Genomic DNA, 55408 nt, shown 5'->3' on the forward strand with positions numbered 1-55408 from the left:
TCTTTATTGGGGCGGGACTAGATGTCCGGCGCGTCGTCTGCGGCCTTGTGCTTCCAGGTCTGGTGACCGGGCAGGATCAGGTTCAGGGCGATGGCGACGATGGCGCACAGGGCGATGCCCTTGAGGCCGAAGTCGTCCTGGCCGGTACCGGTGCCCACCAGCATGCCGCCGATGCCGAACACCAGGGTGACGGAGACGATCACCAGGTTGCGCGCCTCGGCCAGGTCCACCTGGTGGCGGATCATGGTGTTCAGGCCCACGGCGGCGATGGAGCCGAACAGCAGGCAGAGGATGCCGCCCATGACCGGCACCGGGATGCTCTGCAGGATGGCGCCGAACTTGCCGATGAAGGCCAGGCCGATGGCGAACACCGCCGCCCAGGTCATGATCTTCGGGTTGTAGTTCTTGGTCAGCATCACCGCGCCGGTCACTTCCGCGTAGGTGGTGTTCGGTGGGCCGCCGAACAGGCCGGCAGCCGAGGTGGCCAGGCCGTCGCCCAGCAGGGTGCGGTGCAGGCCCGGGGTCTTCAGGTAGTTCTTGCCGGTCACGCTGCCCACGGCGATGACGCCGCCGATGTGCTCGATGGCCGGGGCCAGGGCCACCGGGACGATGAACAGGATGGCCTGCCAGTTGAACTCGGGGGCGACGAAGTTGGGCAGCTCCAGCCAGGGCGCCGCGGCGATCTTGGTGGTGTCCACCACGCCGAACCAGAAGGACAGAACGAAGCCCACCAGCACGCCGGCGATGATCGGCACCAGGCGGAAGATGCCCTTGCCGAAGACCGCGACGATCAGGGTGGTGAGCAGGGCCGGCATGGAGATCCACATGGCGGTCGCGTAGGGGATCAGTTCGGTGCCGTCACCGGCCTTGCCCATGGCCATGTTGGCGGCGATGGGGGCCATGGCCAGGCCGATGGAGATGATCACCGGACCGATCACCACCGGCGGCAGCAGGCGGTCGATGAAGCCGGTGCCTTTGATCTTCACCGCCAGGCCGAGGAAGGTGTAGACGAAGCCCGCCGCCACCACGCCGCCCATGGTCGCGGCCAGGCCGAACTGGCCCTTGGCGAGGATGATGGGGGTGATGAAGGCGAAGCTCGATGCCAGGAACACCGGCACCTGGCGCCCGGTCACCAGTTGGAACAGCAGGGTGCCCATGCCGGCGGTGAACAGCGCGACGTTCGGGTCCAGGCCGGTGATCAGCGGCATCAGCACCAGGGCGCCGAAGGCCACGAAGAGCATCTGCGCACCGGACAGCACCTGGCGCCAGAGCGGATCGTTGTACTCATCGCTCATGGATCAGGTGTCCTTCTGCTTGGTGCCGAAGATCTTGTCACCGGCATCGCCCAGGCCCGGGATGATGTAGCCGTGCTCGTTGAGCTTCTGGTCGATGGAGGCGGTGTAGATCATCACGTCCGGGTGGGCATCGTTGACCACCTTGATGCCTTCCGGTGCGGCCACCAGCACCATCGCGCGGATTTCCTTGCAGCCGGCACGCTTGAGCAGGTCGATGGTGGCGACCATGGAGCCGCCGGTGGCCAGCATCGGGTCGATGATCAGCGCCAGGCGTTCGTTGATCTCCGGCGCCAGCTTCTCCAGGTAGGTATGGGCTTCGAGGGTTTCCTCGTTGCGCGCCACGCCCACGGCGCTGACCTTGGCCCCCGGTACCAGGCTGAGCACGCCGTCCAGCATGCCGATGCCGGCGCGCAGGATGGGCACCACGGTGATCTTCTTGCCGGCGATCTTCTCCACCTGCACCGGGCCGGCCCAGCCCTGGATCTCGTAGTTCTCCAGCGGCAGGTCGTTGGTGGCTTCGTAGGTGAGCAGGGCGCCGATTTCCTGGGCCAGTTCGCGGAAGTTCTTGGTGCTGATGTCGGCGCGGCGCATGAGGCCGATCTTGTGGCGGATCAGCGGGTGGCGGATCTCTCGAATGGGCATGTGGAATCACTCCGGCGGGCTGGCAAAAAAATCGCGATAGATTAAAGCATTGCCCGTGCCATGTCGTGAGATGACTCATGGGTCACAGGGCCGCGGGCTTCCCCTGTGGGCGCGCTTGGCGCAACATCGCTCACTCGTCCGGCAGGGCTTGCCGGGAGGAGGGCGGATGAGTAACGTTGCGCCCTTTTTTTATTGACGCCCCGGATAGCTTCCGTCGGAAGCGGGGCCCGACCAGCCGACCTGAGGAACCCTCGCCATGCCCGTCGATCTCGCCCACATCCGCCAGGTAATGGCCGAAGCCGATTGCCTGTTCACCGATGCCCAAGTCGAGGCCGCCATCGACCAGGTCGCCGCCGCGATCAACGTCGACCTGGCCGAACGCAACCCGGTGGTGTTCTGCGTGATGAACGGCGGCCTGATCTTCGCCGGCAAGCTGCTGCCCAAGCTCGCCTTCCCCCTGGAGCTGTCCTACCTGCACGCCTCCCGCTACCGCAACGAAACCAGCGGCGGCGAACTGTTCTGGAAGGCCAAGCCGGAGATCTCCTTCATCGACCGCGACGTGCTGATCATCGACGACATCCTCGACGAGGGGCACACCCTCGCCGCCATCATCGACTTCTGCAAACACGCCGGTGCTGCGCGTGTGCACACCGCCGTGCTGATGGACAAGACCCACGACCGCAAGGCCCGCCCGGACCTGAAGGCCGATTACAAGGGCCTGGACTGCGAAGACCGCTACATCTTCGGCTACGGCATGGACTACAAGGGCTACTGGCGCAACGCCGCCGGCATCTTCGCCGTCAAGGGCCTGTGAGCCCATGGCCGCGCGCTTCCTCGACCAGGCGCTGTTCGATGGCCTGGCCGCAGGCGCCGCGGCCAGCCCGCGCCTGCGCCAGCACCACAACCTGCATGCCATGGAGGAGCCTTGCCACCGCCTGGCGGTGGGCCTCCAGCCCGGCACCTACATCGCCCCCCATCGCCACCTCTGTGCCGACAAGGCCGAGACCTTGCTCGTGCTGCGCGGTCGCCTGGGGCTGATGCTGTTCGCCGACGACGGCGCGCTGCAGGAGACCCGCCTGCTTGAGGCCGGTGGTGAATGCGTCGGTGTCGACCTGCCGCCCGGGCAGTTCCACGCGCTGCTGGTGCTGGAGCCGGACAGCCTGCTGTTCGAATGCAAGGCCGGCCCCTACCGCGCACTGGCGGAAGGCGAGTTCGCCCCCTGGGCGCCCCGGGAAGGGGAGCCCGGTGTCGCGGACTACCTGGCCTGGATGCGCGCGCAGTTCGCCTGATTCACACCGCCGGCTCGCCGAGCCAGCGCAGCGCCTTGGCCCGCGCCTGTTCCAGGGTCTGCACATAGGCCAGGCGGCCGTCCTCGCGGCGGATGCCGGCGCGGCGCAGCTTGAGGCGCACACGCGGCGTGGTGCCCACCAGCACCAGGCCGATGCCCTGCCGGCGGTAGTCCTCCAGCAGGCTTTCGAGGGCCGCCAGGGCCGTCATGTCCAGTAGCGGCACCGCGCTGATCTCCACCACCACCACACGCACCTGCGGGTTGAGCATGCGCAGCACGCTCAGCGCCTTGTCGGCCGCGCCGAAGAACAGCGGACCGCTGATCACGTAGGGCACCACGCTGGCCGGCAGTTCCCCCAGCGCGCGCTGGGCATGGCCGGGCATGGGCTGGGTGTCGGTCAGCTCGCTCATGCGCTTGATGAACAGGCCCGCCGCCAGCAGCAGGCCGACACCCACCGCCAGCACCATGTCGAACAGCACCGTCAGCACCAGGCACACCAGCAGCACCACCACGTCGTTGAGCGGGGCGATGCGCAGGGTGTGCAGCACATGGCGCGACTCGCTCATGTTCCACGCCACCATCACCAGCAGCGCGGCCAGGGCGGCCATCGGCAGGTAGCTGAACAGCGGGGCGAGCAGCAGCATGGCGGTCAGCACCACCCCGGCATGGATGATCGCCGCCAGCGGCGAGAAGGCTCCGGCGCGGACGTTGGCCGCCGTGCGGGCGATGGCGGCGGTGGCGGTGATGCCGCCGAACAGCGGCGCCACCAGGTTGCCCAGGCCCTGGCCGACCAGCTCGGCATTGGGGTCGTGCCGGGTACCGGCCATGCCGTCGGCCACCACCGCGCAGAGCAGGGATTCGATGGCGCCGAGCATGGCGATGGCGAAGGCCGGCGCGAGCAATTGGCGGATCAGTTCGAAGGACAGCCGCAGCGGCTGGCCATCGGCACCGGGCAGATTCCACGGCCAGGCGAAGTCCGGCAGGAAGGGCGGGATGCCGGGGTGGCTCACGCCGTCCAGGGTGTAGCTGAAACGCTCGCCCAGGGTTGCCACCTGCAGGCCGAGGGTGTCCAGCAGCAGGCCCAGCAGGGCGCCCACCGCCAGGGCCACCAGGTGCCCCGGCACTTTGGGCACGAAGCGCGGCCAGACCAGCAGCACCGCCAGGCACACCATCGCCACCAGGGTGTCGCCCAGGTGCGCACCGGGCAGTGCCAGGGCCAGCAGCTCCACCTGCTCCAGGTAGTGCTGCGGCGTGTGCGGCAGGCTCAGGCCGAACAGGTCCTTCACCTGCAGGGTGGCGATGACGATGCCGATGCCGGCGGTGAAGCCGAGGATCACCGGGTAAGGGATGAACTGGATCAGCCGACCGAGCCGGCCCAGGCCCATGGCCAGGAGGATCAGCCCGGCCATCAGCGTGCACAGCAGCAGGCCACCGAGACCGTACTGCTGGGTGATCGGCAGCAGGATCACCACGAAGGCGGCCGTGGGGCCGGAGATGTTGAAGCGCGAGCCGCCGCTGAGGGCGATCAGCGGCGCCGCCACCAGCACGGTGTAGAGCCCGTGCTGCGGCGCCACGCCGACGGCGATGGCCAGGGCCATGGCCAGAGGGATGGCGATGATGCCGACGGTGACCCCGGCAGTGAGGTCGTTGCGCAGGCTCTGCCACGAGTAACCCGCACGCAGGGTCTGGCGCAGGGCGGCGAACAGCGGCACGTTGGGCGTCATGGTGGCTCCTCGGCTGAAGGCCGGATTATAGGGCGGTCACCACTGAGCGGTGTTGACCTGGCGGCTTGCGTCAGGGAAGCGACAGCCCCTAGAGTGCCCCGCTCGACCCAGCCGGGAGTTGCCGATGTCTCGCCGTACCCGCTTTGCCTGTGCCCTGCTGCTGCTGACCAGCCTGCCGCTGGCCGCCGCACCGGCTCCGACCGCTCCCGCCGCACCGCCTCACGCCGGCTTCCTGCCGCCCGACGATGCCGGGCTGCGCAGCGAACAGCCGGACCAGCAGGTGCTGCTGCAGGTGGTGGACTTCAGCGTCACCCTCGGCAACCAGCGCCAGTCCAGCCAGCAGCCGATCCCGATCACCACGCCGACCCTGGTCAAGCTGCGCGCCAAACCGGTGAGCAAGGCGGCCAAGGCCGGTGAGCTGAGCACGGTGCTGATCCACTTTGAGGCGGACGGCAAGAGCCTGAAGAAGGCCGCCTACGACGCCGAGTCGCGCACCCTCACGCTGAACTACCCGCTGTCCCGGTACCGCCCGGTGCTCGACCTGCTGCGCAACGGCGGGCCGATCTACTGCCAGTTCCTCAGCTACCCCAACGGCCACGTGTGGGCCGACCTGCACCTGGGGCCGGTGCGGGTGCGTTGAGCCCCGGCCCGGCCCGGGGGTACACTGCCGGCCTCCAACGTGCGGCCAGAGAGAGCGAACGATGCGCAAAGACAAGAAGCAGGTGATTGGCGAAGAGATGAGCGACGACGCGATCAAGCTGTTCCTCGACTTCGAGCCTGCCGATGGCACCCCGCCCTCCCTGCACAAGCTGGTCAAGGCCTACCGTGGCCTGCGTATCGACGACTTCGAGCGTTTCCTCGGTTTCTTCCGCGAAGCGGGCCTGGACTTCGACGCCCGCGACGCTCAGGGCCAGGACTTCATCGCGCTGATCCGCGATCAGCGCCAGGCCGAGCCCTACATCGAAGCCGTCCAGGCGGCCCGTGGCTGACGCGCCACGACCTGTCCACCGGAAACCCGCCCTCGTGCGGGTTTCTGCCTATATGGGCCCCGGAAAAACCGTGACCCAGCACACGAACCCCCGAACCGAACGGAGTGAACCATGACCAGGGACGACGCCCAGCGCCAGTGGCAGCAACAGACCCTCGCCTACGCCCAGGCGATCAACGCCTATGTCGAGCGCGGCCTGCGCGACGGCTGGGACAACGCCGGCAAGGAGCCCAGCGCCGAGGGGCGCGAGGTGCTGGTGCCGCAGTTGCTGGAAGCGCTGCGCGACGCCAACCGCAGTGGGCAGGTGGAGGCACTGCGCGCTGCCTGGCCGCCGGCCCACGAGCCGCTGTTCGAGCACGTCAACGAAGAAGGGCAATGCATCGCCCAACTGGCGTTGCTGGACGACGGTTCGGTGCTCGCCCGCATCGGCGCCACCTGGGAAGCCGGCCGGGTGGTGCGCATCCACGCCGACCGGGTGGAGGAACTGCCGGGGCTGGAGTTCTTCGGTGCCTGCCCGAACCGCCGTTTCCACGCCACCGCCGATGCCGCCGGCGTGGTGGTGCGTGAGGGCTGGGAAGGCCCCGAGGTGCTGCGCTGCGCCTGGCCCCGTGGCACCGAGGACGCCCCGGAGGGCGTGGCGCTGCAACCCATCGAGGGCTATCCCCGGCCGACGCGCCTGCAACCGTTCCCGGATGGCAAGCGTGTGTTGCTGGTGAGTGCCGACGGCATCTTCGTGCTGGCGGCCGACGGCGCTCGGCGCCTGTACCCGGACAACGCGATGCTGCTGGAGTCCGCCGAGCCGGACGAGCCCCAGGGCACCGGCCTGTCCATGGAGCACGGCGCGGTGTCGGCGGATGGCCGCTGGATCGCCTTCGGCGCGCAGGACGGGCGGCACCAGTTGTTCGACGGCGAGCTGAACCCCGTCGCCCAGATCGGCCCCCATGGTGAGTACCCGCACTTCGCGCTGTTCAGCGGCGATGGCCGCAGCGTGGCCTTCAATGCCTGCCACTTCTACAACGGCGGCACCATCGCCGTGGACCTGGCGCGCGCGCCGGGCCTGGATTCCGACTACTACGAGGACGTCGAGGGCGTGACCCTGATCGAACCGGGTGCGCGGGTGTATGCCGGGGTGTCCATGGGCGACCGCTTCGTCCTCGGCGATGCCTATGGCTACCTGCGCTGCGTGGATGCGGCAGGCAATGCGGTGTGGCAGCACTACCTGGGCTCGACCCTGAGCGCCATGGACCTGTCCGCCGACGGCCGCACCCTGGTGGCGGCCAGCTACGCGGGGGTGGTGTCGATCATCGACCTGGAAGCCGGGCGCCCGGCGTGGCAGATCGGCACCGGCAATCACCGGGATCGGCGGCGGTGGCTGTTCTGGAAGAGTGAGGAGCGCCCGCTGGCCTGGTAAGCGGCGGTCGTAACGGAGAGTCGGCATGGCCATGAAAAAACCGCCCATAAAGGGCGGTTTTTTCATTGGCACCCGGCTCAGCCGGCCGAAGCGGTGGCTTCCGGTGCCTGGGCGTCGATCAGGCCGAGGCGGGCGTCGGACTGGCGGCTGATCTGCCGGTACAGTTCGGCGTCGTCCTGCAGCGCCTTTTCACGGGCCGGGAAGATCTCCTTCAGCTTGCTGCTCCACTCGGCAGAGCGGGCCTGTTCGCCGAAGCAGCGCTCGATCAGGTTGAGCATGATCGACACGGTGACCGAAGCACCCGGGGAGGCGCCCAGCAGGGCGGCGATGCTGCCGTCCTCGGCCGAGACCAGCTCGGTGCCGAACTGCAGGATGCCGCCTTTCTTGGCGTCCTTCTTGATGATCTGCACGCGCTGGCCGGCGATCTCCAGGCGCCAGTCCGCCGGGTCCAGGTCCGGGTAGAACTTGCGCAGGGCGTCCAGGCGCTGCTCCTGGGACTGCATCACTTCCTTGATCAGGTAGCGGGTCAGGTCCATGTTGTCGCGGGCCACGGCCAGCATCGGGCCGAGGTTGCCGGGACGTACCGAGAGCGGCAGGTCGAGGAAGGAACCGTGCTTGAGGAACTTGGTGGTGAAGCCGGCGTAGGGCCCGAACAGCAGGGACTTCTTGCCGTCCACCACGCGGGTATCCAGGTGCGGCACGGACATCGGCGGGGCGCCCACTTCGGCCTGGCTGTAGACCTTGGCCTGGTGGCGCTTGACCACCTCGGGGTTGTCGCAGCGCAGCCACTGGCCGCTGACCGGGAAACCGCCGAAACCCTTGCCTTCCGGAATGCCGGACATCTGCAGCAGCGGCAGGGCGCCGCCGCCGGCTCCGAGGAAGACGAAGCGTGCGGACACCTCACGGGTGCTGCCGTTCCGGGTGTTGCGGATGCTGACCGACCAGCCGCTGTCGGTGCGCTTCAGGCCGGTGACCTTCTGGAAGTAGCTGACCGCGGTGCCCGGGAGGGTGGTCAGGTAGGCCAGCAGCTTGTTGGTCAGGGCGCCGAAGTTCACGTCGGTGCCGTTTTCGGCACGGGTCGCGGCCACGGCTTCGTCGGCCGGGCGGGCCTGCATCATCAGCGGCATCCACTTGGCCAGGGTCTCGCGGTCTTCGGAATACTCCATGTGCGAGAAGGCGTGGTGCTGGCTGATCACCTCGAAGCGCTTGCGCAGGAACGGGATGTCCTTGCCGCGCACGAAGGACAGGTGCGGAACCGGGTTGATGAAGTCACGGGCGCTGCCGAAGGCCGGCTTCCCGCTCATGTACGCCCAGAACTGCTTGGACACTTCGAACTGGGTGTTGATGAGCACCGCTTTCTTGATGTCGATGGAGCCGTCGGCGGCCTGGGGGGTGTAGTTCAGTTCGCACAGTCCGGCATGGCCGGTACCGGCGTTGTTCCACGGGTTGGAGCTCTCGACGGCACCGGATTCGCGAAGCTCCGCGATTTCCAGCTTGATGCCCGGATCGAGTTCCTTCAGCAGTGCCGCCAGGGTGGCGCTCATGATGCCGGCCCCGACCAGCAACACGTCCACTGCTTCGTTCTCGTTTTGCGCCATTGCTCGCCACTCTCTCGTGAAGTAGTGAAAAACCGTCATCTCACGCTCTTTTGGAGACGTGAACCTCAAAAGAATCGCCTGCCTGGAGGCAGGCCGCTTCCATCGCGCGATGACACGCTACGTCCATGCAAAAGCGTTTGCATATCGGGCGGAAACAGCAGCAGGCCAGCAGTTGGCAGCGCGAATAGTGGGCGGCTCTCTGTGGGGCTGTGTGAAGTGCCGGCGCGAGGCGCGGCGGGTGTTGCGGGGCCCGATCAGGAGTCGACCTTATAATCGGGGGGCGATTGTAGCGGAGAAAACGGGCGTGTTGAGCGTTTCCCGTGACTTTTATTCATCCATCGGTCAGGCCGCCAACGCGCGGGGCCTGCGGGCGTTCCGATCGGTCTGCGGCAGGCGTGCGCGGGCCGGCAGGGGCTGGCCGATCCAGGACGGAGAGGGCTCGTTCACTTCGACCCAATGACCGCACGCCGGGGCCTGGGTGGCCAGGTGCAAGCCACGGCAGATACCGGCTTCGTCCAGCAGGGCGAAGTGGCGGGGTTTGGCGCGGGGTGCCAGCAGGGACCAGAGGGACATCATCGTCGGGCTCTCCTTGGGTTCGGCACCGTTATCCCACTGGGGCGTGACAGGGTCATGACAGGAACCGCACGGTCCCGGGCGCTGTCAGAACGCCATCGGCGTGTGCTCTGTCGGCGGGCCCGCCGGCTCGCTTATACTGCCGGCCTTTCGTTTCCGAACCTGGAGAATCAAGCATGCTGAACCGCGCGTTGCTCGGCCTGCTGGCCGCCCTCAGCCTGACCCTGGTCGGCTGTGCCCTCAGCCCGCAACAACTCAGCCCGCAACCCAAGCTCACCGGCCCGCTGACTCCGGTCGGCCAGGGCCAGCCGGTGGTGGTGCGGGTCGCCGATGGTCGCCCCTCGCCGGTGCTGGGCACCCGTGGCGGCCTGTACGCCGACACCAGCAACGTGACGGTGCAGGGCCAGGACATCCTGCCGCGCCTGCAGGCCGAGGCCGAGGCCGCCGTGCGTCTGCTGGGCTTCACCCCGTCGCCCAACGCCTACAATGCCCCCCAACTGACCCTGACCCTGGCCGAGCTGAAGTACCAGTCGCCGAAGGAAGGCCTGTACGTGACCGAGGCGGACATCAGCGCCACCTTCCGCGTCGACGTGCAGAACGCCACCCGTCGCTACAGCGGCCGCTACGGTGCTTCGCTGAACCAGCGCTTCGGCACCGCGCCGAATCAGGAGACCAACACCAAGCTGGTGAGCAATGTCCTGAGCGATGCGCTGACCCGCGCCTTCAAGGACCCGAGCATCGGCCAACTGCTGCTGCAGTAAGCCTGTCGCCTACGAAAAACCCGGCCTTGAGCCGGGTTTTTTGTGCCTGCGATTCGCGCTAAGCCGGGGTCAGGCACTCGGGGCCGTCCAGCTTCGGGTCGTTGACCAGGGTAGCCAGGGCGCGCTCGCGCAGGGGCGGGGCGGTGCCGTCGAGCAGGGCGTGGATCGTTTCCTGCGGTGCATCGGCGTCCAGCCAGGCGCGCTGGCCGTCGGCATCCAGCACCAGGGGGCGGCGCAGGTCGGCGGCCGGGCGGGTGATCAGGGCCAGGCTGAGGTACTCGGTGTCGCCGACCGGGAAGGGCTCCCAGAGTGCGGCGAAATGCAACAGGGAGGTCTCGCCGCTGACCCAGTAGGGCCGCTTGCGCACCCCGCGCCATTCATAGAAGCCGTTGGCCGGTACCAGGCAGCGGCGGCGGCGCAGGGCGTCGCGGAACATCGGCTGCTCGGCCACCGTCTCGGCCCGGGCGTGGGCGGGGGTGCGCGACAGGTCGGTCAGCCAGGCCGGGGTCAGGCCCCAGCGCGCCAGGTCCAGCCGCTGGATACCGTCCTGCTGGCGCAGCATCAGCACCTGCATGTTCGGCGCGAGGTTCCAGTGCGGGCGCTGGTCGGCGGGGAAGCCGGGCAGGGCGGCGAACTCGGGGGACCAGCGGAACAGGGCGAAACGTCCGGACATGGGCTTCTCGATTCAACACAACAGGGTGCCGGGGCAGCCTTGCGGCTCGTCTCCGGGCACGGGCGAGGCGGCATTGTACGTGGCGATCAGGCGGCGTGCCTGTTCGGCGTCCGCCTCGTCCACCATCAGCCCCAGCAGTCCGACACCGGGCAGCTCGCCAACGCCGCCCAGCAGGTGGGCTCCGGCCAGGTGGGCAGTGATGCCTTCGCTGGCGAGCATGCCCAGCAGCAGTTGGGCCTCCATCAGGTCGCGGGGTTCGTAGATGCGCTGCATCACTCGTCCTCCCGGCGCACGTCCAGATTCCAGTCAAGCCCGTCGGTGCGCAGCTCGAAGACGATGGGCCGGCAGCACACCGGGCAGTCCTCGATGTACTGCTGGTCGCCGCCGGACAGGTCGAGCAGGGTGTCCACCGCTTCGCCGCAATACGGGCAGTCGTACGCTTGTGTCTCCAGCATGTCGCCATACTCCCCTGTGACTTGAAGGTATAATCGCCGGTCTACTTCTGGCCCCGGATCGCGGGGCGACATCCTTATCCACAGCCGCAGCAGAACAAGAGAACACGATGGGCGAATTCGAAGCCATCCGACCCTATGACGACGCCGAGGTGCCCGCGGTTCTGGCACGCCTGTTCGCCGACCCGGCCTTCATCGGGACGCTCACCCGCTACCGCTTCCCCCGGCTGGCGGGTCCGCTGGGCTGGCTGCTGAGGCCTGTTATAGCCCATCGCCTGCGCCGTGAGTTCCAGGGCATCGAGTCCGTGCATGCGCTGCAGGACAAGATCGAGCCCTACGTGGACACCACCATCGAGCGTGCCACCGACGGCGTCACCTACTCCGGGGTGGACCGGCTCAAGCCCGGCGGGGCCTACCTGTTCGTCGCCAACCACCGCGACATCGTGATGGACCCGGCCTTCGTCAACTATGCGGTCTACCACGCCGGCATCCCCACGCCGCGCATCGCCATCGGCGACAACCTGCTGCAGAAGCCCTTCGTCAGCGACCTGATGCGCCTGAACAAGAGCTTCATCGTGCACCGCAACCTGGCCGGGCGCCGCGAGAAGCTGGCGGCCTACCAGTTGCTGTCCGCCTACATCAACCATTCGATCCGCGAGGACGGCCAGTCGATCTGGATCGCCCAGGCGGAGGGCCGCGCCAAGGACGGGGATGACCGCACCGATTCGGCGATCCTCAAGATGTTCCACATGAGCCGCAAGGACGAGCCGTTCGCCGACGTGGTCCGCGACCTGCACATCGTCCCGGTGTCCATCAGCTACGAATATGACCCCTGCGACCAGGCGAAGGCCCGCGAGCTGTACATCCGCGCGACCACCGGCGGCTACGAGAAGGCGCCGGGCGAGGATGACGCGAGCATCGCCCTCGGCATCACCGGCTACAAGGGCCGGGTGCACGTGGCCTTCGGTGGCGAGATCGTCGACCAGGCGGTGGATGCCAAGCAACTGGCGGCAGAGATGGACCGGCGCATTCTCACCGGCTACCGGCTGTTCCCGGTGCACTACCTCGCCTACGCGATGTGGGAGGGGCGTGACGAGGCGCTGGGCGTACCGGTGCTGGACAGCCTGTTCGGGGCCGAGGAGATCGCCCGTGCGCGGGCCGAGTGGCAGCGCCGCCTGGACGCCTGCCCCGAGGCGCATCGCCCTTGGCTGGTGCTGCAGTACGCCAACCCGGTGCGCAACCAGTACCGCACCCAGGCGGGTCTGCCGCTCTGAGGGCGAGCAGGCCACAGCAAAACGGCGACCCTTGGGTCGCCGTTTTTCGTTCTGCAGCGGGCTGCGCGGTCAGAGCTGGGTGCTGGCCCAGGACACGCCGAGGGCCACGGCCAGGGTGAAGCTGCCGAAGGCGTAGAAGAAGCGGTTGATCTTCTGGCTGCGTTCGTCGACCGGGGCGTCCTGCTCCAGTTCTTCCAGATCGCTCTCCACCACCAGGCGGGCCGAGGCGCGTTGCTCGCGCAGCCGGGTGGCCATGAGCAGCCAACTGCCGATGACGGCGAAGAACAGGGCAAGGCCGTTGACCGCCTGGTGCGGGTGGGCCTGGTAGAGGGACCAGAGTGCCTGCAGGGACATCATCAACTCCGCGGCAGGCACAGCCTGCGACTACGACCAGCGGGCTCGGGGCGGGCCACGAAAACGGCGGCGAGTCTAACGGAGGGGCGGGGCGAGGGCGGGGCGTTTCCGACGAAGTGCCGGGCCGTTCATCTTCCGAAAGCCTCCCCGGCCCTGTGGGCCGGGGAGTGGACGATCAGACCTTGAACTGGTTGATCAGCCGGCGTTGCTGCTCGGCCAGCTTGGTCAGCTCGGCGCTGGCGGCGGAGGCTTCATCGGCGCCGCCGGCGACCTCGTTGGCCACCTGGCCGATGTTGGTGACGTTGCGGTTGATGTCCTCTGCCACGGCGCTCTGCTCCTCGGCGGCGCTGGCGATCTGGGTGTTCATGTCGTTGATCACCGATACCGCCTGGGTGATGGACTCCAGCGCCTGGGCTGCCTCGCTGGCGGACTGCACGCTGGTGTCGGTCTTGGTCTGGCTGTCCTGCATGACCCGCACCACGTCGCGCGTGCCCTGCTGGAGCTGCTGGATCATGGTCTGGATTTCCTCGGTGGCCTGCTGGGTCTTCTGCGCTAGGTTGCGCACCTCGTCGGCCACCACGGCGAAGCCGCGGCCCTGCTCGCCGGCCCGGGCGGCCTCGATGGCGGCGTTGAGGGCCAGCAGGTTGGTCTGCTCGGCGATGCCGCGGATGGCCACCAGGATGGCGTTGATGTTCTCGCTGTCCTTGGCCAGGTTCTGCACCACGCCCACGGCGCGGGCGATTTCCTCGGCCAGGGCGCTGATGGCTCCCGTGGTGCTCTGGACGATGCGCTTGCCGTCGTTGGCAGCCTGGTCGGCGTTGTTGGCTGCCTCGGCTGCCAGGGTGGCGTTGCGCGCCACGTCCTGGGCGGTGGCGGTCATCTCGTGGACGGCGGTGGCCACCAGCTCGATCTCGGCCAGTTGCTTCTGCACACCCTGGTTGGTGCGGATGGCGATGTCGGCGGTGTGCTCGGAGGAGTCGCTGACCTTCTGCACCGAGGTCACCACCTGGCTGATCATCGCCTGCAGCTTGGCGAGGAAGGTGTTGAAGCCGTTGGCGATGGCGCCCAGTTCGTCGGCGCGGTCGGAATGCAGGCGGCGGGTGAGGTCGCCCTCGCCCTTGGCGATGTCGTCGAGCATGGCCACCATCTGCCGCAGCGGGCTGGCGATGCCATAGCCGACGAGCCAGATGATCACCAGACCGATGGCAGCGATCAGCAGGCCCACCAGGCTCATGCCGAGGATGTCGCTGTCGCGCTGGGCGGTGAGGTCGCCTTCGAGCTTGTGCAGGTCGGCCATCACCGTTTCCAGCGGCAGGTTGAGGCTGAGCATCCAGCGCGACTCGGTGCCGGCGACCTTGAACGGCACCAGCAGGAAGATGCGGCCGTTCTCGCGGTCGATCTCGTAGGCCGGCTGGTCACCGCTGAGGTTGCGCAGGTTGTCGGCGATCACGCTGCCCAGCACCTGGTCCGCCGGCTCGCCCAGCTTGGCGGCATTGGCGGTATAGGCCACCAGGCGCTTGTTGTTGGCCAGCAGGGCCAGCTCGCCGGCGCCGTTGTAGAGCTTCTTGTTGGCCTCCACCAGCAGTTGCTGGATGAAGTCCAGGGACAGGTCCGCACCCACTGAGCCCTTGAACTGGCCGTTGACCAGGATTGGGGCGTTGAAGCTGGAGAGCATCACCATCTTGCCGGCGAACTCGTAGGGGGCCGGGTCCACCACGCAGGGCTTGAGGGTTTCGCGCGGGCACAGGTAGTACTCGCCCTCGCGCACGCCGGTGGGGAGGAGCTTGTCGCTTTCCAGGGTGGCGCCCAGCGGTTCGACCTTCAGCGCGTTGCCGTCGCGGTAGAACCAGGGCATGAAACGCCCGGCCTCGTCATGGCCGGGAAGGCCGATGCTGTCGGCGTCGTTGCCGAAGGCGTTGGGTTGCCAGCCGATGTAGAGGTCGATCAGCCAGGGGGTGCTCGACAGCAGGTGGCGCAGCAGGTTGAGCACCTCCTTGCGGGAGGCTTCGAGGGCCGGGCTGCCGTCCTCGGCGGTCTGCCCCAGCAGGGCGTTGGTCTGGGCGACGGTGGTGGCGATGCTCATGGGCGCGGCCAGCTCGCGCTGGATATCCGAGACCTGGGCGGCGGCCAGGGACTGCAGGCGGTCGGCGATGGCCTGCTCCAGCAGCGTTTCGGTCCGGGACTGCACCAGCTCCTGGGTCCGGGCGCCGGCGAAGAGGGCGTAGAGCACCAGGGCGACTACCACGGCGAGCACGCTGGCACCGGCCAGGGTGGCTACCGAAAACTGGATCGATCTGAATTTCATGGGAACTCCGTTCGCGTCTTTATTCAGCCAGCGCTGGGTTTATCGGCCGGACCGGGCGGGAGCATGAGCCCGTTGTCACAACAAAAGATAGTCACCTGGCCACCAGTCCGCTTCATGGTTGCCTGGCATCGGTCCGGTCCTTACAGTACCGCGCAGTTCAAGCAGGAGAATGACACGTGGCCAAGCCCCTTATCCTCGGCAGTCTTGCGCTGTCCGTCCTTCTGGCAGGATGCCAGGCCGTGAATACCACCAGCGGCGGCGCCGTCGGTGTCGAGCGCAAGCAGTACATGTTCAGCATGCTGTCTGAGCAGCAGGTGAACCAGATGTACGCCCAGTCCTACCAGGAAACCCTGAACAAGGCGTCCCAGGCCGGTGTGCTGGACAAGAGCAGCGCCAACGCCAAGCGCGTCTCGGCCATTGCCAAGCGGCTGATCGCGCAGGTGTCCGTGTTCCGTCCCGATGCCGCCCAATGGGCCTGGGATGCCAACGTGATCGACAGCGACGAGCTGAACGCCAACTGCGGTCCGGGCGGCAAGATCATCGTCTACAGCGGCCTGATCGATCAGCTCAAGCTCACCGACGATGAGCTGGCGGCGGTGATGGGCCACGAGATCGCCCACGCCCTGCGCGAGCACGGCCGTGAAGCCATGTCCAAGGCCTATGGCGTGCAGATGGCGACCCAGTTGGGTTCGCTGCTGGGGGCAGGCAACGACAGCCTGCAGATGGCCAACACCGGCGTGGAATACCTGATGACGCTGCCCAACAGCCGCGCCAACGAGAACGAGGCCGATCTGATCGGGCTCGAACTGTCCGCCCGCGCCGGCTACAACCCCAACGCGGCCATCAGCCTGTGGCAGAAGATGAGCAAGGCCAGCGAAGGGGCTCCGCCGGAGTTCATGAGCACTCACCCCTCGTCCGGCTCGCGGATTGCCTCGCTGCAGGCGGCGATTCCGAAGGTGATGCCCTTCTACAAGCAAGCCAAGGGCAACTGATCGCTCCATTGGTACCGCCGGCTCGCCGAGCCGGCGGTTTTCCTTGCCTCAGGGCAGCGTCTTTTCCGCAAAGGCGCGGTTGGCCAATCCCAGTTGGGCACGGAAGCTTTCCATGTCGAACATGGTGCACAGCTCCTGCACCTCACCGCGGCTGTTGAAGGTCCAGAAGGCCATGGCCGAGATGCTCAGCACCCGGTCGCTGGGCGGGTAGCCCAGGGCGGGCTTCTGGATGCTGCCGATCAGGGTGCTCCAGGTGAACACCTTGTGACCTTCGGCGATGCATTCCTCCACCATCACTTCCAGATCGGGCATGGCCTCACGGATTTCCTGCACCATCCCGGCGTAGCCGGCGCTGTCCAGCGTCTGCCCGAGGAAGGAGCTCTTGTAGAGGAAATCCTTGCTCTGCAACTGCTCGGCCAGTGCTAGGCGACCCTTGTTCCAGGTGAGGTCGATGTGCTGGCGGACTACACGTTTCAGGTCTTCGATCGACATCCGCTGTCTCCTTCGCCGCTTCTGCAGATCGGCGGGAATCTACCAGTTGCCAACCGCCTGCCATTGGCCGAAACGCCGGAGTTCCGGCGTCAGCCAAGTGGCGAATCAGCTCGCGGTGCTCAGCATCCAGGCCTGCCACGCGGCGTAGACGGCGAGGATGCCGAAAGCCGCGGCCGCGAGACGGCGAATCAGGGCCAGGGGCAGGCGATCAGCGGCGAAGTTGCCTGCCAGCACCACGGGGACGTTGGCGATCAGCATGCCCAGGGTGGTACCGACGACGACCAGCACGAAGTGCGGGTACTGCGCGGCCAGCATCACAGTGGCGACCTGGGTCTTGTCGCCCATCTCGGCGAGGAAGAAGGCGATCAGCGTGGTGAGGAAGGGACCGTATTTCTTCAGGCCGGAGGCTTCGTCGTCGTCCAGCTTGTCCGGCACCAGGGTCCACAGGGCCACGGCGGCGAAGGAGGCAGCGAGGACCCAGCCCAGGGTGGCGGGGGAGAAGAAGCCGGCGACCCAGCTGCCCACCGCACCGGCCGCGAAGTGGTTGGCCAGGGTGGCGGCGATGATGCCCCAGATGATCGGCCAGGGTTTGCGGAAGCGCGCGGCCAGGAGCAGGGCGAGCAATTGCGTCTTGTCGCCGATCTCGGCCAGGGCAACGATCAGGGTGGGGACGAACAGGGATTCCAGCATCAGGGTTCCTACGGGGGGCGGGTCGACTAATCACCATGACACACGCAACCTGCCCGCCCCGGGTCAGCTTGTGTGTGTCATAGGTCTTGTCAAACCGCTGGCCTGTCTGTGCAGGCTCGGGGTCGTCCGCGCCATGGTCTGTGGACCAAGTGTGTTGACGCGGACCGGGCGAGCAGGGCGCTCGCGGGAGACTACTCCCCTAGGACGGGGCGCATTTTGCACAAGGCGGGCTCGCCGGGCAAGCCCGCCGCTGTGTCAGTCGAGGGTGGCGCGCACGTCCATCTCGGCGTAGCGCACGAAGCGGCTGCCCTTGCGCAAGCGGTAACCCAGCCAGATCACCAGGAACAGCGGCAGGCTGATGTAGGTGGCTGCCAGGCCCACCCAGTTGATCTGCTCGCCCACCAGTGCCTCGTAGTTCTGCCCGAGTGTGATCGCCAGGCACAGGGCGAAGGCGAACAGCGGGCCGAAGGGGAACAGCTTGGCGCGGTAGGGCAGGTCTTCCAGGCGGCCGCCCTGCAGCAGGTAGCCCTTGCGGAAGCGGTAGTGGGAGATGGCGATGCCCAGCCAGGCGATGAAACCGCACATGCCGGAGGTGTTCAGCAGCCAGGTGTAGAGGGTGCTGTCGCCGACGATGGAGGTGAAGAAGCACAGCGCGCCCACCAGGGTGGTGGCGTACAGCGCGTTGCGCGGCACGCCGTTGTCGGAGAGGCGGGCGAACAGCTTCGGCGCCTTGCCCTGGAGGGCCAGGGTGTAGAGCATCCGCGTGGAGGCGTACATGCCCGAGTTGCCCGCCGAGAGGATGGCCGTGAGGATCACCGCGTTCATCACGCTGGCGGCGGCGGCGAAGCCAGCGCGCTCGAACAGCAGGGTGAAGGGCGACACGCTGATGTCGCTGGCCTCGTTCTGCAGCAGGCTGGGCTCGGTGTAGGGGATCAGCATGCCGATCACGAAGATCGCCAGGATGTAGAACATCAGGATTCGCCAGAACACCTGGCGGATGGCGATGGGGATGTTCTTGCGCGGGTTCTCCGACTCGCCGGCGGCGATGCCGATCAGCTCGGTGCCCTGGAACGAGAAGCCGGCGATCATCGCCACGCCGACCATGGCCTGCAGCCCGCCGACGAAGGGCGCCTCGCCTTGGGTGAAGTTGCTGAAGCCCGGGGATTGCATGCCGCTCATCAGGCCGAAGATGGTGGCCAGGCCGACGCCGATGAAGATCACCACCGTCACCACCTTGATCAGCGCGAACCAGAACTCGCTCTCGCCGAAGCCCTTAACCGAGACCACGTTCAGCGCGAACATCAGCGCCAGGAACAGCCCGCTCCAGTAGATGCCGGGCACGTCCGGGAACCAGAAGTTCATGATCAATTGGGCCGCCACCAGTTCGGCGGCGATGGTCACCGCCCAGTTGTACCAGTAGTTCCAACCCAGGGCGAAACCGAAGCCATCGTCGACGAACCGGCTGCCATAGGTGCTGAACGAGCCGGAAACCGGCATGTGTGCAGCCATTTCTCCCAGGCTGGTCATGAGGAAGTAGACCATCAGGCCGATCAGTGCGTAGGCCAGCAGGGCGCCACCGGGGCCAGCCGTGGCGACGGTGGCGCCGGAGGCGACGAACAGGCCGGTGCCGATGGAGCCGCCGATGGCGATCATGTTCAGGTGTCGGGGCTTCAGCGCCCGGTGCAGGCCGTGGGCGGCCGGCGGGTTGGCAGTGTGGTCGGTCAAGGTAGAACTCCAGGGGTCCGGTCTCATGCCGGATGGGCGCGGCGGCCGGGGCCGCTCGTCGTGGGTAGATGCAGGAACGCCCGCCGCTCAGCGGCGGGCACGGTAGACGCAGAAACCGTCGCCCTCCGCCAGGGTCCGGCAATTGCCGAGTGCCTGTTCGATGAGGGGCGGATAGCGCAGGAAGCTGTTGGCCACCAGGCGCAGCTCGCCGCCGGGGCGCAGGTGCTGGCCAGCAGCCCGCAGCAGGGTTTCGCTGGCCTGGTAGTCGGTGTGCACGCCCTGGTGGAAGGGCGGGTTGCTGACGATGGCCGCCAGCCCTTTGGGCGCGGCGTGGATGCCGTCGCCGGCGATCACCTCGGCAGCGAGGCCGTTGGCGGCCAGGGTCAGGCGGCTGCTGGCGACGGCGAAGGCGTCCACGTCCAGCAGCAGCAGTTCGCTGGCCGGGTAGCGGCGCTTGAGGCTGGCGCCGATGACGCCGGCTCCGCAGCCGAAATCCAGCACCGGGCCGACGGGCAGGTCGTCGAGGTGCGGCAGCAGCAGGGCGGTGCCCCGGTCCAGGCGACCATGGCTGAACACGCCGGGCAGGCTGACCACCTGCAGCGGCCCATCGGGCAGCTCCAGGCTGTAGCGCTGAGCCAGGCTGTCCAGGTCGGGGCGTTCGGGGGCCTGGTCGACGCGGACCTGCCACAGTTGGCAGTGGCGCGCGCTGTCCAGCTTGCGCGGGGTGCCGAAGGCCGCCAACTGCTTGGCTGCACGCTCGATGCCGCCGCGCTTCTCGCCCACCAGGAACAGGTTGCGGCCGGGCAGGCGTGCGGCCAGGGCAGCCAGCAGGTAATCGGTCAGTTCGCGGGACTTGGGCAGAAAGAGCAGGGCCTGCTCGAAGGGCTCGTCCGGCGCCTGCACCGCGAAGGTGGTGCGGCCGGCGAAACGGGCCTCCAGGCTGGCGTGCTCGCCGGCGTGCCAGCTCCAGCCCCGGGCCTGGGGCAGGGTGCCGAGCAGGTCGTCGGCGGGAAGACCCGCTGCCAGCAGCGGGCCCTGGAACAGTTCGGCCTGTCGAAGCACGACTTCGCTGCGCGGGTCCATGGGTCGGTCCTGATAAAAGCGGCGAACTTTACCAGAAACTCACCCGCCCTAGACGACCGTACGGCACGGGGTGCCTGCCAGCCAGGCCTCGGTGTTCTCGGCCATCTGCTCCACCATGCGCTGGCGTGCCTCGCGGCTGCCCCAGGCGTTGTGCGGGGTGACGATCAGGCGCGGGATGTCCACCGCCAGCAGCGGGTTGCCGTCCTTCGGCGGTTCCTGGGTCAGCACGTCGGTGGCGGCGCCCCCCAGGTGGCCGCTGCGCAGGGCGTCGGCCAGGGCGTGTTCGTCCACCAGGCCGCCCCGGGCCGTGTTGACCAGGAAGGCGCCGCGCTTCATCCGCGCCAGCGCGTGGACGTCGATCAGGTGATGGGAGTGCTCGGTCAGCGGGCAGTGCAGGCTGAGGAAGTCCACGTGCGGCAACAGGTCCTCCAGGGGCAGGCGGTCGGCCCGGTCCGGGCGGCCGGGCAGGGCACCCAGCAGCACGCGCATGCCGAAGGCTTCGGCCAGGCGCGCCACCGCGCCGCCCAGTTCGCCATGGCCGAGCAGGCCGAGGGTCTTGCCTTCCAGTTCGACGATGGGGTGATCCAGCAGGCAGAACTGGCTTGCCTTCTGCCAGCGGTCCTGGCGCACGTCGCGCTGGTAGTCGAGGAAGGCGGTGGCCAGGTTGAGCATCAGCATCAGGGTGTGCTGGGCCACGGAGGGCGTGCCATAGCCCCGGCAGTTGCTGACGGTGATGCCGTGCTGGCGGGCCGCCGCGAGGTCGATGTTGTTGGTGCCGGTGGCGCTGATCAGGATCAGCCGCAGGTCGGGCAGGGCGGCCATGGCGTCGGCGTCGATCACCACCTTGTTGGTGATCGCCACCGGCGCCCCCCGGAGGCGCTCCACCACGTCGGCCTGGGCGCTCTGCTCGTGCAGCACCAGTTCGCCGAAGAGCTGGCGCAGGGGCGTCAGGTCGAGGTCACCGAGGTCGAGGGAGGCGTGGTCGAGGAACACGGCGCGGAGGCTGTTGGTCATCAGCTGTACCTTTTTCCGAGGCTTGTGTAGGCGTAAGGTGGCCAGCCTAACAGACCCTTGGCTCGAATCTGGAGGCGCCATGTACTGGACGGAATTTCTCACTGTTGCCCTGATCCACCTGCTGGCTGTGGCCAGTCCGGGACCGGACTTCGCCATTGTGGTGCGCGAGAGCGTGGCCCACGGACGGCGCGCCGGGACCTGGACGGCGATTGGTGTGGGCATGGGAATCTTCGTCCATGTGGCCTATTCGCTGCTGGGTATCGGCCTGATCGTTTCCCAGTCCATCGTGTTGTTCAACGCGCTGAAATGGCTGGCGGCGGCCTACCTGCTGTACATCGGCATCAAGGCCCTGCGGGCGCGCCCGGCCGACCCGGCGGCGGCCGAGGCGGAACTCACCCGCGAGGTGCGCAGCCCGCGCGGTGCCTTCGTCACCGGCTTCGTCACCAATGGGCTGAACCCCAAGGCGACGCTGTTCTTCCTCTCGCTGTTCACCGTGGTCATCAACCCCCACACCCCGCTGGCGGTGCAGGCCGGCTACGGCCTCTACCTGGCCTGTGCCACCGCCGTGTGGTTCTGCCTGGTGGCGATGCTGTTCAGCCAGGAGCGTGTGCGCAGCGGCTTCGCCCGCCTGGGCCACTGGTTCGACCGTCTGATGGGCGCTGTGCTGGTGGGCTTGGGGATCAAGCTGGCCTTTACCTCGATGAAGTAAGCGCTCCACCTCGCAACGATGGGCTTCGCACAGCTCAGCCCATCCTACGGAGCTGTGGTGTGCATCCGTAGGATGCGGTGAGTTCGGCGAACCGCATCGTGGCTCCGTACCTTGCAACGATGGGCTTCGCACAGCTCAGCCCATCCTACGGAGCGTGGTGCGTCTCCGTAGGATGCGGTGAGCTCGGCGAACCGCATCACTGCCACCCGCGCCCCACCAGGCGGCATCTGGCACATCAGCCTTTCTCCAGCGTCGCCAGCAACCCCAGGCTGGCCACGTATTCCCTCGGGTTTTCCCCCAGCAGGCGGCGGAACATGGCGCTGAAGGCGCGGCCGCTGCCGTAGCCCAGGTCGTGGGCGACCTGCTGCACGCCGTGTCCGGCCAGCAGGCGCGGCAGGGCTTCGGTGAGGCGCAGCTGCTGGCGCCAGTCGTTGAAGCTCATGCCCAGCTCCTGGGCGAACAGCCGGCTCAGGGTGCGGGTGCTGGCGCCCACCTCCAGGCTCCAGTCGTCGAGGGTGCGGGTGCTCTCCGGGGTTTCCAGCAGGGCCAGGCAGATGGCTTGCAGGCGTCGGTCCTGGGGCATCGGCAGGTGCAGGGGCATGCGCTCCAGGGCGGCGATTTCGTGGAGGATCAGGCGCTGCACCAGGCTGCGGTGTTCGTCATCGGTATCGCCGGCCTCCAGCGCCACCAGGCGCAGGATCAGCTCCCGCAGCAGCGGCGGTACCGCCAGCACGCAGCAGGCATCAAGGTTCGGTGGTGCAGCGTCGGCGGCGATGAACAGGGTGCGCATCTGCACCTGCCCGGACATGAAGATCTGGTGCTCGATACCCGGTGGAATCCACACCGCGCGGGTCGGCGGGATGACCCAGGCGCCGGCCTCGGTGACCAGGCGCATCAGCCCCTGCGCCGCGTAGAGGAATTGCGCCTGGTTGTGCAGGTGCAGGTCGACATGGGCGCCGTCGGGGTAGTCGAGGGCGACGGCGCCGATCCGGCCCTGGGGCAGATGCTCGATGAACATGGCTGTTCCGATGATCTTTTTGGCAGAACGTTGCTGGGCGGCCAACCTAGCATGGCGGTCCACAACAACCAAACAGCAGCGAAACTGCCATGAACCGACCGCGTACCGTCATCCGCTTCATCAACGCCGCCCACATCATCGACCACATGTTCATGCTCATCTTCCCTGCCGCCGTGCTGGGCATGACCGCTACCTTCGAGCTGTCCTACGCCGAACTGATCGGGCTGTCCCTCGGCGGCTTCATCGCCTTCGGGGCCTGCTCGCTACCGGCCGGCTGGCTGGGGGATAAATGGAGCCGCCGCCACATGATGCTGGTGTTCTTCCTCGGCATCGGCGGCGCGGCGATCTTCACCGGGCTGAGCCGCAGCACGCCGATGCTGGTGCTGGGGCTGACGCTGATGGGCGTGTTCGCCGCCATCTACCACCCGGTGGGCACGGCGATGCTGGTGGCCCATGCGCAGAACCGTGGTCGCGAGATCGGCATCAACGGCATGTGGGGCAACCTGGGCGTGGCGTTCTCGGCGCTGGTCACGGGCTTTCTCACCGCCCATTTCGGCTGGCGCGCGGCGTTCATCCTGCCGGGCGCTTTGTCGGTGGCCATTGGGGTGTGGTTCGCCCTCTGCGTGCGGGACGAGGCGTCTCCCGTCGCCGCGGCCGGCACCCATCGGGCTGGTGGGGCGGGGCAGGTGTCGATGCGCCTGGTGTTCGGTGTGCTGGCGCTGGTGACGGCCACCGGCGGGGTGATCTTCAACGCCTCGACCATGACCTACCCGAAGCTGTTCCAGGAGCGCCTGGTGGACCTGTTCGCCTCGCCGGAAAGCCTCGGCATCGTCGTCAGCATCGCCTACGCCTTCGGTGCCGTGGCGCAGTTGCTGATGGGCCGTGTGCTGGATCGCTACAGCCTGAAGCTGCCGTTCGTGGTGATGACCGTCTGCCAGGGGCCGTTGCTGGTGGCCATGGCCTATGCCGATGGCTGGGCGGTGATCGCCCTGGGCGCCGCCTTCATGTTCGCGGTGTTCGGCCAGGTGACGGTGAACGATGCGATGGTGGCCAACTTCGTCGCGCCGCAGTGGCAGGCGCGGGTCTTCGCGCTGCGCTACTTCCTGTCCTTCGGCGCCAGTGCGGCGGCCATCCCGATGATCGCCTTCATCGAACCGCGCCATGGGTTGGTGGGGCTGTACCTGGTGCTGGCGGTGTTCGGTGCGCTGACCTTCGCGGCGGCGCTGGTGTTCCCGAGGACGCCGGCCCATGCGCCCAAGGCGGTGCCCGCCTGAGGCGCGCCCGGGCGGAATGAAAAAGGGGCTCCCGGACGTTGGTCCGGGAGCCCCTTCTGGTTGGCCGCGCGGGTGGGTTACAGCAGTTCCACCGCCACGGCAGTGGCTTCGCCGCCGCCGATGCACAGCGAGGCGACGCCGCGCTTGCCACCTGTGTTACGCAGGGCGTTGATCAGGGTGAGGATGATGCGCGAGCCGGTGGAGCCCACCGGGTGGCCCTGGGCGCAGGCACCGCCGTAGACGTTGACCTTGGCGTGGTCGAGGCCGTGTTCGCGCATGGCGAGCATGGTGACCATGGCGAAGGCTTCGTTGATCTCGAACAGGTCCACGTCGTCCTTGTTCCAGCCGGTCTTCCTGAACAGGTTGGTCATGGCGCCGATGGGGGCGAGGGTGAATTCGCTCGGGTCCTGGCTCTGGGTGGCATGGCCGACGATCTTCGCCAGGGGCTTGAGGCCGCGGCGCTGGGCTTCCTCGGCGGTCATCAGCACCAGGGCGCTGGCACCGTCGGAGATGGAGCTGGCGTTGGCGGCGGTGATGGTGCCGTCCTTGCGGAAGGCCGGGCGCAGGGTCGGGATCTTGTCGAGGTTGGCGGTCAGCGGCTGCTCGTCGTCCTTCACCAGGGTCTCGCCCTTGCGGGTGGTGACGGTGACCGGGACGATCTCGGCGGCGAGGGCACCCTCGGCGATGGCCGCCTGGGCGCGCTTGAGGGACTCGATGGCGTAGGCGTCCATCTCCTCGCGGGTGATGTTGTACGTGTCGGCGGTCTCCTGGGCGAAGGAGCCCATCAGGCGGCCGGTGCGGGCGTCTTCCAGGCCGTCGAGGAACATGTGGTCCTTGATCTCGCCGTGGCCCATGCGCAGGCCGGTGCGGGCCTTCTCCAGCACGTAGGGGGCGTTGGACATGCTCTCCATGCCGCCGGCGACCATCACGCTGTTGGTGCCGGCCTTGAGCAGGTCGTGGGCCAGCATCACGGCCTTCATGCCGGAGCCGCAGAGCTTGTTGATGGTGGTGCAGCCGGTGGCGGCGGGCAGGCCGGCGTTCAGCGACGCCTGGCGGGCCGGGCCCTGCTTGAGGCCGGCGGGCAGCACGCAACCCATGATCACTTCCTGCACGTCGGCGGCGTCGATACCAGCGCGTGCCACGGCTTCACGGATGGCCAGGGCGCCCAGGTCGACGGCGGACACACCGGCGAGGCTGCCCTGGAAACCGCCCATGGGGGTGCGGGCGCCGCTGACGATTACGATCTCGGACATCTTCTTGCTTCCTCTGTGGGGACAGGCCGCGACCGGCCGGGTGGGGCGATTCTATCTCGTGACCGGAAGTGGCCAAAGGGTCACGTGGCAAATCATTCTTTTGACTGATTGAGCACTGGACGCGGGGCTCTAGAGTGCGCATGACTACATGAAACCCCTTTGTACGCAGGTGCTTTCCCATGGTGCAGACCCGAGTCATCAAACCGGCCGACAACGCCTACACCTACCCCTTGCTGATCAAGCGTCTGCTGCTCTCCGGCAGCCGCTACGAGAAGACCCGGGAGATCGTCTACCGCGACCAGGTGCGCTACAGCTACGCCACCTTCGTCGAGCGCGTGGCGCGCCTGGCCAACGTGCTGACCGAGGCCGGTGTGAAGGCCGGCGACACCGTGGCGGTGATGGACTGGGACAGCCACCGCTACCTGGAGTGCATGTTCGCCATCCCGATGATCGGCGCGGTGCTGCACACCATCAACATCCGCCTCTCGCCGGACCAGATCCTCTACACCATGAACCACGCGGAGGACCGCTTCGTGCTGGTCAACAGCGAGTTCGTGCCGATCTACAAGGCCATCGAAGGCCAGATGACCACGGTGGAGAAGACCCTGCTGCTGACCGACGCGGCCGACAAGCGCGCCGACCTGCCGAACCTCGTCGGCGAGTACGAGACACTGATGGCCGCTGCCAGCCCCCGTTACGCCTTCCCGGATTTCGACGAGGATTCCGTCGCCACCACCTTCTATACGACCGGCACCACCGGCAACCCGAAGGGGGTGTACTTCACTCACCGGCAACTGGTGCTGCATACCCTGTCCATGGCTTCCACCATCGGTGCGCTGGACAGCATCCGCCTGATGGGCACCGACGACGTCTACATGCCCATCACCCCGATGTTCCACGTTCACGCCTGGGGCGTGCCCTATGTAGCCACCATGCTGGGGGTGAAGCAGGTCTACCCGGGGCGCTACGAGCCGGAGATGCTCTGCCGGCTGATCCGCGAGGAGAAGGTGACCTTCTCCCACTGCGTGCCCACCATCCTGCAGATGATGCTCAACACCCCGAGCGCCCAGGGCCATGACTTCGGCGGGCTCAAGGTGATCATCGGCGGCAGCGCGCTGAACCGCGCCCTGTACGAAGCCGCCAAGGCCCGGGGCATCCAGCTCACGGCAGCCTACGGCATGTCCGAGACATGCCCGCTGATCTCCGTCGCCCACCTCAACGAAGAGCTGCGTGCCGGCAGCGAGGACGAGCGCACCACCTACCGCATCAAGGCCGGTGTACCGGTGCCGTTGGTGGAGGCGGCCATCATGGACGCCGAGGGTCACCTGCTACCGGTGGATGGCGAGACCCAGGGCGAGCTGGTGCTGCGCGCACCCTGGCTGACCCAGGGTTACTTCAACGAGCCGCAGAAGAGCGAGGAACTGTGGGAGCACGGCTGGCTGCACACCGGTGATGTGGCGACCCTGGACGGCATGGGCTTCATCGACATCCGCGACCGCATCAAGGACGTGATCAAGACCGGGGGCGAGTGGATCTCTTCCCTGGCGCTGGAGGATCTGGTCAGCCGTCATCCGGCGGTGCGCGAGGTGGCGGTGGTCGGGGTGCCCGATCCGCAGTGGGGCGAGCGCCCGTTCGCGCTGCTGGTGCTCCGCGATGGCTGCGCCCTGGACGCGAAGGAACTGAAGGAGCACCTCAAGCCCTTCGTCGAGCAGGGCCACATCAACAAGTGGGCCATTCCCAGCCAGATCGCCGTTGTTACTGAAATTCCCAAGACCAGCGTGGGCAAACTGGACAAGAAACGTATCCGCGTCGACGTCGCCCAATGGCAGGCCTCAGACAGCGCCTTCCTCTCCGCTCTCTGACCCACCCTCGGGTCGGGCCGAAAGGCCCGGCCCAGCCACCAAGCAAACGCTTGGCCCAGTGATTGCGGCCTCTTGCCGCGTCACCCCCGCCTTTACCTATCGCAACTTCGGTCTAGTCTTCAAACCTGCGAGCCAGAGCGACTCGGGCCGTACGCAGGGCAGCAAATCACACTTTAGAGGGATCAAGCGGTATAGCCCGCTGGCTATAGTCCGCTCATTCCATAACAAAAAACACACATGGAGTAGCGTCGATGACAACAATTAGAAAACCCATCTGGCGACTGGCGCGGCTGCCTGTAGCTGTCAGCCTCGCATCCACCCTCGCCGCTCCGGCATTCGGCGTGACCTTCAACATCGGTGAGATCGAGGGGCAGTTCGACTCGTCGCTGTCCGTGGGGGCCAGTTGGTCCATGGCCAGCCCGGACAAGGATCTGATCGGTTCGAACAATGGCGGTCGCGGCCTGTCGCAGACCTCCGACGACTCGCACCTGAACTTCAAGCGCGGCGAGACCTTCTCGAAGATCTTCAAGGGCATCCACGACCTGGAGCTGAAGTATGGGGATACCGGCGTCTTCATCCGTGGCAAGTACTGGTACGACTTCGAACTGAAGGACGAGAGCCGCCTGTTCAAGGACATCGACGACAGCAACCGCAAGGAAGCTGCTCAGTCCTCCGGTGGCCAGATCCTCGACGCCTTCATCTATCACAACTACAACATCGCTGACCTGCCGGGCTCCGTGCGCCTGGGCAAGCAGGTGGTGAGCTGGGGTGAGAGCACCTTCATCCAGAACGGCATCAACTCGATCAACCCGATTGACGTTTCCGCCTTCCGTCGCCCGGGCGCGGAGGTCAAGGAGGGTCTGATTCCGGTCAACATGTTCTACGTGTCCCAGAGCCTGACTGACAACCTGTCGGCCGAGGCTTTCTACCAGTTGGAGTGGGACCAGACCGTTACCGACAACTGCGGCACTTTCTTTGCTCAGCCTGACATCGTCGCGGATGGCTGCGACAGCAATCTCGCGGTTCTAGGGACTCGCAGTTCGCTCCAAGCGGCTGGTATTCCGAGTTCTGCACTCAATGTCATTCAGAACAACGGAGTGCGCTGGGGAAATCCCGATGAGGGAGCGATCGTTGCCCGTGCAGGTGACGACGACGCCCGTGACAGCGGACAGTGGGGGACGGCGCTTCGTTACTTCTCGCCGAGGCTGGATACCGAGTTCGGCTTCTATTTCATGAACTATCACAGCCGAGCGCCGATCTTCAGTGGTATTGGGTCTCCGGCTGGCTCTTACAGTGCGGCATCCCTGGTTGGGCAGCTTGTTGCCGCCGGCATTCCGCTGGGAACTGCGAGTGCCTTGGCGCCGAGCCTGCTGCCAGTTGTCGTGGCAGGTAATGGTAAGTACTTCATGGAGTACCCCGAAGACATCAGGCTTTATGGCATCAGCTTCTCTACCACGCTGCCTACCGGCACTGCCTGGAGTGGCGAGTTCAGCTATCGGCCAAATGCTCCTGTACAGCTGAATAGCACGGACATTCTCTATTCGGGGCTATCACCTCTTAATCCCAGCGCATCGGTTCTGACCGGAAGGCCAGATACCGTTCAGCATGGTTACCGCCGTAAGGAAATCAGCCAGTTCCAGACCACCTTTACTCACTTCTTTGATCAAGTGATGGGGGCCGAGCGGTTAACGCTTGTGGGCGAGGTGGGCTTCACCCATGTTGGGGGGCTCGAAAGCACCAGCAAGGCCCGTTACGGCCGTGACCCCATCTACGGTCCCGGGCCGCTGCCGAACGATCAGTGCCGCGTCCTCAATCTAAGTACATTGGGCAGTGCCAGCGCCAAGAACCTGACCAAGTACTGTGAGGACGAAGGTTTCGTTACCAGTAACTCTTGGGGATATCGCGCCCGCGCAGTCTGGGATTACAACGACGTCTTCGCTGGTATCAACCTGAAGCCTAACGTGGCTTGGTCCCATGACGTCCATGGCCATGGCCCGAACGGCTCCTTCACCGAAGGCGCCAAGGCCGTGAGCCTGGGCCTGGACGCCGAGTACCAGAACACCTACACCGCCAGCCTCAGCTACACCGACTTCTTCGGCGGCAAGTACAACACCCTGACTGACCGCGACTTCCTCGCGCTCAGCTTTGGCATGAACTTCTAAGCGGCTCCGGAAGACAAGGACTCACTATGAAAACAACAAAGACTCTTCTGCAAACCGGTGCCCTGGCGCTGTCGCTGCTGGCCTCCGCCGTCATGGCGGCGGTGCCGGCCGACGAGGCGGCCAAGCTGGGCACCAGCCTGACCCCGCTGGGTGCGGAGAAGGCCGGCAATGCTGATGGCAGCATCCCCGAGTGGACAGGCGGCCTGCCGCAGAACGCCGGTGCGGTGGATGACCGTGGTTTCCTCGCCGACCCCTTCGCCAGCGAGAAGCCGCTGTTCACCATCACCGCGCAGAACGTGGACCAGTACAAGGACAAGCTGACCCCCGGCCAGTACGCCATGTTCAAGCGCTACCCGGACTCCTACAGGATGCCGGTGTTCCCCACCCATCGCTCGGCCACCGTACCGGCTGATGTGCTCGCTGCCGCCAAGGCCAACGCCACTGCCACCAAGCTGGTGGAGGGTGGCAACGGCCTGGAGAACTTCAAGCTCGCCAACCCGTTCCCGATCCCGCAGAACGGCCTGGAAGCGATCTGGAACCACATCACCCGCTACCGGGGCGGCAGCGTGCGTCGCCTGGTGACCCAGGCAACCCCGCAGCCCAACGGCTCCTACAGCCTGGTGTACTTCCAGGACGAGTTCACCTTCCGCGACAAGCTGAAGGACTACGACCCGAACAAGCCCAGCAACGTGCTGTTCTACTTCAAGCAGCGCGTGACGGCGCCCTCGCGCCTGGCCGGTAACGTGCTGCTGGTGCACGAAACCCTCAACCAGGTGAAGGAGCCGCGCCTGGCGTGGCTGTACAACGCCGGCCAACGCCGCGTCCGTCGTGCACCGCAGGTGTCCTACGACGGCCCGGGCACCGCCGCCGACGGCCTGCGTACCTCCGACAACTTCGACATGTACAACGGTGCGCCCGACCGCTACGACTGGAAGCTGGAAGGCAAGAAGGAGATCTACATCCCCTACAACAGCTACCGCCTGGACTCGCCAAAGCTGAAGTACGACGACATCATCAAGGCCGGCCACATCAACCAGGACCTGGCCCGCTACGAGCTGCACCGCGTGTGGCACGTCGTCGCCACCCTGAAGTCGGGCGAGCGCCACATCTACGCCAAGCGTGACTTCTACATCGACGAAGACACCTGGCAAGCCGCTGCCATCGACCACTACGACGGTCGTGGCACCCTGTGGCGCGTCGCCGAGGCTCATGCCGAGTACTACTACGACAAGCAGGTGCCCTGGTACGCCGTGGAAACCCTGTACGACCTGCTCTCCGGCCGCTACCTGGCCCTGGGCATGAAGAACGAGGAGAAACAGTCCTACGACTTCAACTACAGCGCGTCCGAGAGCGACTACACCCCGGCGGCCCTGCGTCAAGCTGGCGTTCGCTGATCCTGTAGGACGTTGTAAAAAAGCCGGCCCTTGGGCCGGCTTTTTCTTTTCCATGATTTCCCCGGGTACTTCAAATGAATCGGCCGAGGGGATAGGCTGCCCCCACGTCCCGCCCCCGCGGCATAACCATTACTAGAAGCCGGGTGATGACAGACCTTTCCAGTTCGCGGTCCTTCGCGCCCACTGCCATGCCGGTGGTGGGCGAACGCTTCTTCCGACCTCCGTTGCCGGCTGGACACCTGTCCCGCCCCCGTCTGTGTGACCGCCTGGTCGACGGTCTTTCCGGCCGCCTGCTGCTGGTCAGCGCCCCGGCCGGGTTCGGCAAGAGTTCCCTGGCCATCGAGTTCTGCGAAGGGTTGCCCCAAGCCTGGCGCACGCTGTGGCTCGGGCTCGGGTGTCGGGACAACGACCCCGGGCGCTTCCTCGAACGCCTGCTCGACGGCCTGCGCCAGATCCTGCCCGGGCTGGGCGAGGAGGCCATGGGCTTGCTGAAACTGCGCCAGCGCCACCAGCCCTTTGCCTTCGAACAGTGGATCGACGGCCTGCTGGACGAACTTTCCGCCCGGCTCGATCCCCACCAACCCGTGCTGCTGGTGCTCGACGACTACCACCTGGCCCAGGGCGCCGTGCTCGACCGCTGCCTGCAGTTCGTCCTCAACCACCTGCCTGCCGGCCTGGTGCTGCTGGTGACCAGCCGCCAGCGCCCGGACTGGCACCTGGCGCGCCTGCGCCTGTCGCGGCAACTGGTGGAACTCAACGAGCAGGACCTGCGCCTGACCGAGGCGGAGAGCGCCGCACTGCTCCAGGCCCAGGGCGTCGAGCTGGAGGGCGTCGGCCTCGAACACCTGCTGTCGCGCAGCGAAGGCTGGGCCGCCGGCCTGCGTCTGTGGCTGCTGGCCAGCCAGGACGAAGGCGATACCCAGGCCCTGGCCCGTGGCCCCCACGGTGACGAAGGGCTGATCCGCGACTACCTCCTGGAAGAGGTGATCGAGCGGCAGGGGGCGGACATCCAGACCTTCCTTTATGACACCGCCTGCCTCGACCGCTTCTGTGCCGAACTCTGCGATGCCGTGCGCGACAGCCACGACAGTGCCGCGCTGCTCCAGCAGCTGCAGGCCAACCAGGTGTTCCTCGTCCCGCTGGACGAGCACGGCCGCTGGTTCCGTTACCACCACCTGTTCTCCGACCTGCTGCGGGCGCGGCCGACCGGCGCCGGCAGCCTGCCCCAGGCCAGCCTGCACCTGCGCGCCTGCCGCTGGTTCAGTGCCCAGGGGTTGCTGGACGAAGCCATCGAACAGGCCTTGCGCGCCGGCCAGCCCGACGTGGCCGCCAGCCTGGTGCAGAACCTCTCCGAGGAGCAGCTGTTGGCCGAGCAGAACATCGCCATGCTGCTGCGCTGGAAGATGGACCTGCCCGACAGCCTGCTGGTCAGCACCCCGCGGCTGATCATGCTCTACAGCCTCTCGCTGGCCCTGGCCTGCCAGTTGGATGCAGCCGAGGAGCTGGGTGCTCAGTTGTCGCGCTTCCTGCCCGCGCCCAGCGCCCAGGCCCAGCAGAACCTGCTGTCCCAGTGGCTCACTCTCAGCGGCGTGATCGCCCGAGGTCGTGGTGACATCGACCTGGCCGAGCGTCACTGTGCCGAAGCGGTCGCCGCCCTCAGTCCCGAACGCTACGGCCAGCGCCTGTTGTGCCTGTCGACCCTGGCCAATATCGCCGTGGTGCGCGGCGACCTGTGGCGCGCCCGGGGCCTGAGCCGGGATGCCCTGGAGCTGGCCCAGCGCATCGGCAACCCGCTGTTCGAAGCCGTCGCACACTACGACCGCTCGCGCCTGCTGCACGCCCGTGGTGAGGTGCACCGGGCCTGCCTGGAGGTGCAACTGGGCCTCGACTGCCTGCGCGACCTGTCACCCCAACGCCGCTACGCCGCACGGGCACGGCTGATGATGTACGAGGGCTACCTGCTGGCCCAGCGCCTGCAACCCGAGGCGGCGCGCAGCCGCCTGCTCGCCGGGATCGCCGAAGCCCGTGCCTGTCGCGACATCAGCCTGCTCACCGGCTACGCCGTGCTGGCCAGCCTGGAAGGGCGCGAAGGCCGCTTCGCCGCCGCCTTTGCCCTGCTCGCCGAGGCCGAGCGGCTGATGCACATCTGGGACATTCCCCCGGTCTACTACCTGGCCATGGCCACCCTGGTGAAGTGCGAGCTGTGGCTGGCCCAGGGACAACTGGAACTGGCCAACGCCTGGCTGGTGCGGCTGTCGGAAACCTATGGCGGCGAGCAGCCGGCCGCCGCGCCGGAGTTCCACCCGCAACTGCCGATGTACGTCGAATTGCAGCAGGCCGCCCTGGCCCGGGTGGAGGGGCGTGCCGCCGAGGCCGAGCGTCGCCTGCGGGCCCTGGCACTGCGCGCCCGGGAAGCCGGGGCATTGCTGTTGGCTCAGTTCGCGCAAGTCGCGCTGGTGCACCTGCTGCTGGAAATGGGCAAGGAGCGCGAAGCGTCGCTCGCCCTGGGCAGCGCATTCGACGCCATGGCCGGCGGCGCCTTGCTGCCGTTCCACCTGTTGCTGACCCAGCGCAGCGGCTGGCTGCGTGAACAGATCGCCGCGCGCCCGGATGGCCCCCAGGCGACCCTGCTGGAACACCTGGGCGACTCGGCGGGCGATGCGCTTGGCGAGTCGCAGGGCAGTGGGGAGATGCTCAGCACCCGCGAGCTGGCGGTATTGCAGTTGATCGCCCAGGGTTGCTCCAACCAGGAGATCAGCGAGCGGCTGTTCATCTCGCTGCACACGGTGAAGACCCACGCCCGCCACATCAACGGCAAGCTCGGGGTCGAGCGGCGCACCCAGGCCGTGGCCCGGGCCAAGGCCCTCGGTCTATTGCGCTGAGGTTGCCGGCGGCGCGCTGAGGTCCAGGGCCGGTGCCGCCGGCTTGGCCTTCGGTGGCTGTGCCAGTTGCTTTTCCACATCCTGATGGATGCCGGCCAGCACCGGCAGCAGGCTGCTCATGCTGGCGCGCACCTCGGGATAGGGGTGCTTCTCCGCCAGCTCGCCGACCCGTGCCAGCAACTGGGCGCGTACCTCGCTGCGCAGGTGGATGTACAGCTCCGGCAGTTGCTTGGCCAGCTCGGCGCCGTAGAGCACCAGGTCCTCGCGGTTGAACTGCTTGGTCAGCCCCAGGTAGTCCAGCGCGCTGGAGGTGAGCATGGCGGCGGCGTCCTTGGTCTCCTGCAGGCCCTGGAGGCGGATCGCGCTGGTCTGCTCGCTCTCCGAGAGGGTCATCCAGAATTCCACCGTCAGGGAGAACAGCACCGCCTGCTGGCGCAGGGAGTAGCTCATCAGCCCCAGGGCTTCGGCGCCGTAGGGTTGCTGCGGGGCCTTGAAGTCGAAGTACAGGCGCATCAGCTCCTTGAGGCGGAACAGCACCTCCCGCGCCTCGTTCTGGCGCAGCTCCAGCGGGGCGTAGATGTTCAGCTGCGGTTTGAAGTTCCCTTCATTGACCATGCGCTGGTAGATCGGCCCGGTGAACTCGCCGCTGCGGCGGGGCAGGGCGTTGGCCTGGGTCTTGTCGATGCGCTCCAGGGCCTCGATCAACTGCTGGTACTCCGGGCTGCCCCAGGGACGCTGCAGATCCGGCAGTTTCTGCCCCAGGTAGTACAGGTCGGCGGCGCCGGCCGGCAGGCACAGCACCAGCAAAAGGATGGCCAGCGGCCAGGGCAGGCGGCGTGATAGCGTCATCGGCATTCGGGTCCGGCGGGAAGGGGCGCGCCAAGAGTAGCCAGGCGGCGCGGCGCCGTCACCCGCGCCTTGGTTCGGTGAGGAGAAGCGATGGGAGGGGGCGAGCGTGGGGCCGTTCTGGCAGTGTTCGAGGACCTCGGCGGCTACGGCGCCGTGGCACGCCAGCAAGGGGAGGGCGGCGGCCCGCTGGTGGGGCACCTGCTGAAAACCAACATCCAGTTGGCGGCCATCCCGGTGTTCGCCCGCAAGGGCATCGACGACACCACGGTGAACGACCTGCTGGAGGCAGCGCGGGTGTCGCGGCGCACCTTCTACAAGCACTTCGCCAACAAGATGGATGTGCTGGCGTGCATCTACCAGACCTCGGTGGTGCTGCTGCTGGAACGCTTCCGCGCCCTGCGCGAAGCCAGCGGCAGCGATGAGGCCTGGCTGCGCGCCATGGTGCGCTGCTTCTTCGACTACCACCTGGCCGTCGGGCCGATCATCCGCCTGATGCAGGAGGAGGCCATGCGCAGCGGCTCGCCCCTGGCCAGCCATCGCCGACGTGCCCACGAAGCGCTGGTGGCGCTGCTCGACGAACGCCTGCGGATCAGCGGGCCGGCCCTGGAGCCGCTCACCGGGCGGGCGCTGATCTGGGCGCTGGAGGCCGCCTCCCTCGACCTGCTTTCCAGCGCCGCGCCCCGTGCGCAGATCGAGCAGGCCACGGCGGTGCTCGGCGACCTGCTGATCGCCGCCCTGCGCCCCCAGGCCGGGCCGGTGTGACACAACCTTAGGCTGGGCCACCGGCTCCGTGGGGGCGTGCTCTGATAGGGCACCGACAATAACAACCACGAGGTGCCTCCCATGACCGCCACCAGCCTGCCGATGATGCCCCCGCTGGCCGTCGGCGTTGCCCGCCTGGGCTTCGGTTCGTTGCCGCTCGACCGGCTCAAGTCCCGCTACGGCAACGCCGAATCCGGCTCGCGCTACATCGAACTGGACGGCTTCAACGTCCACTACCGCGACGAAGGCAGCCGGGACAAACCGGCGCTGGTGATGATCCACGGCGTGGTCGCCTCGCTGCACACCTGGGATGGCTGGGTGAAGGCCTTCGCGCCGCACTACCGGATCATCCGCTTCGACGTCCCCGGCTTCGGCCTGACCGGCCCCAAGCGCAGCGGTGACTACTCCGGCGAGCGCATGGTGCGCATCCTCGGCCTGCTGCTGGACCACCTGCGGGTGGATAAGGCCTCCATCGCCGGCAACTCCCTGGGCGGCTACATCGCCTGGAACTTCGCCCTGGCGCAGCCGCACCGGGTCAACCGCCTGGTGCTGGTGGACCCGGCCGGCTACCCGATGCGCAAGGTGCCCTGGATGATCGCCGCCGCCGCGCTGCCGGGCGCCACCGTGGCGATGCCGATGTGGATGCCCCGCGCGCTGATCGCCCAGGGCATCAAGGAGGTCTACGGCGAGCCGGGGCGGATCAAGCCCGGCGTGGTGGACCGCTACTACGACCTGACCCGCCGCCCCGGCAACCGCCGCGCGATGATGGAGATCTTCCGCGTGCTGCTGAAGGTCAACAAGGATGAGCTGACAGGCACCCCCGAGCGCGTCGCGGCCCTCCAGGCCCCCACCCTGCTGATGTGGGGCGAGCGCGACCGCTGGATCTCGCCCAAGCACGTACCGCTCTGGCAGCGCGACGTACCGGGCATCCAGGTGCTCACCTACCCGGGCGTCGGGCACATCCCCATGGAAGAAATCCCCGAGCAGACGGCTGCCGATGCACTGCGGTTCCTGCAGAGCTGAGCCCGAGCACAGCAACCAAGCGAGCGCCGCTTCCGCCTGTGGATAACACCCGGGAGCTGCGTTTTCGGTCAGGTATGTGGAGTAGTCATCGCGCTGGCGTAGGGGAGGCGTAGGGTGGGCTTCAGCCCACCCTACGGGGCCTGTATCTGGAAATGACAACGGCCCCGAAGGGCCGTTGTGTATCACCGCCTGTGGATCAGGCCGCTGCGGGCAGCCCGTCGAACTCTTCCCGGGTCTTGTACATCAGGTCCCGGTTGTCGTGGATCCAGGGGTGGAAGCCCTTCTTGAAGAAGTCCATGTACGCCGGGATCAGTTGGCGGAACATGCCGTTCTTGCCCCACATCCAGCTCAGGCCATCGCGCCAGACACGCCAGTTCCACAGCAGGCCGTCGCGCTTGAGCATGTGGATCAGCCCGCGATGGGTGTCGAGCATGAAGAAGAAGGTGCCCATGATCATTGCCCGGCGCAGCAGCTTGCGGCTGCCACAGACCTGGTTGTAGACGTCGAAGGCCACCGCCTTGTGCTCCGTCTCCTCCAGGGCGTGCCAGCGCCACAGGCGGGCCAGGGTCGGGTGGGCACCGGCGATGTGCTCGGGGTGCTTGAGCAGGCCGTCCGCCATGATCGCGGTGATGTGCTCCAAGGCCGCCGTGGCGGCCAGTTGCCGGCGCGGCGAGAACTTCTTCTGGGTGTAACGGATGCGCGCCTGGGCGCGGCGCTCGATGCGCCCCACGTCATAACCCAGGTCGCGCAGGCGGGCGCTGTACTCCAGGTGCTCACGGCTGTGGTGGCCTTCCTGGCCGATGAAGCCACGGATCTGCTCCTTCAGCACCGGGTCGGTGATCTCGTCGCGGAAGTGCCGCACCGAGTCGATGAAGAAGCGCTCGCCATCGGGAAAGAGCACCGACATGGCGTCGAACAGGTGGGTCTTGAAGGCATCGCCGCTGTGCCAGTGGCGGGGCATCGGATTGGGCAGGTCGAAATCCATGTGACGCGGGCGGATTACCAAACCTTCTGGGGTCGTGCTGGTCATGGGGACTCCCTGAGTCGGTTCAAACCACGCCCGCACTCTCGCTTGCGGGGCCTTGTCGGACAAGGTTATCTTCTGCCAATCGTCAGGTCATATCTGGCCACGGCCGACCCACAAGAAGACCCCATGAAACAGCCGCTGACCTTCTCCGCCGAGCTCGTTCCGGTTGCCTACGCCGAAGCCCTGCTGAGCCTGGCTGAAGAGCTGGGCGTCACCCGCGAGGCGCTGTTCAGTGCGGCCCGCGTGCGCCCGGAAGTGCTGCAGAGCCCCAACGCACGGCTCTCCTTCGTCGACTTCAATCTGCTGGCCACCGCTGCCCTGGTGCAGTGCAACGAGCCGGCTCTGGGCCTGGTGCTGGGTCAGCGGCTCAACGTCTCCACCCACGGCATCCTCGGTTACGCGGTGCTTTCCAGCGCCAACCTCGGGCGGGCACTGCAGTTCGCCATGAAGTATTACCGGGTGCTGGGCCTGGCCTACGAGCTGGAGCTGGTGGAGCAGGGCGACTGCCTGCGGCTGGAGGCCACCGAGTCCTTCCCCATGGGGCCGCTGGGGCGCTTCGCCGGCGAGGGCCTGCTGACCAGTTTCTGCACCATCGCCCGCTTCCTCGTCGCCGAGCCGCTGCTGGGGCTGCAGGTGGGCTTCGCCCACCCTGCGCCGGACTACGCCGAGCGCTACGAAGCGGTGTTCGGCGCCCCGGTGGCCTTCGACCAGCCCTGCCACTGGATGAGCCTGCCCACGCACTACCTTGACCGCCCCATGGCCCTGGCCAACCCGGCCACGGTGCAGATGTGCGAGCAGCAGTGCGAGGCCATCCTCGCCACCCTCGACGTGCAGGACGCGCTGCTCACCCGCGTGCGCCGCCTGCTGCTCACCCGCCCCGGCGGCTTCCCCGACCTGGACAGCGCCGCCCGTGCCCTGCACACCAGCGGCCGCAGCCTGCGCCGGCACCTGGCGGCCATGGGCACCAGCTACCAGCAGGTGCTCGACGAAGTGCGCAAGGGGCTGGCCCTGCAGTACCTCACCACCACCCACCTGCCGCTGTTCGAGATCGCCGCGCTGCTGGGGTTCAGCGACCCCTCCAACTTCCGCCGCGCCTTTCGCAAATGGACGGGCAGGCTGCCGAGCGATTATCGTGCCGACCCTTGATCGACCCGCACCAGGCGCCGCAGAGCGCCGCCCCGGAGATGCCCGATGAACCCGTCCACCGCCCTGATCCGCGAAACCTTCCCTGTCGGGCCTTTGCAGTGCAACTGCACCCTGATCGGCGACCCGGTCAGCAAGAAGGCCATCGTCGTCGACCCGGGCGGCAACCATGAGCAGATCATCGCCCGCCTGGAGGCCCATGGCCTGAAGCTGGTCAGCATCATCCACACCCACGCGCACCTGGATCACTTCCTCGCCTCCGGCGAGCTGAAGAAGGCCACCGGCGCCACCCTGCACCTGCACAAGGAAGACCAGTTCCTCTGGGACAACCTGGAGATGCAGTGCCGCCTGTTCGGCGTGCCCTACAAACCGGTGCCGGCGCCCGACCAGTGGCTGGCCGACGATGAGGAGCTGGCCTGTGGCTGTGGCGTGGCACTGCACACCCCTGGGCACACTCCTGGCTCCATGAGCTTCTGGTTCCCCGAGGCCAGGCTGCTGATCGCCGGCGATACCCTGTTCCGCCGGGGCATCGGCCGCACCGACCTGTGGGGCGGTGACTACGCCACTATCGAACGCTCCATAAAGGGTCGCCTCTACACCCTGGACGAGGAGGCCACCGTGGTCACCGGCCACGGCCCCGACACCCGGCTGGGCGACGAAATGCGCGAAAACCCGTTCGTCCGAGCCTGAGGCACGGAATTTCCGCAGGGGGCCATGCTCTAACAGGCTGTTGAAAAACGTAGACGAGGCAGCCGATGCCAGGCGAAATCGGCCGAGAAAGGCGCAGTTTACGTGTGTAAATGAGCATTTTGATGGCGTTTTCAACGCCGCAGCGGCAATGCAGTTAGTTTTTCAATTGCCTGCTTATCCGTCGGCAGTCCACTGGGTTGCCTGTCACACAGGAGTAGAGAGTCCATGTTCACCATGCGTCGCCTGATCGTCGCCGCCCTCGCCGTGGCCACCTTGTCAGGTTGTGCTTCGCAGAATCCCTATGAGAACCAGGGCCAGGCGCCCCGCCAGGGCATGAGCAAGACCGCCACCTACGGCGGGCTGGGCGCCCTGGCCGGTGCCGTCGCCGGTGCTGCCATCAACCACAAGAACCGGGGCAAGGGCGCGCTGATCGGCGCAGCGGTCGCCGGTGCGGCGGGCGCGGGCTACGGCTACTACGTCGACAAGCAGGAAGCGGAGCTGCGTCGCAGCATGGAAGGCACCGGCGTCCAGGTGCAGCGCCAGGGCGACAGCATCAACCTGGTGATGCCCGGCAACATCACCTTCGCCACCAACTCGGCGGACATCGCCAGCAACTTCTATGGCCCGTTGAACAACCTCGCCTCGTCGTTCAAGCAGTACAACCAGAACAACATCGAGATCGTCGGCCACACCGACAGCACCGGCAGCCACCAGTACAACGTCAACCTGTCGCAGTTGCGGGCACAGAGCGTGGCCAACTACCTGATGGCTCAGGGTGTCGAGCCCGGTCGTCTGAGTTCTCGTGGCATGGGGCCGGACCAGCCGGTCGCCAGCAACACCACCGAAGCCGGCCGCTCGCAGAACCGCCGGGTGGAAATCAGGCTGACCCCCATCCCCGGTGCCCAGGCTCCCCAGCAGTATTGATCCTCCCGGCCTGATACAGGCCACCACTTCATGGCCTCGCGCACCCGCCCGGGATGGCGCCGCCGGGGCCTGAAGTGCCTATCCCCGCGTTTTCACCGCTGCTACCGGCCCCGGCTTTCGTCCCCTGCCTGCCGTCTGTCGTCTCATTGCTGGCACGGGGCTAGTGCGCGGAATCCTGACTAGACTGCCGAAAGGTGACCGCGAATCAATGCTGATCATCAGCGACGCCCCTTGATTGTTCCCCCTGCGTGTCGCCACAAGGACAGGAGCATGCATGGACGACCGACCCTGGATTCCCGACAGGAAACCCTGGCTGCCCGTGGCAGCCGCGCTGGTCCTGCTGGTTGCGCTGGGAGCCCTGGTGGTCTGGCAATGGCAGGCCCAACGGGCCCGTTATGAGGCCGAGAACCAGCAGCGTTTCGACATGGCGGTCGACGAGGTGGCCCAGCGCATAAGCGACCGGATGCGCGCTTATGAAATGGTGCTGCGCGGTATGTCGGGGCTGCTGGCCGGCAGCGAGGAAGTGTCGGCCGACGAGTGGGCACAGGCCGTGGACCAGCTCCAGTTGCAGGACCGCTACCCCGGCATCCAGGCCCTTGGCTGGAGCCGCTACCTGGCGCCGGCCGACCTCCCGGCCCAGCCGGATGAAGAGGGCGGCCGAGCGGAGATCCGCCCGTTTCCGCCCGGCGAGCGTGAGCGCTACCTGGTCATCACCTACATCAGCCCGCTGGACTGGCGGAACAAGCGTGCCCTGGGCTTCGACATGCTCAGCGAGCCGATGCGTCGGCAGGCCGTGCAGGCCGCGATAGACAGCGGCGAGATGCGGCTGACCGGCCCCATCGTCCTGCGTCAGGACGAGGACAACTCGCCGCTCAAGGGCCTGGTGCTGTTCATGCCGGTGTATGGCCACGACGCGCCGGCCACCGCGACCGAGCGCCGCGAGGCGTTCATCGGCACCGTCTACGGCGCCTTCCGCGTCCAGGACCTGATGGCTGGCATTCTCGGGGCTCAGGCGCGGCTGTTCGACATCGAACTGGTGGACCTGCAATACCCCGATCAGTCCCTGCTGGACCCGCACGACGCTGTCGTGCCCGCCCTCTACCAGGAGCGCCGGGAGCTGCGCCTGTTCGGCCGCGACTGGCAGTTGCAGGTCACCGGCACAGCGGCCTACGTCAGCCTGCAGAGTGATGGCGGCCTGCGCTTCACCCTGGTCGCCGGGTTGTCGGCCGCGCTGCTGCTGTCGTTGCTGGCTGGGGCTTTCCTGTACCTGCGCGAGCGTGAACTGCTGGCGAGCAGCAAGGCCGCCGCCCTGCTGCAGGAGCGCGAAGCACACCTGCGCGCCCTGGTGGCACGGCTGCCGGTGGCCACGCTGCTGTGTGAAGGCGACGGGCGCATCGAGCTGGCCAATGACAGCGCCGGAGAGTTGCTAGGCTGCGATTCCGGCTGGCTGGTGGGGCAGCATGCCCTGCGCTTCCTGCCGGGTGCCAGCGGGTTGCAGGCCCTGGCCCTCGAAAGCGAACACGCGTCGGGCGGCGAATACGAGGCGCGCTGTGACGACGGCCGGCGCACGCCGGTGGCCCTGCGCCTGACCCGTATCGACCGCGCCGATGGTCCCCGCTACCTGATCAATCTGCTCGACCTGCAGGCCCGGCGCAGTGCCGAGGAGCGTTTCCGCCTGGTGGTCGAGGCTTCGCCCAACGCCATCCTCCTGGTGGACACCGGCGGGCGCATCGCCATGGTCAACCGCCAGGTGGAGCAGATGTTCGGCTACAGCCGGCAGGAACTGCTGGGCGAGCGGGTCGAGCGACTGTTGCCGGTGGCCCTGCGTGAGGCCCATGTGGTACTGCGCCAGGGGTTCCAGGCCAACCCCGAGCCGCGGCGCATGGGTGGCAACCGCGAGCTGTTCGGCCAGCACCGGGACGGTCATATGATCCCGCTGGAGGTGGGGCTGTCGCCGATCCGCGGCGACAGCGAGACCTGGGTCCAGGCCGTGGTGATCGACATCACCGAGCGCAAGGTCGCCGAGCAGCGCCTGCGCGAGCAGGCCGAGCAACTGATGTTGGCCAATCGCTACAAGTCCGAGTTCCTCGCCAACATGTCCCACGAACTGCGCACGCCGCTCAACAGCATCCTCATCCTCAGCGACCAGCTACGCCAGAACGCCGCCGGTAATCTGTCCGACAAGCAGTCGCGTCATGCCGACATCATTCACCGGGCTGGCAACGACCTGCTGCAACTGATCAACGACGTGCTCGATCTGTCCAAGGTGGAAGCCGGGCGCATGCAGCTCAGGCTGGAGCCGCTCAACGTCCGCGACATGCTGGTGGAGCTGGACGCCAGCCTGCGACCGATGGCCGAGCTCAAGGGGCTGCAGTTGGTGAGCCGGGCCGACCCCGGAGTGCCACGGGTGATCCACAGCGACCGGGTGCGCCTGCACCAGATCCTGCGCAACCTGCTCTCCAACGCCCTCAAGTTCACCGACCGGGGTGAGGTGGAACTGACCGTCTCGGTGGACACCCAGGACCTTGGTCCCGGCCGCGAGATGCTGCGCTTCAGCGTGCGCGACACCGGCATCGGCATCGACCCCGAGCAGCACGAGCGGGTGTTCCAGGCCTTCCAGCAGATCGACGGCTCCACCAGCCGGCGCTTTGGTGGCACCGGCCTGGGCCTGGCCATCACCCGCCAACTGGTGCTGGCCCTGGACGGGCAGATCAGCCTGCGCAGTCGCCTCGGCGAAGGCGCCTGCTTCACGGTCTGCCTGCCGGTGGCCGTGGGGGCGCTGGAGCCGGAAGTGGAGCAGGCCGAACCGGTGCGCAATGGTGAGGGGCCGCCGGTGCTGATCGTCGAGGACGATGCCGGCTTCGCTGCGGTGATCGCCGAAGCGGCCCAGGGACACGGCTTCTCCACCGTGCTCTGCGGTAATGGTCATCAGGCGATGGCGCTGTTGCAGGAGGAGCACTACGCAGCGGTCATCCTCGACATCCTCCTGCCCGACCTCAGTGGCTGGCAGATCTACCGGCACCTGCGCGGTCTGCCCGCCCACCGTGGCACCCCGGTGCACATCATCTCCTGCGTGCCGCAGCCGCCGGACTGGAACGACAGTGACACCCGCTACCTGGTCAAACCCATCGGCCGCACGGAACTGGAGCAGGTCTTCGGCGGCCTTGCCGAGCCGGACCAGCAGGGTCACCGGGTGCTGTTGGTGGAAGACGTGGAGGTGGAGCGCGACCGCTACCGCGAGCACCTGCAGCAGCAGGGCTTCGAGGTGGTGGCGGTGGGCACTGCAGAGCAGGCCATCGTCGCCTACGAGGCCGCCACCTTCGCCGCCATCGTGGTGGACCTGAACCTGCCGGACCTGGACGGCTTCGAGTTGCTCGATCGCCTGGACGCCCACCGCTCCCTGCAGGGCGTGCGCGTGGTGGTCAACACCGGGCTCGATGTCGGCCAGCAGCACCTGCAGCGCTTGCGCCGCTATTCGGCGACGCTGGTGCCCAAATCCGCCACCGACCAGGCTGCGCTCGGCGAGGCGGTTCAGGGCTTTCTCGACAGCCTGCACACGCAGCCGGCACCGAACGGGCATTCCGCCCTGGAAGGCGCGCGGGTGCTACTGGTGGACGACGATGTGCGCAACATCTACGCCCTCACCGCCGTGCTGGACGAAGCCGGGCTACGGGTCACCCCGGCGCGCGATGGCAGGGAGGCCATCGCCTGTTTCCAGCGCGAACCCTTCGACCTGATTCTCATGGACATGGCGATGCCCAACATGGACGGATACACCGCGACACGGACGCTGAAAGAGGAACACGGTTGCCACATCCCGGTCATAGCCCTGACGGCCCACGCCATGAAGGGCGACCGGGAGAAATGCATCACTGCCGGGGCCGACGACTACCTGGCCAAGCCGGTGAACCGTCAGGAGCTGCTGGACATGCTGGAGCGCTGGCTGGCAGCCGCCGGAGGTCGCCATGACGCAGCCATTGCCTAGGCTCAAGGCCCCCGAGAGCATCCTCCTGGTGGTGGACGACCGCCCGGAGAACCTTGCCGCCATGGAGGCGGTGCTGGGCGATTCTACCTGGGAGGTACGCACCGTCGACTCCGGCGAAGCGGCCCTGCAGGTGCTGCTGGAGGAGCAGGTGGGGCTGGTTCTGCTGGACGTGCAGATGCCCGGCATGGATGGCTTCGAAGTGGCCCGGCTGATGCGTGGCAGCCCGAACACACGCTATACGCCGATCATCTTCATCTCTGCCATTGCTCACACCCAGGAAGCGGTGTTGCGCGGCTACTCCACGGGCGCGGTGGACTTCATCCTCAAGCCGTTCGATCCGCAGGTACTGCGGCACAAGGTGCAGGCATTGCTGGACCACGAGCGCAACCGGCGCGACCTGTTGCAGCTCACCCAGCAATTGGACAGTGCCCGGGCGTTCAACGCCTCGGTGCTGGAGAACGCCGCCGAAGGCATCCTGGTGGTGGGCGAGGACGGGGTGATCAGCTTCGCCAACCCGGCCATGGCGCTGATGCTCCAGGGCACCGTCAGCGACCTGGAAGGGCGCGAGTTCCTCAGCCTGATCGCTGCCCCCGAGTACGCCGGAGACTGGCGCCTGTCGGACTTCTACCGGCATTGGAAGCGCGGCGAGCCCTACCGTCTCCACGACGCGGCGCTGAAGACCCAGACCGGCGGCAGTCTGCCGGTGGCGTTGTCATGCGCGCCGCTGCCCAGGGCCCAGCGCTCGATGGTGGTGATCGGCCTGGACATGTCGGCGGTGCGCCAGTTGCACGCCCAGCTGGAGGCCCAGGCCATCACCGATTCGCTCACCGGGCTGCTCAACCGGCGCGGTTTCTACCAGGCCCTGGAGTCAGCCCTGGCGCGGGTCGAGCGCAACGGCAAGCGCATGGCCGTGCTGTACCTGGACTTGGACGGCTTCAAGCGCATCAACGATTCCCTCGGCCACGACGCCGGCGACCAGGTGCTGCGCCGCGTGGGTGAGCAACTGAAGACCTGCATGCGCCCCTACGACATCCTCGCGCGCATGGGGGGCGACGAATTCACCGCGCTGATCGACTCCCTCGACCACCCGGAGGATGCGGCCCGGGTGGCGGAGAAGCTCATCGAGCTGGTCTCGGTGCGCTACCGGGTGGACGGCATTGACGTCACCCTCGGTGCCAGCGTCGGCATCGCCTGTTTCCCCGAGTGCGGGCAGACGGTGGACGGCCTGCTGCGTGCCGCCGACATTGCCATGTACGAGGCCAAGCGCGCCGGGCGCCAGCAGTACCGCTTCTTCTCGCCGGAGATGAACGGCCGCGCGCGCTCGCGGCTGATGCTGGAGGAGAGCCTGCGCAACGCCATCGAGCAGGACGACTTCGTGCTGGTCTACCAGCCCCAGGTGTACCTCGCCACCGGGCGCCTGCGCGGCTTCGAGGCGCTGCTGCGCTGGGAGCACCGGGTGGCCGGTACGGTCGCGCCCAACGTGTTCATCCCGCTGCTGGAGGAGACCCGGCTGATCAACCGCCTGGGAGACTGGATCTTCCAGCAGGGGGTTGGCCAGGGGCTGAAATGGCGCGAGCGCTTCGGCGAGGAGCTGGTCATCAGCCTCAATGTCAGCCCGGTGCAGTTCGGCATGCCGCACCTGGTGGAGGACTTGCGCCGGGCGCTGGAGCAGCGTGGTCTGCACCCTTCGCAGATCGAGGTGGAGGTGACCGAGAGCGCGCTGATGCAGGACCTGGACATCACCCGCGAGCAACTGCGCCAGTTGCGCGAACTGGGGGTGCGGGTGGCCATCGACGACTTCGGCACCGGCTACTCCTCGCTCGCCTACCTGCGCCACTTCGAGCTGGACACCCTGAAGATCGACCGGCTGTTCATCGCCAACATGCTGGAGTCGCCCCGTGATGCGGCAGTGGTCTCCACCATCATCGACCTGGGCCGCCACCTGGGCCTGGAGGTGATCGCCGAAGGGGTGGAGACGGTGGCACAGCGCGACTGGCTGATCGAGCATGGCTGCTCGGTGATGCAAGGCTTCCTGGTGGCGCCCGGCCTGCCCGCGGCCAAGGCGGACGAGTTTCCACTGCAGCTCGATTGGCAGGCGTTCGACGCCTCGCGGTAAAGCCGGCGAAGGCGGCCTACACTTGTGCCGACGGCGCGTGAGGTCGCCGCATTCGCAAGGAGCATCCTATGTATTGCCTGTTAGTCGCCTACCCCAACAACGAGGGGGGTACCTTCGATTTCACCTACTACCTGGAGAAGCACATCCCCCTGGTGCGCGAGCTGCTGGGAGACAACCTGGTCAAGGTGGAGGTGCAGAAGGGCCTGACCTCCGGCGACGGCTCGGCGGCACCGTTCCTGTGTACCGCGCACATCTGGATTCGCTCCATCGAAACCCTCCAGGCCACCCTGCGCACGCATGGCCAGGCCATCAACGACGACATCCCGCGCTACACCAGCATTGCCCCGCTGCTGCAGGTGAACGAGGTGCTGGGCGACTGAGGCTGCCAGCTCCTGAATGACGAAGCCCGCCGATTGGCGGGCTTCTGCGTTCTGGGGTCAGGAGCGGGGCGGGTGGCTCTGGTGCAGGGCCGCCAGCTCGGCGTCCTTGCGCTCCCAGAGCTGGTTGACCCAGAGCTGGAAATCCTTGCGGTAGGCCTCGTCCTGGTCGTAGCTGTGGCCGAGGAAGCCGGCGGGGATCGGCAGCGCCTCGATGCGCACCACCACCTCGCCGACCTGGCCGGCCATCAGCGCCCAGAAGCTCGGGTTGCCGCCGGGGTAGTGGATGGTGATGTTCAGCAGCGCCTCCAGTTGCTCGCCCATGGCGTCCAGCACGAAGGCCACGCCACCGGCCTTGGGCTTGAGCAGGTAGCGGAAGGGCGACGCCTGCTGGGCGTGCTTGGCCGGGGTGAAACGGGTGCCTTCAAGGAAGTTGAAGATGCCCACCGGGTTGTGGCGGAACTTGTCGCAGGTGCGGCGGGTGGTTTCCAGGTCCTTGCCTTTCTTCTCCGGGTGCTTGGCCAGGTAGGCCTTGGAGTAGCGCTTCATGAAGGGGAAATCCAGCGCCCACCAGCACAGGCCGATCACCGGGACCCAGATCAGTTCCTGCTTGAGGAAGAACTTCAGTGGGCGGATGCGCCGGTTGAACACGTACTGCAGCACCAGGATGTCCACCCAGCTCTGGTGGTTGCTGGTGACCAGGTAGGAGTGCTGATAGTCCAGCCCCTCCATGCCCTGCACGTCCCAGCGGGTGCGCCGGACCAGGTCCATCCAGGTCTTGTTGCAGCTCACCCAGGACTCGTGGATGAAGCTCACCAGCGGGTTCAGCGCCTGGCGCACTGCCTGGAACGGCAGCAACAGCCGCAAGAGGGTGATGGCGAACAGCGGCCAGCACCAGAACAGGGTGTTGAGGGCGAGCAGCAGGGAGGCGAGGACGCCGCGCAGGGGCGCGGGAAGGAAGCTGAGCATGGGAACCTCGTGTCTGGGCGGTCTGTGCCGCCCTGTTCGGTGGACGCCGTGCCGGTAGGCGCCCGTTGGTGGGCAAGGTTAACGGTTGTTCACTGGACTGCAAGCGCGAAGAGTGACCGGTCGGTCGCGGCGGATTCGGCGCTGCCCGACCCCCTCCCGGCGGGAGGGGGCATGCGGCTCAGGCACCGGGTCTGGTGGTGGCGGCCTGGATGGCGGTGAGGGCGATGGTGTAGACGATGTCGTCCACCAGTGCCCCGCGGGACAGGTCGTTCACCGGCTTGCGCAGGCCCTGCAGCATGGGGCCGACACTGACCACCTGAGCGCTGCGCTGCACGGCCTTGTAGGTGGTGTTGCCGGTGTTCAGGTCGGGGAACACGAACACCGTGGCGCGCCCGGCCACGGCGCTGCCCGGCGCCTTCTGCCGGCCGACGCTGTCGATGGCGGCGGCGTCGTACTGCAACGGGCCGTCGATGGACAGCTCGGGCCGCGCGGCCTTGGCCAGGCGGGTCGCCTCGCGCACTTTCTCGACGTCCTCGCCGGTGCCCGAGTCGCCGGTGGAGTAGCTGATCATCGCCACCCGCGGGTCGATGCCGAAGGCGGCGGCGGAGGCGGCGCTCTGCACGGCGATCTCGGCCAGCTCCTCGGCGCTGGGGTCGGGGTTCACCGCGCAGTCGCCGTAGACCACCACCTGTTCCGGCAGGAGCATGAAGAACACCGAGGACACCAGCTTGTAGCCGGGGGCGGTCTTGATCAGTTGCAGGGCCGGGCGGATGGTGTTGGCGGTGGTGTGCATGGCGCCGGATACCAGGCCGTCCACTTCGTCCAGCGCCAGCATCATGGTGCCCAGCACCACGTTGTCTTCCAGTTGCGCGGCGGCCATCGGCGCATTGAGGCCCTTGCCTTGGCGCAGGGTCACCATGGGCTCGACGTAGCGCGGGCGCACCAGGTCCGGGTCGAGCACCTCCAGCCCCTCGGGCAGGACGATGCCCAGGGCGCGGGCCACGGCCTGCACGTCTTCGGGCTTTGCCAGCAGCACGCAGCGGGCGATGCCGCGCGCCTGGCAGATGGCGGCGGCCTGCACGGTGCGCGGTTCGGCCCCTTCCGGCAGGACGATGCGCTTGCCCGCCTGCTGGGCGCGTTTGACCAACTGGTGGCGGAACGCCGGTGGCGACAGGTGTGGCACGCGCGGCGTGCCGCAGCGCTCGCGCAGCCAGTCGTGGTCGAGGAAGCGGGCGATGAACTCGGTGACCTTCTCCGCACGTTCGCGGTCGTCCACCGGGATCTCGCGGTTCATGCGGTTGAGGTCGGTGGCGGTGCCATAGGTGCCGCTGGCCACGCTGAGCACCGGCAGGCCGCCCTGCAGTGCGCCCTGGCACAGCTCCATGATGCGCGGGTCGGGCGGGAAGTCGCTGCACAGCAGCAGGCCGGCCAGGGGCACGCCATTCATGGCGGCAAGGCTGGCGGCGAGGATGATGTCGTCGCGGTCGCCCGGGGTCACCACCAGCACGCCGGGTTTCAGCAGGGGCACGGTGTTGGGCACGGTGCGTGCGCAGAGGATGATCTTCTGCACCCGGCGCTGGTCGTAGTCGCCGGCGTTGATCACCCGCGCGCCCAGCAGGTCGGCCACGTCGCGGGTGCGCGGGGCGTTCAGCTCCTCTTCCCAGGGGATGCAGCCAAGCAGGCGGAAGTGCTTGGCGCGCAGCAGGGCGGTGTTGTCCTGCAACTTCGGGCCGAGGGTGTCGTCGCGCACCTTGTTGAGGATCACGCCGAGCACCTTGGGATCGTCCGGGCCGCCGAAGAGCTGGGCCTGGATCTCCAGGCGGTCGGCCAGCTCGGTGACCGTCTCGTCCTCCGGGGCGGAGACCAGGATCACCTCGGCGTCCAGGCTGCGCGCCAGGTGTGCGTTGATCCGCGCCGCGTAGCTGGCGTGGCGGGTCGGCACCATGCCTTCGACGATGACCACGTCGCGACCTTCGGCCACCTGCTGGTAGCGGCCGACGATCTCTTCCAGCAGCTCGTCCAGTTGGCCGTCGCCGAGCAGGCGTTCGACCTGGGGCAGCTCCATCGCCTTGGGCGGGGTCAGGCCGTGGGTGCGGGCGATGAGTTCGCTGGAGCGTTCCGGGCCGAGGTCACCCGGGTGGGGTTGGGCGATGGGCTTGTAGAAGCCGACCTTGAGGCCGGCCAGTTCCAGGGCGCGGACCAGGCCGAGGCTGATGGAGGTCAGGCCGACACCGAAGCCGGTGGGGGCGATGAAGAAGGTATGCATGGGTGCCTCAGTTGAGCAGGGCGAGGGTGTCGAGGGCGATCTGCCGCTCCTCGTTGGTGGGGACGACGAGGATGCGGGTCCGCCCGTAGCGGTGGATGGGCCCGGCGATGCCCTGCACGCAGCGGGCATTGGCCTCCTGGTCGATGGCCAGGTCCAGCAGTTGCAGGTGGGCCACGGTCTTGCTGCGGATCAGCGGCGAGTTCTCGCCGATGCCGCCGGTGAAGATCAGCCCGTCCAGTTGGGGCAGGGCGCAGCTCATGGCCGCCAGGCTCTTGGCCAGGCGATAGCAGAACACTTCGATGGCCAGGGTGGCGCCGGGATGGCCCTGGCTGCGGGCCTGCTCCAGGGTGCGCATGTCGTTGGACAGCCCGGAGAGTCCCTTGAGGCCGCTCTCGTGGTTCAGCACACGGGTCACTTCGTCCAGGCCCCAGCCCAGGGTGCGGGCCAGGTGGCTGTGCAGGTTGGGGTCGACATCGCCGCTGCGGGTGCCCATCACCGTGCCCTCCAGGGGCGTCAGGCCCATGCTGGTGTCGCGGCTCTGGCCGTTGACGATGGCGCAGGTGGAGCAGCCGTTGCCCAGGTGCGCCGACAGCCAGCTGCTGTCGCCGATGGACAGCCCGGCGATCTCTGCCGCGCGATGGCTCACGTAGCGGTGGCTGGTGCCGTGGAAGCCGTAGCGGCGCACGCCGTGGTCGCGGTAGAGCGACTCGGGCAGGGCGTAGCGGTAGGCGTGTTCGGGCAGGCTCTGGTGGTAGGCGGTGTCGAACACCGCCACCTGGGGCAATTGCGGGTAGACGCTCATGGCGGCTTCGATCCCCTGCAGTGCCGCCGGGTTGTGAAGCGGCGCCAGGGGCGAGATGGCGCGGATGGTGGCGAGCACGTCGGCATCCAGCCGCCGCGCCGAGGTGAAGCGCTCGCCGCCGTGCACCACGCGGTGGCCGATGCCATGGAGCTTGCCGCCGGTAACGGCCTGCACCAGCGGCAGCAACTGGGCGAGGGCGGCGCGGTAGTCGCCGTTGGGCAGCATCAGGCTGTCCTTCTCGCCACCGCGCTGCCAGCGCAGCTCGGCCTCCGGCGTGCCCAGGCGGTCGGCGATGCCGCGCAGGGGGAACTGCGAATGGGCCTCGCTGACCAGGGCGAACTTGATCGACGCGCTGCCACAGTTGATCACCAGGATATTGCGTGCGGGCATCTCGCCTCCTTGTCGGTTAGTCCTTGTCCTCGGTGTCCTGCTCTCTGGCGCACCAGCCACAGATGAAAGGCTGGCCGAGGTGCGCCTCGCGCTGCCGTGGGTCGAGGACCCAGGCCCGCGACTGCCACGGCGGCTGATGGCGCAGATGCTGAGTGTGCCCGCAGGAAAGCAGGGCCACCCAGTGGCCGTCCTCGTCCTGGCGGAAACCCAGCAACCGCGAGCCCCGTCCGTCAATCGGCGGGTCGCCATCGGCCGGTTTGGCAGTTAGACTTGCCACCTTTCCACTCTTATCCAAAAGGTCTCGCACCATGCTGATCGCCGCCAACAAGGCAGTCTCCATCGACTATACCCTGACCAACGACGCCGGTGAGGTGATCGACAGCTCCCGTGGCGGCGCGCCGCTGGTCTACCTGCATGGTGCGGGCAACATCATCATCGGCCTGGAGCGTGCCCTCGAAGGCAAGCAGGCCGGCGACGAAGTGAAAGTGGCCATCGAGCCCGAAGACGCCTACGGCGAATACAGCGCCGAGCTGGTCGCCACCCTGAGCCGCGCCATGTTCGAAGGCGTGGACGAACTGGAGGTCGGCATGCAGTTCCACGCCTCCGCTCCGGACGGCGGCATGCAGATCGTCACCATCCGCGACATCGACGGCGACGATGTCACCGTCGACGGCAACCACCCGCTGGCCGGCCAGCGCCTGAACTTCGAAGTGAAGGTGGTCAACGTGCGTGAAGCCAACGCCGAAGAGATCGCCCACGGTCACATCCACGGCGAAGGTGGTCACCACCACTGAGTGATGACAGGCGATCTGCGGCGCGCGACGACGCGGATCGGCTGCTAAGCTCAAGCTCACCGGAAAGGCGCCCTCGGGCGCCTTTTTCGTCTCTCGTGCAAACCCGCGTCGATCCAGGAGTCTGTGAGATGAGTGCCTTCCACGACCTCAAGCTGCGTGCCCTCGACGGCCAGGAACTGCCGCTTGCTCCCTACAAGGGGAAGGTGGTGCTGGTGGTCAACGTTGCTTCTCGCTGTGGCCTGACGCCGCAGTACGCCGGGCTGGAGAAACTGCACCAGCAGTTCCAGGACCGGGGCTTCAGCGTACTGGGTGTCCCCTGTAACCAGTTCGCCGCCCAGGAGCCGGGCAGCGAGGAGGAGATCCGTGAGTTCTGCACCCTGAACTACGGCGTGACCTTCCCGCTTGGCAGCAAGATGGACGTCAACGGCGCCAACCGTCACCCGCTCTACCGCCTGCTGGCTGGCGAGGGGGCCGAGTTCCCCGGCGACATCACCTGGAACTTCGAGAAGTTCCTGGTGGGCAAGGACGGCCGCGTGCTCGCCCGCTTCTCGCCCCGCACCCCCCCCGAAGACCCCGCCCTGGTGGCGGCTATCGAGAAAGCGCTGGGCTGACGCTTCTTGCCCCTCTTCTTATGGCAGCACCCCGGGTGGATGGCGCTCCTCCCATCCACCAAACGAGGTGGCTGGGGAGTCCAGTGGAGCAGTTCTGCTGACCGGATGGCGACTGAAGTCGCTCAAGGGTTACTCCGGCGCAGGCCATTACCGCGGGGTAAGCTGCGCGGGCTTTCTGGCCCGAGATCACCCTGATCAATAGTGCTGTGCCGAGCGAGACGACCGGTCATATGCTCGCCGCCATGAACAGCACCCGACTCGACAAGCGTGACCTCATCCTCGCCAAGGGCACCCAGGTGATGACCCGTGCCGGCTACCACGGCACCGGCGTGCAGGAGATCGTCCAGGCCGCCGGCATCCCCAAGGGCTCGTTCTACCACTACTTTGCCAGCAAGGAAGACTTCGCCCTCCAGGCCCTGGACTACCTGTACCAGCCGCGTCTCGAGCGCTATGCACAGGCGCTGTCCGACTCGGCGAAAAGCCCGTGCCAGCGGGTGCTCGACTACTACGGTGAGCTGGTCAGCCACTTCACCCGCCACGAGAGGCTGGAGTACCACTGCTTCATTGGCAGCCTTAGCTTCGAGATGGCCGAACTGTCGCCGGCCATCGGCGCCCAGGTGGACGCCATCCTGCAGCGCTCGGCGGACATCCTCCAGGCTTGCCTGGAAGAGGCCCAGCGTGCCGGCGAACTCCCGGCCGATGAAGACTGCGCCAACCTCGCCGGCTTCATCGCCAACGCCTGGCAGGGCGTGCTGACCCGCCTCAAGGTCGGTGCCGGCGCCCGGCCCCTGCTCGATTTCATGACCCGCCTGCAGCGCCTGCTGCGGGTGTGACCCCCTAAAGCCTTCAAACGAGACGACCGGTCACTTGGCCGGAATCAGGAGACCCCGATGACCGCATCCGTAGACGCCCTGTTCGCCCCCTTTCGCCTCGGCGCCCTGGAGCTGCCGACCCGCGTGGTGATGGCGCCCATGACCCGCTCTTTCTCCCCGGGCGGCGTGCCCACCGAGCAGGTGGTCGAGTACTACCGCCGCCGTGCCGCGGCTGGTGTCGGCCTGATCGTCACCGAAGGCACCACCATCGGCCACCAGGCCGCCAACGGTTACCCCCACGTCCCGCGCTTCTACGGCGAGGACGCCTTGGCCGGCTGGAAGCAGGTGGTCGATGCCGTGCACGCCGAAGGCGGCAAGATAGTCCCGCAGCTGTGGCATGTCGGTAACGTCCGTCGCCTGGGCACCGAGCCGGACGCCAGCGTCCCCGGCTACGGCCCCAGCGAGAAGCTCAAGGACGGCCAGGTGGTGGTCCACGGCATGACCCAGCAGGACATCGACGAGGTCGTCGCCGCCTACGCCCAGGCCGCCCGTGACGCCAAGGCCATCGGCATGGACGGCGTCGAGCTGCACGGCGCCCACGGTTACCTGATCGACCAGTTCTTCTGGGACGGCACCAACCCGCGCACCGACGGCTACGGCGGCAGCCTGGCCAACCGCTTGCGCTTCGCCATCGAGGTGATCAAGGCCGTGCGCGAAGCCGTCGGCCCTGACTACCCGATCATCTTCCGCTTCTCCCAGTGGAAGCAGCAGGACTACACCGCCCGCCTGGTGCAGACCCCCGAAGAGCTGGAAGGCTTCCTCAAGCCGCTGTCCGAGGCCGGTGTGGACATCTTCCACTGCTCCACCCGCCGCTTCTGGGAGCCGGAGTTCGACGGCTCCGACCTCAACCTGGCCGGCTGGACCCGCAAGCTCACCGGCAAGCCCACCATCACCGTCGGCAGCGTCGGCCTGGATGGCGAGTTCCTGCAGTTCATGGTCAAGACCGACAAGGTCGCCCAGCCGGCCAACATCGAAGGCCTGCTGGAGCGCCTGAACAAGCAGGAGTTCGACCTGGTGGCCGTGGGCCGCGCCCTGCTGGTGGACCCGGACTGGGCGACCAAGGTCCGCGAAGGCCGCATGCAGGACATCCTGCCGTTCAGCCGCGACGCCCTGACCAGCCTGGTCTGAGCACGACCCCCGGTGCGCCGGCCTGGCCGGCGCACCCATTTCCAGCCCCGTCTCGTGCGGGGCTTTTTTGTGGCTACGGTTTTTGCAACTCGCCGGCGCCGAACGCTCTGAGGCAGCAAGTCATGAGCGCACTCGGTGGTCGTGCTTGCCAAGAGGGTGAGGCAGGGAAACTGCCCCTTCAGGAGGCCGAGCGCAGTCGTTGCGCAGGGGGACGAGCGGCATGGATGCCGCGAGAGGCGCGTCAGGCCATGGATGGCCCATCGCGCCGGCCCCCGTAGCAGCGACGGAGCGAGGGAAGTCCCGCGCAGCGGGACCCGGATGGCGGGGCGAGCCTTTTTGGTTTCTTTTTTGGCGATTGAAAAAAGAAACTCGCCTGGGAAGGCGAAACAAAGAACATCCGCAGAACTCGATAATCAGCTTTGTCCCTCAACTAGTGGGCTAGGGCACGGCCTTCGACACGCCACCCTCACCACAAACCCTCAATCGGTTGGGCTGACTTGCCCCGGACGAAGGCGCATGGTCCGGGCACCACAACAAGCGGCCGGTCCACCGGCCCTAGGAGTCGTCCCATGCGCACCGGATTGGTGGTGGATGCTACCTGCGATCTGCCTCAGGCCTTCATTGCGGAGCGGGGCATCCGCGTTCTGCCCATCCGTATCCGCCTCGGCCAGGACACCCTGGTGGACCGCCGCATTCCCGAGGTCACCGGGCGTTTCTACGTGGACCAGTTGCCCCGGGTTGGCCCCGGCGATGGCAGCGAGCCGCTGAGCGCTGCGGAAACCCAGGCCTGGT

50 protein-coding genes, 1 pseudogene and 1 riboswitch (1 of these 52 cut by a window edge) are annotated in these 55408 nt (G+C 67.2%); of the genes and pseudogenes, 27 read left to right on the forward strand and 24 right to left on the reverse strand.

Annotated elements, in window-relative coordinates; genetic code table 11:
• Window positions 1-17: 17 nt before the first annotated feature.
• Window positions 18-1295 carry a uracil-xanthine permease family protein gene (locus A9G05_RS17830; RefSeq protein WP_069562245.1) on the reverse strand — a complete coding sequence of 426 codons (1278 nt, stop codon included), beginning with the start codon at window positions 1293-1295 and terminating at the stop codon, window positions 18-20.
• Window positions 1296-1298: 3 nt separating this feature from the next.
• Entirely contained in the window at window positions 1299-1937 is a 639-nt protein-coding gene (gene upp / locus A9G05_RS17835) for a uracil phosphoribosyltransferase (RefSeq protein WP_044407439.1), read from the reverse strand.
• A 256-nt stretch (window positions 1938-2193) separates the two neighbouring features.
• Between upp and A9G05_RS17840 the strand changes: the two genes are divergently transcribed.
• Both A9G05_RS17840 and A9G05_RS17845 read left to right on the forward strand, forming a co-directional pair.
• Window positions 2194-2751, forward strand: a complete 558-nt coding sequence (locus A9G05_RS17840; RefSeq protein ID WP_069562246.1) for a hypoxanthine-guanine phosphoribosyltransferase — start codon at window positions 2194-2196, stop codon at window positions 2749-2751.
• A 4-nt stretch (window positions 2752-2755) separates the two neighbouring features.
• On the forward strand, window positions 2756-3226 hold the full coding sequence (locus tag A9G05_RS17845; protein ID WP_069562247.1) for a WbuC family cupin fold metalloprotein: 471 nt from the start codon (window positions 2756-2758) through the stop codon (window positions 3224-3226).
• A 1-nt stretch (window position 3227) separates the two neighbouring features.
• On the opposite strand, the gene dauA is transcribed toward A9G05_RS17845, so the two are convergent.
• Complete coding sequence (gene dauA / locus A9G05_RS17850; RefSeq protein ID WP_069562248.1) at window positions 3228-4949, reverse strand: C4-dicarboxylic acid transporter DauA; 1722 nt, start codon at window positions 4947-4949, stop codon at window positions 3228-3230.
• Between the two features lie 124 nt (window positions 4950-5073).
• On the opposite strand from dauA, the gene A9G05_RS17855 reads away from it, so the two are divergent.
• The 3 genes from A9G05_RS17855 (at window position 5074) to A9G05_RS17865 (ending at window position 7348) form a co-directional block, all read left to right on the forward strand.
• Window positions 5074-5589, forward strand: a complete 516-nt coding sequence (locus tag A9G05_RS17855; RefSeq protein ID WP_069562249.1) for a hypothetical protein — start codon at window positions 5074-5076, stop codon at window positions 5587-5589.
• 61 nt (window positions 5590-5650) lie between these two features.
• Window positions 5651-5938, forward strand: coding sequence for a PA4642 family protein (locus tag A9G05_RS17860; RefSeq protein ID WP_069562250.1), 288 nt, complete (start codon window positions 5651-5653; stop codon window positions 5936-5938).
• A gap of 111 nt (window positions 5939-6049) precedes the next feature.
• On the forward strand, window positions 6050-7348 hold the full coding sequence (locus A9G05_RS17865; protein ID WP_069562251.1) for a WD40 repeat domain-containing protein: 1299 nt from the start codon (window positions 6050-6052) through the stop codon (window positions 7346-7348).
• A 77-nt stretch (window positions 7349-7425) separates the two neighbouring features.
• Here the strand turns inward: A9G05_RS17865 and mqo are convergent, their stop codons facing one another.
• Together mqo and A9G05_RS17875 are read right to left on the reverse strand one after the other, a co-directional pair.
• Window positions 7426-8946: a malate dehydrogenase (quinone) gene (mqo, locus tag A9G05_RS17870; RefSeq protein WP_069562252.1), complete on the reverse strand. Its 1521-nt coding sequence runs from the start codon at window positions 8944-8946 to the stop codon at window positions 7426-7428.
• Window positions 8947-9288: 342 nt separating this feature from the next.
• Window positions 9289-9519, reverse strand: coding sequence for a hypothetical protein (locus A9G05_RS17875; RefSeq protein ID WP_069562315.1), 231 nt, complete (start codon window positions 9517-9519; stop codon window positions 9289-9291).
• Between the two features lie 176 nt (window positions 9520-9695).
• Here A9G05_RS17875 and A9G05_RS17880 point away from each other — a divergent pair, with 176 nt between their 5' ends.
• Window positions 9696-10280 carry a YajG family lipoprotein gene (locus A9G05_RS17880; protein ID WP_069562253.1) on the forward strand — a complete coding sequence of 195 codons (585 nt, stop codon included), beginning with the start codon at window positions 9696-9698 and terminating at the stop codon, window positions 10278-10280.
• A gap of 58 nt (window positions 10281-10338) precedes the next feature.
• Here the strand turns inward: A9G05_RS17880 and A9G05_RS17885 are convergent, their stop codons facing one another.
• Genes A9G05_RS17885 through A9G05_RS17895 form a run of 3 tightly spaced genes read right to left on the reverse strand, consistent with a single transcriptional unit; the run spans window position 10339 to window position 11408 of the window.
• Window positions 10339-10953 (reverse strand): SOS response-associated peptidase, encoded by a 615-nt coding sequence (locus A9G05_RS17885; protein ID WP_069562254.1) that lies wholly within the window; start codon window positions 10951-10953, stop codon window positions 10339-10341.
• A 12-nt stretch (window positions 10954-10965) separates the two neighbouring features.
• A complete protein-coding gene (locus tag A9G05_RS17890; protein ID WP_069562255.1) occupies window positions 10966-11226 on the reverse strand; it encodes a DUF2007 domain-containing protein in 261 nt (86 codons plus the stop codon).
• Window positions 11226-11408: a CPXCG motif-containing cysteine-rich protein gene (locus tag A9G05_RS17895; RefSeq protein ID WP_069562256.1), complete on the reverse strand. Its 183-nt coding sequence runs from the start codon at window positions 11406-11408 to the stop codon at window positions 11226-11228. The genes A9G05_RS17890 and A9G05_RS17895 overlap by 1 nt, the downstream gene beginning before the upstream one ends.
• A 107-nt stretch (window positions 11409-11515) precedes the next feature.
• Here A9G05_RS17895 and A9G05_RS17900 point away from each other — a divergent pair, with 107 nt between their 5' ends.
• The gene (locus tag A9G05_RS17900; protein ID WP_069562257.1) at window positions 11516-12679 is read left to right on the forward strand and encodes a 1-acyl-sn-glycerol-3-phosphate acyltransferase; all 1164 of its coding nucleotides are present in this window, start codon (window positions 11516-11518) and stop codon (window positions 12677-12679) included.
• A 69-nt stretch (window positions 12680-12748) separates the two neighbouring features.
• Here the strand turns inward: A9G05_RS17900 and A9G05_RS17905 are convergent, their stop codons facing one another.
• The 3 genes and pseudogenes from A9G05_RS17905 to A9G05_RS28525 form a co-directional block, all read right to left on the reverse strand.
• Window positions 12749-13033 (reverse strand): hypothetical protein, encoded by a 285-nt coding sequence (locus A9G05_RS17905; protein ID WP_069562258.1) that lies wholly within the window; start codon window positions 13031-13033, stop codon window positions 12749-12751.
• A 175-nt stretch (window positions 13034-13208) separates the two neighbouring features.
• Window positions 13209-14051: a methyl-accepting chemotaxis protein gene (locus tag A9G05_RS28520; protein ID WP_371320969.1), complete on the reverse strand. Its 843-nt coding sequence runs from the start codon at window positions 14049-14051 to the stop codon at window positions 13209-13211.
• Between the two features lie 12 nt (window positions 14052-14063).
• Window positions 14064-15338, reverse strand: a pseudogene (locus A9G05_RS28525) (HAMP domain-containing protein); the annotation flags it as partial.
• 176 nt (window positions 15339-15514) lie between these two features.
• Here A9G05_RS28525 and A9G05_RS17915 point away from each other — a divergent pair.
• Window positions 15515-16330: a M48 family metallopeptidase gene (locus A9G05_RS17915; protein WP_069562260.1), complete on the forward strand. Its 816-nt coding sequence runs from the start codon at window positions 15515-15517 to the stop codon at window positions 16328-16330.
• 48 nt (window positions 16331-16378) lie between these two features.
• Here the strand turns inward: A9G05_RS17915 and A9G05_RS17920 are convergent, their stop codons facing one another.
• From A9G05_RS17920 to A9G05_RS17940, 5 genes are all read right to left on the reverse strand, one after another.
• Window positions 16379-16822 carry a ketosteroid isomerase-related protein gene (locus A9G05_RS17920; protein ID WP_069562261.1) on the reverse strand — a complete coding sequence of 148 codons (444 nt, stop codon included), beginning with the start codon at window positions 16820-16822 and terminating at the stop codon, window positions 16379-16381.
• A 105-nt stretch (window positions 16823-16927) separates the two neighbouring features.
• Window positions 16928-17509 (reverse strand): TMEM165/GDT1 family protein, encoded by a 582-nt coding sequence (locus A9G05_RS17925; RefSeq protein ID WP_139131180.1) that lies wholly within the window; start codon window positions 17507-17509, stop codon window positions 16928-16930.
• Window positions 17510-17529: 20 nt separating this feature from the next.
• Window positions 17530-17724: riboswitch (yybP-ykoY riboswitch) on the reverse strand.
• Between the two features lie 43 nt (window positions 17725-17767).
• Window positions 17768-19264, reverse strand: coding sequence for an amino acid permease (locus tag A9G05_RS17930; RefSeq protein WP_069562263.1), 1497 nt, complete (start codon window positions 19262-19264; stop codon window positions 17768-17770).
• 60 nt (window positions 19265-19324) lie between these two features.
• On the reverse strand, window positions 19325-20320 hold the full coding sequence (locus A9G05_RS17935; protein WP_069562264.1) for a class I SAM-dependent methyltransferase: 996 nt from the start codon (window positions 20318-20320) through the stop codon (window positions 19325-19327).
• Window positions 20321-20368: 48 nt separating this feature from the next.
• Complete coding sequence (locus A9G05_RS17940; RefSeq protein WP_069562265.1) at window positions 20369-21334, reverse strand: 2-hydroxyacid dehydrogenase; 966 nt, start codon at window positions 21332-21334, stop codon at window positions 20369-20371.
• A gap of 79 nt (window positions 21335-21413) precedes the next feature.
• Between A9G05_RS17940 and A9G05_RS17945 the strand changes: the two genes are divergently transcribed.
• Window positions 21414-22043, forward strand: coding sequence for a LysE family translocator (locus A9G05_RS17945; RefSeq protein ID WP_069562266.1), 630 nt, complete (start codon window positions 21414-21416; stop codon window positions 22041-22043).
• Window positions 22044-22278: 235 nt separating this feature from the next.
• On the opposite strand, the gene A9G05_RS17950 is transcribed toward A9G05_RS17945, so the two are convergent.
• Window positions 22279-23061, reverse strand: coding sequence for a helix-turn-helix domain-containing protein (locus tag A9G05_RS17950; protein ID WP_069562267.1), 783 nt, complete (start codon window positions 23059-23061; stop codon window positions 22279-22281).
• 89 nt (window positions 23062-23150) lie between these two features.
• Between A9G05_RS17950 and A9G05_RS17955 the strand changes: the two genes are divergently transcribed.
• Window positions 23151-24335 (forward strand): MFS transporter, encoded by a 1185-nt coding sequence (locus A9G05_RS17955; RefSeq protein WP_069562268.1) that lies wholly within the window; start codon window positions 23151-23153, stop codon window positions 24333-24335.
• Between the two features lie 77 nt (window positions 24336-24412).
• Here the strand turns inward: A9G05_RS17955 and A9G05_RS17960 are convergent, their stop codons facing one another.
• On the reverse strand, window positions 24413-25588 hold the full coding sequence (locus A9G05_RS17960; RefSeq protein WP_069562269.1) for an acetyl-CoA C-acyltransferase: 1176 nt from the start codon (window positions 25586-25588) through the stop codon (window positions 24413-24415).
• A 179-nt stretch (window positions 25589-25767) separates the two neighbouring features.
• On the opposite strand from A9G05_RS17960, the gene A9G05_RS17965 reads away from it, so the two are divergent.
• The 4 genes from A9G05_RS17965 (at window position 25768) to A9G05_RS17980 (ending at window position 33888) form a co-directional block, all read left to right on the forward strand.
• The gene (locus A9G05_RS17965) at window positions 25768-27450 is read left to right on the forward strand and encodes a fatty acid--CoA ligase (protein WP_069562270.1); all 1683 of its coding nucleotides are present in this window, start codon (window positions 25768-25770) and stop codon (window positions 27448-27450) included.
• A gap of 251 nt (window positions 27451-27701) precedes the next feature.
• Window positions 27702-29612: a DUF1302 domain-containing protein gene (locus tag A9G05_RS17970; protein ID WP_069562271.1), complete on the forward strand. Its 1911-nt coding sequence runs from the start codon at window positions 27702-27704 to the stop codon at window positions 29610-29612.
• 26 nt (window positions 29613-29638) lie between these two features.
• Window positions 29639-31006, forward strand: a complete 1368-nt coding sequence (locus A9G05_RS17975; RefSeq protein WP_069562272.1) for a DUF1329 domain-containing protein — start codon at window positions 29639-29641, stop codon at window positions 31004-31006.
• A gap of 146 nt (window positions 31007-31152) precedes the next feature.
• Entirely contained in the window at window positions 31153-33888 is a 2736-nt protein-coding gene (locus tag A9G05_RS17980) for a LuxR C-terminal-related transcriptional regulator (RefSeq protein WP_069562273.1), read from the forward strand.
• Here A9G05_RS17980 and A9G05_RS17985 read toward each other — a convergent pair.
• Window positions 33877-34743 (reverse strand): hypothetical protein, encoded by an 867-nt coding sequence (locus A9G05_RS17985; RefSeq protein WP_069562274.1) that lies wholly within the window; start codon window positions 34741-34743, stop codon window positions 33877-33879. The two genes, A9G05_RS17980 and A9G05_RS17985, sit on opposite strands and share 12 nt — an antisense overlap.
• Window positions 34744-34827: 84 nt before the next feature.
• On the opposite strand from A9G05_RS17985, the gene A9G05_RS17990 reads away from it, so the two are divergent.
• Both A9G05_RS17990 and A9G05_RS17995 read left to right on the forward strand, forming a co-directional pair.
• A complete protein-coding gene (locus tag A9G05_RS17990) occupies window positions 34828-35499 on the forward strand; it encodes a TetR/AcrR family transcriptional regulator (protein ID WP_069562275.1) in 672 nt (223 codons plus the stop codon).
• 81 nt (window positions 35500-35580) lie between these two features.
• Window positions 35581-36522: an alpha/beta fold hydrolase gene (locus A9G05_RS17995; protein ID WP_069562276.1), complete on the forward strand. Its 942-nt coding sequence runs from the start codon at window positions 35581-35583 to the stop codon at window positions 36520-36522.
• Window positions 36523-36718: 196 nt separating this feature from the next.
• On the opposite strand, the gene A9G05_RS18000 is transcribed toward A9G05_RS17995, so the two are convergent.
• Window positions 36719-37552, reverse strand: coding sequence for a metal-dependent hydrolase (locus tag A9G05_RS18000; protein WP_069562277.1), 834 nt, complete (start codon window positions 37550-37552; stop codon window positions 36719-36721).
• 123 nt (window positions 37553-37675) lie between these two features.
• Here A9G05_RS18000 and A9G05_RS18005 point away from each other — a divergent pair, with 123 nt between their 5' ends.
• From A9G05_RS18005 to A9G05_RS18030, 6 genes are all read left to right on the forward strand, one after another.
• Window positions 37676-38695 carry an AraC family transcriptional regulator gene (locus tag A9G05_RS18005; RefSeq protein ID WP_069562278.1) on the forward strand — a complete coding sequence of 340 codons (1020 nt, stop codon included), beginning with the start codon at window positions 37676-37678 and terminating at the stop codon, window positions 38693-38695.
• 45 nt (window positions 38696-38740) lie between these two features.
• Entirely contained in the window at window positions 38741-39382 is a 642-nt protein-coding gene (locus tag A9G05_RS18010) for an MBL fold metallo-hydrolase (RefSeq protein WP_069562279.1), read from the forward strand.
• A 225-nt stretch (window positions 39383-39607) separates the two neighbouring features.
• Complete coding sequence (locus tag A9G05_RS18015; RefSeq protein WP_069562280.1) at window positions 39608-40306, forward strand: OmpA family protein; 699 nt, start codon at window positions 39608-39610, stop codon at window positions 40304-40306.
• A gap of 274 nt (window positions 40307-40580) precedes the next feature.
• Window positions 40581-44291, forward strand: coding sequence for a response regulator (locus A9G05_RS18020; RefSeq protein WP_069562281.1), 3711 nt, complete (start codon window positions 40581-40583; stop codon window positions 44289-44291).
• Window positions 44272-46407 carry a bifunctional diguanylate cyclase/phosphodiesterase gene (locus A9G05_RS18025; RefSeq protein WP_069562282.1) on the forward strand — a complete coding sequence of 712 codons (2136 nt, stop codon included), beginning with the start codon at window positions 44272-44274 and terminating at the stop codon, window positions 46405-46407. The genes A9G05_RS18020 and A9G05_RS18025 overlap by 20 nt, the downstream gene beginning before the upstream one ends.
• A gap of 68 nt (window positions 46408-46475) precedes the next feature.
• Window positions 46476-46787, forward strand: a complete 312-nt coding sequence (locus A9G05_RS18030) for an EthD family reductase (protein WP_069562283.1) — start codon at window positions 46476-46478, stop codon at window positions 46785-46787.
• A 57-nt stretch (window positions 46788-46844) separates the two neighbouring features.
• Here the strand turns inward: A9G05_RS18030 and A9G05_RS18035 are convergent, their stop codons facing one another.
• From A9G05_RS18035 to A9G05_RS18050, 4 genes are all read right to left on the reverse strand, one after another.
• The gene (locus A9G05_RS18035) at window positions 46845-47753 is read right to left on the reverse strand and encodes an acyltransferase (RefSeq protein ID WP_069562284.1); all 909 of its coding nucleotides are present in this window, start codon (window positions 47751-47753) and stop codon (window positions 46845-46847) included.
• Between the two features lie 178 nt (window positions 47754-47931).
• Window positions 47932-50019, reverse strand: a complete 2088-nt coding sequence (gene pta / locus A9G05_RS18040) for a phosphate acetyltransferase (protein ID WP_069562285.1) — start codon at window positions 50017-50019, stop codon at window positions 47932-47934.
• Window positions 50020-50026: 7 nt separating this feature from the next.
• Entirely contained in the window at window positions 50027-51211 is a 1185-nt protein-coding gene (locus A9G05_RS18045; protein WP_069562286.1) for an acetate kinase, read from the reverse strand.
• A gap of 16 nt (window positions 51212-51227) precedes the next feature.
• Window positions 51228-51551: a DUF3565 domain-containing protein gene (locus A9G05_RS18050; RefSeq protein WP_083265505.1), complete on the reverse strand. Its 324-nt coding sequence runs from the start codon at window positions 51549-51551 to the stop codon at window positions 51228-51230.
• Here A9G05_RS18050 and A9G05_RS18055 point away from each other — a divergent pair.
• The 5 genes from A9G05_RS18055 to A9G05_RS18075 form a co-directional block, all read left to right on the forward strand.
• Window positions 51520-52005 (forward strand): peptidylprolyl isomerase, encoded by a 486-nt coding sequence (locus A9G05_RS18055; RefSeq protein ID WP_044411461.1) that lies wholly within the window; start codon window positions 51520-51522, stop codon window positions 52003-52005. The genes A9G05_RS18050 and A9G05_RS18055 overlap by 32 nt on opposite strands.
• A gap of 128 nt (window positions 52006-52133) precedes the next feature.
• The gene (locus A9G05_RS18060; protein ID WP_069562288.1) at window positions 52134-52616 is read left to right on the forward strand and encodes a glutathione peroxidase; all 483 of its coding nucleotides are present in this window, start codon (window positions 52134-52136) and stop codon (window positions 52614-52616) included.
• A gap of 242 nt (window positions 52617-52858) precedes the next feature.
• A complete protein-coding gene (locus A9G05_RS18065) occupies window positions 52859-53449 on the forward strand; it encodes a TetR/AcrR family transcriptional regulator (RefSeq protein ID WP_170832266.1) in 591 nt (196 codons plus the stop codon).
• Window positions 53450-53506: 57 nt separating this feature from the next.
• Entirely contained in the window at window positions 53507-54616 is a 1110-nt protein-coding gene (locus tag A9G05_RS18070; RefSeq protein ID WP_069562290.1) for an NADH:flavin oxidoreductase, read from the forward strand.
• A gap of 569 nt (window positions 54617-55185) precedes the next feature.
• Window positions 55186-55408, forward strand: partial view of a DegV family protein gene (locus tag A9G05_RS18075; protein WP_069562291.1) — the beginning only. It continues 737 nt past the right edge of the window; 223 of the gene's 960 nt are visible here — the first part of the coding sequence; its start codon is at window positions 55186-55188; the stop codon falls past the right edge of the window.

Source organism: Pseudomonas sp. ENNP23, assembly GCF_001728945.1.
Taxonomy (GTDB): domain Bacteria; phylum Pseudomonadota; class Gammaproteobacteria; order Pseudomonadales; family Pseudomonadaceae; genus Metapseudomonas; species Metapseudomonas otitidis.

What these genes read in the sequence shown, in the direction of transcription:
- A9G05_RS17830 (WP_069562245.1), bottom strand. Translation starts at nt 1,295, where the DNA reads ATGAGCGATGAGTACAACGATCCGCTCTGGCGCCAGGTGCTGTCCGGT.
- upp (WP_044407439.1), bottom strand. Translation starts at nt 1,937, where the DNA reads ATGCCCATTCGAGAGATCCGCCACCCGCTGATCCGCCACAAGATCGGC.
- A9G05_RS17840 (WP_069562246.1), top strand. Translation starts at nt 2,194, where the DNA reads ATGCCCGTCGATCTCGCCCACATCCGCCAGGTAATGGCCGAAGCCGAT.
- A9G05_RS17845 (WP_069562247.1), top strand. Translation starts at nt 2,756, where the DNA reads ATGGCCGCGCGCTTCCTCGACCAGGCGCTGTTCGATGGCCTGGCCGCA.
- dauA (WP_069562248.1), bottom strand. Translation starts at nt 4,949, where the DNA reads ATGACGCCCAACGTGCCGCTGTTCGCCGCCCTGCGCCAGACCCTGCGT.
- A9G05_RS17855 (WP_069562249.1), top strand. Translation starts at nt 5,074, where the DNA reads ATGTCTCGCCGTACCCGCTTTGCCTGTGCCCTGCTGCTGCTGACCAGC.
- A9G05_RS17860 (WP_069562250.1), top strand. Translation starts at nt 5,651, where the DNA reads ATGCGCAAAGACAAGAAGCAGGTGATTGGCGAAGAGATGAGCGACGAC.
- A9G05_RS17865 (WP_069562251.1), top strand. Translation starts at nt 6,050, where the DNA reads ATGACCAGGGACGACGCCCAGCGCCAGTGGCAGCAACAGACCCTCGCC.
- mqo (WP_069562252.1), bottom strand. Translation starts at nt 8,946, where the DNA reads ATGGCGCAAAACGAGAACGAAGCAGTGGACGTGTTGCTGGTCGGGGCC.
- A9G05_RS17875 (WP_069562315.1), bottom strand. Translation starts at nt 9,519, where the DNA reads ATGTCCCTCTGGTCCCTGCTGGCACCCCGCGCCAAACCCCGCCACTTC.
- A9G05_RS17880 (WP_069562253.1), top strand. Translation starts at nt 9,696, where the DNA reads ATGCTGAACCGCGCGTTGCTCGGCCTGCTGGCCGCCCTCAGCCTGACC.
- A9G05_RS17885 (WP_069562254.1), bottom strand. Translation starts at nt 10,953, where the DNA reads ATGTCCGGACGTTTCGCCCTGTTCCGCTGGTCCCCCGAGTTCGCCGCC.
- A9G05_RS17890 (WP_069562255.1), bottom strand. Translation starts at nt 11,226, where the DNA reads ATGCAGCGCATCTACGAACCCCGCGACCTGATGGAGGCCCAACTGCTG.
- A9G05_RS17895 (WP_069562256.1), bottom strand. Translation starts at nt 11,408, where the DNA reads ATGCTGGAGACACAAGCGTACGACTGCCCGTATTGCGGCGAAGCGGTG.
- A9G05_RS17900 (WP_069562257.1), top strand. Translation starts at nt 11,516, where the DNA reads ATGGGCGAATTCGAAGCCATCCGACCCTATGACGACGCCGAGGTGCCC.
- A9G05_RS17905 (WP_069562258.1), bottom strand. Translation starts at nt 13,033, where the DNA reads ATGTCCCTGCAGGCACTCTGGTCCCTCTACCAGGCCCACCCGCACCAG.
- A9G05_RS28520 (WP_371320969.1), bottom strand. Translation starts at nt 14,051, where the DNA reads ATGATCAGCCAGGTGGTGACCTCGGTGCAGAAGGTCAGCGACTCCTCC.
- A9G05_RS17920 (WP_069562261.1), bottom strand. Translation starts at nt 16,822, where the DNA reads ATGTCGATCGAAGACCTGAAACGTGTAGTCCGCCAGCACATCGACCTC.
- A9G05_RS17930 (WP_069562263.1), bottom strand. Translation starts at nt 19,264, where the DNA reads ATGAGACCGGACCCCTGGAGTTCTACCTTGACCGACCACACTGCCAAC.
- A9G05_RS17935 (WP_069562264.1), bottom strand. Translation starts at nt 20,320, where the DNA reads ATGGACCCGCGCAGCGAAGTCGTGCTTCGACAGGCCGAACTGTTCCAG.
- A9G05_RS17940 (WP_069562265.1), bottom strand. Translation starts at nt 21,334, where the DNA reads ATGACCAACAGCCTCCGCGCCGTGTTCCTCGACCACGCCTCCCTCGAC.
- A9G05_RS17945 (WP_069562266.1), top strand. Translation starts at nt 21,414, where the DNA reads ATGTACTGGACGGAATTTCTCACTGTTGCCCTGATCCACCTGCTGGCT.
- A9G05_RS17950 (WP_069562267.1), bottom strand. Translation starts at nt 23,061, where the DNA reads ATGTTCATCGAGCATCTGCCCCAGGGCCGGATCGGCGCCGTCGCCCTC.
- A9G05_RS17955 (WP_069562268.1), top strand. Translation starts at nt 23,151, where the DNA reads ATGAACCGACCGCGTACCGTCATCCGCTTCATCAACGCCGCCCACATC.
- A9G05_RS17960 (WP_069562269.1), bottom strand. Translation starts at nt 25,588, where the DNA reads ATGTCCGAGATCGTAATCGTCAGCGGCGCCCGCACCCCCATGGGCGGT.
- A9G05_RS17965 (WP_069562270.1), top strand. Translation starts at nt 25,768, where the DNA reads ATGGTGCAGACCCGAGTCATCAAACCGGCCGACAACGCCTACACCTAC.
- A9G05_RS17970 (WP_069562271.1), top strand. Translation starts at nt 27,702, where the DNA reads ATGACAACAATTAGAAAACCCATCTGGCGACTGGCGCGGCTGCCTGTA.
- A9G05_RS17975 (WP_069562272.1), top strand. Translation starts at nt 29,639, where the DNA reads ATGAAAACAACAAAGACTCTTCTGCAAACCGGTGCCCTGGCGCTGTCG.
- A9G05_RS17980 (WP_069562273.1), top strand. Translation starts at nt 31,153, where the DNA reads ATGACAGACCTTTCCAGTTCGCGGTCCTTCGCGCCCACTGCCATGCCG.
- A9G05_RS17985 (WP_069562274.1), bottom strand. Translation starts at nt 34,743, where the DNA reads ATGCCGATGACGCTATCACGCCGCCTGCCCTGGCCGCTGGCCATCCTT.
- A9G05_RS17990 (WP_069562275.1), top strand. Translation starts at nt 34,828, where the DNA reads ATGGGAGGGGGCGAGCGTGGGGCCGTTCTGGCAGTGTTCGAGGACCTC.
- A9G05_RS17995 (WP_069562276.1), top strand. Translation starts at nt 35,581, where the DNA reads ATGACCGCCACCAGCCTGCCGATGATGCCCCCGCTGGCCGTCGGCGTT.
- A9G05_RS18000 (WP_069562277.1), bottom strand. Translation starts at nt 37,552, where the DNA reads ATGACCAGCACGACCCCAGAAGGTTTGGTAATCCGCCCGCGTCACATG.
- A9G05_RS18005 (WP_069562278.1), top strand. Translation starts at nt 37,676, where the DNA reads ATGAAACAGCCGCTGACCTTCTCCGCCGAGCTCGTTCCGGTTGCCTAC.
- A9G05_RS18010 (WP_069562279.1), top strand. Translation starts at nt 38,741, where the DNA reads ATGAACCCGTCCACCGCCCTGATCCGCGAAACCTTCCCTGTCGGGCCT.
- A9G05_RS18015 (WP_069562280.1), top strand. Translation starts at nt 39,608, where the DNA reads ATGTTCACCATGCGTCGCCTGATCGTCGCCGCCCTCGCCGTGGCCACC.
- A9G05_RS18020 (WP_069562281.1), top strand. Translation starts at nt 40,581, where the DNA reads ATGGACGACCGACCCTGGATTCCCGACAGGAAACCCTGGCTGCCCGTG.
- A9G05_RS18025 (WP_069562282.1), top strand. Translation starts at nt 44,272, where the DNA reads ATGACGCAGCCATTGCCTAGGCTCAAGGCCCCCGAGAGCATCCTCCTG.
- A9G05_RS18030 (WP_069562283.1), top strand. Translation starts at nt 46,476, where the DNA reads ATGTATTGCCTGTTAGTCGCCTACCCCAACAACGAGGGGGGTACCTTC.
- A9G05_RS18035 (WP_069562284.1), bottom strand. Translation starts at nt 47,753, where the DNA reads ATGCTCAGCTTCCTTCCCGCGCCCCTGCGCGGCGTCCTCGCCTCCCTG.
- pta (WP_069562285.1), bottom strand. Translation starts at nt 50,019, where the DNA reads ATGCATACCTTCTTCATCGCCCCCACCGGCTTCGGTGTCGGCCTGACC.
- A9G05_RS18045 (WP_069562286.1), bottom strand. Translation starts at nt 51,211, where the DNA reads ATGCCCGCACGCAATATCCTGGTGATCAACTGTGGCAGCGCGTCGATC.
- A9G05_RS18055 (WP_044411461.1), top strand. Translation starts at nt 51,520, where the DNA reads ATGCTGATCGCCGCCAACAAGGCAGTCTCCATCGACTATACCCTGACC.
- A9G05_RS18050 (WP_083265505.1), bottom strand. Translation starts at nt 51,551, where the DNA reads ATGGAGACTGCCTTGTTGGCGGCGATCAGCATGGTGCGAGACCTTTTG.
- A9G05_RS18060 (WP_069562288.1), top strand. Translation starts at nt 52,134, where the DNA reads ATGAGTGCCTTCCACGACCTCAAGCTGCGTGCCCTCGACGGCCAGGAA.
- A9G05_RS18065 (WP_170832266.1), top strand. Translation starts at nt 52,859, where the DNA reads ATGAACAGCACCCGACTCGACAAGCGTGACCTCATCCTCGCCAAGGGC.
- A9G05_RS18070 (WP_069562290.1), top strand. Translation starts at nt 53,507, where the DNA reads ATGACCGCATCCGTAGACGCCCTGTTCGCCCCCTTTCGCCTCGGCGCC.